Source organism: Nitrosomonas sp., from assembly GCF_021731985.1.
Taxonomy (GTDB): Bacteria; Pseudomonadota; Gammaproteobacteria; order Burkholderiales; family Nitrosomonadaceae; genus Nitrosomonas.
In genome coordinates this window covers 1-57,671 of sequence record NZ_JAKFWH010000065.1, presented here as the reverse complement: position 1 = coordinate 57,671, position 57,671 = coordinate 1, and the positions used below count along the sequence as shown (strand labels likewise).

The following is a 57,671-nucleotide window of genomic DNA, read 5'->3' as shown; positions in this document are numbered from 1 at the left end:
ACTGGGTAGCATCGATAACGCAGGTTCCAGCTCGGCACTGTAGCGATCTTCTTGGCGAATAAGACTCAGTAATTCATCACCGATCTCGTAGCGCATTGCATCCGAGATGATTACGCAGATCTTATTGTCTTTGCGTAGGAATGGCTGGACCCAGCGCTCAAAGAAATGCTTCTGTAAGGGAATAGGAGACGCATCCCATTTGCTGGCGTCATCCACAAAGGATTGAAATCGATCATTGAGTCTCAATAGGTAGCTGTTGGAATAAAGATTCTCGATCTGTTCAGTTAATGTATCCATCAACGACGCCTGGCCGGACATGCGCACGTGGTACGTGAACTTGCGATAAAGTTGATCCAGCCGGTACCAGATGCGACTGTAGCGCTGCACACCATCCACCAGGCTATCCATTGTAAACTTCGCCTCGCCCAAAGCATGCATGAACTGTGCCGCGAAATCGACTGCCTCATACAGATGCCGGTATTCCCGATACCAATGGCTCTGTCGGCGCTGACGTACCCAAAGTGCCACATCACTGCTGGATACCGTGCGTGAGACCAAGGCTCTGACCAGATCGCTGATGATTTTTTGGTCGATGAGGAGGAAGTAATCCAATTCGAGCAGTTCTTTGAAATCCCGCTTGGCCAGATCCTGCTCAACACCGAGAACATCTGCGCATTCGCCGGAGAGAGTTTCAAAACCGCTTTCAAACTGGCGACTATCCTTCCAGCGCTTGAGGAATACCAGAGCATCGTCATTCAGTCGCACCTGGCCATCCGTACTCATGGCAAAACACGACTTGAACAACTCGATCACGAAATCACGGATACCGGGTTCGTTTGACTTATAACCGTAGTAGCGGGTTATTTGCTCCCACAAGAAGGTATCCAGAGCGCAGCGACCAATCAGTTTGATCTTATCGTCACGATTGTCCGCCAATTCCTGTAATAGATTTTCCATTACGGAATCTATGCGGGGTTCGCTGGCAGCACATACCGCCAGAATTTTCAGGCGAATTATCCCGCTGGTATCGTCGTGCTTCAGAATCTTCTTCAATGCTTCCTTGCGCTTAGCAGCCTGATAGAATTCGGCATGTGCCTGTATCACATCGATGAACTCTAGCCCAAGCTCTAGCTCGGAAAGCCAGAGGGCTGCCTGATCGGTGCGGAACTCGCCATGAGCCAGTTGTACATCCAACAGCCAATTATCCAGATCGGTGGGTTGAGGGCCTGCATGAAAGAGCAGGAACTTCTGATCCGGCTCCTCGCGCAGCAGCCGGTATTTGATGCCATACTCGTTGTTGGTGATTTCCAGCTTCTCGACGCCGGGCAGCGACAGCGCCTCGAAGTCCACGCGCAACTCCTGCTTGGCATCGTACCAGAAGACGATTCGATACCTATCGAACAACTTGAGCAGAGCTGCTTCTATACGGATATTCATGCAATTACTTCTTCCACAACCTCTTCATCTGAATCTTCAAGTGCAATCTCAGCAGGTAACGAAGCTGTCATATAAACCCGGCTGATTAGTCTTTGTTTCAATGCACTTCTGCGTTTCTCATAAAACTCTTTGAAGCATGAGAATTCCAGGCTTACCCCTTCTGCCAGAAAATCTTTAGCTGAAAGGTGAATATTCTTGTCCTCCAACCATTCTTTTAATGGCTTATCCTTTTTGGAAAGATTTTGCGAATCATTCAACAGATGAAGATTAGGAATCGTATTCCAGTGAGACGGATCGGCGTAAAACTCTTTCATGTGCTCATCTTGCTGCAGAAAATCAATTTTTTTTAAACTATTTTTTTCAAACTTGCTCTTGGGATGTAAATGATCAATGTGAAAAACTTCTGCAACATTCATTTCTGGGAACAAAAGATGTAACAGTGCCCTACAACGTCCTTCGCCGTACTGGATATCCAGTAAGCTATCGATATAATCCTCGTCAAACCGAAGATCCTTATTGGTCGCTTTATACCTTTCTATAATTTGCGGTAAAGGATAAGCATCATTATTAAAGTTGCTATCTAAAACATCTCTCATGCTGCTTAGAACAGAATCTGCCTGCCCCCCAAAAATCCCTTTTAGCAAAGTCATATAGAGCCACTGACTAATCAAGGCTCGGTGCTTATGGCTTTTCGCTAAATTATTTATGCTTTTGTAGAGAAACTCCTCTCCACATTTCTTTTTATACAGGTAATAACAAATTGGCATTACTGCATTTTTTGATGTAAGTGACTGCGGGTTTATGCCGACACGGCGAACTAGTATAAATGTCGCCTTGATACAAGCCTTGATCGCATCCCATTCCTTCTTGATCCGAGCGACTTGTTCAGCTTTGAAGTTTTGCACTTTAAATCGGATGTCAGCTCCGGTGAGCATCAGACAAGACTTCAGAAGCCAATCTCGCTCTATATAGAAACCCATCTCGGCACTTTGATGGATGTGCGTTGTCAGGTCGTCCAGCTCCTTCCGAAAATCACCCCCCCAATTCGCAACGGCTATGGACATTAACAGATCAGAGAAATCGAGCTTGGTACCACCACTATTAGTCCGGATAAATACGTCTAGGACATGGTCAATTTTTTGTTCTGTTTCGTTGAAATAGTGAATTAATGGCCTATTGCGTATCACATCATATAAACGTAATAATGTTTTTCGTGAAAAAGCATTATCGCTTAGCCTCAGCTTATCAAGCAGAGGCAGCACGATCTCTATGAGCACCTCGTCATTTTCGAGTTGTGGTAATTTTAAAATGTTCTGCAAACAAAACCAGTGATGTAGTGGCTGCTCAGCGCTAACTGATTCACTATACTGGTTTTCAGTAAGAAACTTGAAGTTGTAATACATCAAAGCTTCGTCATCTTCAGACTTTACCGGTTGCGTGAGATCAATGTAAAACTTTCTGGGCGGCAAAACCTCATCATCTTTTGTACTTGGCCACCAGATACGTGGTTGCTTATAGGCATATGTGCCACAAAGACCGATGTACAAGGAGGTCAGTCGTTGTTGCCCATCAATAATCGCCTTAAAGTTTTTGAAACTGGCGTTGGTAGGAATATGTGGGTTTTCTTCATTGAAGCGCTGGCAAAATGACTTGAGGAACTCATAAAACTTATAGTTATTCTTGATAGAATCATCCTTAACATCCCACATCATGAATGTACTGATGGGATAGCCTCGCATAATCGAATCAAACAAAACACAGATTTGATGGCTACTCCAGACAAATTTGCGCTGGATCGCTGGCAAAAGATAATCCCGATTATTGATGGCATCAATGGCATCTTTGATACTGATTGCCTTTTCATATTCGCCTGCCATTATTCTTCCTCCTTTGATACCAAATCAGGAATCCCCTTCAAAGCCGCGCCGAGTTTCAGATAATTTTCTTTTACGCCGTCGTCCAGATCAATCCCCATCTGCTCGGTGGCTAAGGGATACAGCACTTCGCGCTCGTATTCTTCCATTTCCACGATCATCTTGTTTATCTTCTCAATCTCTTTCAGTGCCTTGGTCTTTTCACCCTGGGAGGCGCTGGCGCTGATACTAACTGCTTCCAAATGGTTTTTGTGAGCGGCTAGTTTGGTGCGGAACTCGCGCAGGTAGTCGTTCAAAACCACACTGACCGTATCAGGGCGGTAGCGGTGCATGTAGATCAGCGCGTTAAAATTACCCTGGGGGCTGGAAAACAGCCAGTAGATAGGGCGCTTCTTGTAGCGCTTGACATGGTCGCTATAGAAATCTTTAAGGAAGTAGTCGCCGATGTCGCGGGGCTTGTCTTTTTTGCCCAGAGTGGTTTCGATGAATTTGAGATTATCCTCGTAGTACTCTTCGCCAAAGGCAATGCGCAGGAACTTGCGGAAGCACTCGGCGATGTCGTCGGTAAACCAATCGCCATCGAGCATGGGAAGGACGTTGTCGTGATCCGCCAAGAAGCCTGGTCCTGGAACCAGCTTCAGGTAGTCGTCAAGAGTCTCGCCTTGGTTGGCCAGGATCAGTCCCGGTTTTTCCAGTGCGTAGCGGCCGAACATGCAGCCCACGGCGTAGGAAACCAGCTCGCGTATGGTATCGGCCAGCAGTAGCGACTCCAGCTCTTCCTCGCTCTTGTCGTTACCGTAGCGGTAGTTCGGGTTGCAAGTCAAGGTGATTTCGTTGAGCGGCACCTTGGGCTTCAGCTCATCCTGCAGGCCATAAGCTTCGATGTAGATGCGGTTGTTCTCTTCCTCCAGCCGTTGCATCTCCAGAGTCACCTCCCACCAATGGGCGCGGAGTTTCTGATAGGTAGCCTTCAGGGTTGGCTGGCGGTAATCGGGATTCAGCAGCGGCAGGCTAGTGAAATCCCAGGAGGTTTCGTAAGAATCCCAGTCTGTTTGTGCTATTCTGATATTCTCAGAGCAATGATTAGAAATATCTTCAGATAACAACGATTTGGGGATGGGAGTGATTTCCAATTCTTTTATGTTTGTTGCAAGCGTGGGACTTAATACCCTACCAAGGCTCGCCATCACTGGAGAGTTCAAAATGCCCAAAATTGAGTCTAGAGTCTTATGGTCAGATGCGAATGAAGCTCTCATGTTTACATCGAAAATCCCACCTGCAGGGGTATACCTAAAAGCATTTTTGCTAGTCGCTAGTGCCGCACATACAATATTTTCTTTGAAATAAAATTCGGTGCTTTGTGGCCTTGAACGAAGTTTTCCACTTTTGTCCTTAAAGTTTCTAATCTCAAAACCATTATTCTCCCAGTTCACGAGATGCTCAATATTTCCATACCACTTACGGTAGTCACCACCCTTTATGAAGAAATACCATTTCTTTAAAATTACTTTTCCTGACATGTTTGCCACATCGGCGGCATTAACTTCTTGCCAAGTTCGTACGAATCTATCATTGTTCCCCGAGGCTAAGCCTTGCCTGGTTGTTAAATGATCGCCTAAACTTTTATGTTCACCAAAAAGATTTCTAAACTGCTCACTAACCCAATACGCAATCGGGTATCCTGGTATTTTTTTGAAATCGGAAGCAGAAGCCTGGTAGAACCAGCCGCAGTGTGGATTCTTTGCAGCCTCGCGAATTGCAAATTCTTTTTCGCTCTCAGAATTTCCGTCTATCAAACGGAAATAATTGCCCTGATAATCTAGCTTGTTAGTGTTCTCCAAAACGAAAGCAGTTGTTGAAACAACCTCACCGCCAATGCTGTCAAATGCCCTTGCACCAAAGTGCGCCATAGAAAGGAGCGTATTCTGACCCAAGATTTTTACTCTCAGAGATTCGAAGGAAGATAGGAACATCCAGTTCTGCATGGTAATCATAGCAACCGCGCCACGCTTCTGAGCAAGTTCTAAATTACGATTAATGAACATGGCAAAAAAATCTGACTTACTGAATGGATAATTTTCATTTGCCCAGGCACCTAACCGATCATTCATCCTTTTGCCACCCATATACGGCGGATTAGCAATCACCACATGGTATTTGGGGTCCAGGTAATCAGCCTGCCGCAGGGCTTGCAACACCTTCTGATGGGTCAGGCTTAGAAACAGATGCCCGAAGACGTTCTTTGATTCCAATATCCTGAGCATGCCGTCCACATCGGTGACGTCCGGACGGATCAGGGAGCCGAAGTTGTCAGCCTCCTCGAACTGGCGCAGGGTGGTTTGTAGCGGCGAGGTGAACAGGTCGCGCCCCACAAAATCCATGTAATCTTTCAGCTCACTCCCGTCGAAGTGGATATTCTCCAGCACGCAGATATTCGGTTTGACGCTTCTATTGAAGAATCGGCGGTGCTTGGCGCGAGCCTTCATGGTGAGGGCAAAGGCCGCCAGTTCTCCGGCGCGTTCGTCAATTTCTATGCCATAGAGGTTGTGGGTGAGGATCATCGAAGGGATCTCTGCGGGGTCAACGCCTTCCTCCTCGTAGATGGCATAGAGCAGGTCGAAGGCGTAGGTGAGCATGTGGCCGGAGCCACAGGCCGGGTCGCAAATCTTGATTTCTTCTGGCTTGGCGATGCGCAGGAAATCTGTCTCGGCTTGCTCGGGCTTAATGTAGTAGTCCATCTGCAGGGCCAACTTCGAGCCGGGGCGGTTAAGCAGCCACAGGCGGCCGAGGGAGTTTTCCACCAGATAGCGGACGATCCAATGCGGAGTGAAAAGCTGAGTGGCTGCAGGGATATTTTCGGGCGTAATCTTCTTGTTCTTCTTCAGGCCCCCGAACACCTCGTCCTTCTTCTCGGAGATGTAGAACTGGTAGAGCCAGCCGATTACCTCGACATCCTGGCAGGCATCCGGCGTCATTGCTTCACGGGTATAGGCCAGAATGGAATTGCCCGAGAGCAGATCGTCGGGTATCAGAAGTTCGGTGTAATCGTCGATGCGCTGGAACAGGAACGGCATGGCCTTGTTGCAATAGTTGCAAGCGGCGACCACCAATAGGTGATAGGCTTCGCCTTGTGGATCACGGCTGGGCGATTTGCCGTCGAGCAGAGGAAAGATCTGCTGCCGAATCTTGTTGCTAATCATCTCTTCATCAATGTGCCCCATCTTGGCCTCGGCCAGGATTTCGGGCTGGAACTGTCCTTCGGCAGGCGAGACCACACCAATGCGGGTATAGCGGTTCACGTCCATGAAACGTAGGGCACAGAAGCGGTTAAACCAGATGTAGGCTACGCGATCGATAACCCGCTCTTTGCCATGGCTTCTTATAGCTTCCTCAAGTTTTTTAATCGCCTCGGCATGTTCACGGAGGGCAGCGCTGTTGTCAGTCAGGACCAACTTGAGCTTGGCGGAGACTTGTTCCATGAGACTGCGCCGGGCGAACTGGGCGAATTTTTTGAGTTTGGTTGTTTCCATCTTTCTTAAGTTCCCCCAGCTACAGCTGAGTCCAGGCGTGTGACTGGCCAATTGGGGAATTGTTGATTCCAGGTTTCAACGGATAGAACTGCGCAATCGGCTATATGTTTACGTTTCCAGGCTGAATACGCTTCCCAGCGAATATCAGCCATTAAACGATCTTTGAAACCTATAAGAACCGCCTTTTGCTGCATGGGATCAAAGGCATCCAGACCGATTAAAACAATGTACTTGAACGGCTTACTGTCTCTCTCCATTAGATGCAGAAAGGAATATGAGTCTCGTGCTTTAGGTGTCAGCTCTTGTGTCAAAACAGAGTTGTCTGATAAGCGCTTGAGATAACTGTTTCGTTCCTTATTAGGACTCTTTGAATGAGAAGGGTCTTTTATTTCAACAAGTAATACGTCCGCATCTCTTTCAATAACAAGGTCTACAAATTTCATGTGTACAGGCAGTTTTACTCCCTGCTTGTCGAGCTCATCCCACTGCACTTCATCCGGGAACTCAAAGAGTAATTCAGCATTTTCTTCTGCTTTATATGATTTCATGGCTACTTACCCCAGAGCCCTCTTGACATCTTCATCGTATAACTCTGCAAATGTATTGGAAATGGCGGATTTACTTAACGCACTGTAATCGTCGGACGTATCAATTCTTATCTCATTGGATTCTTCATCACGATACAGGGAGTGGTAACGAACGTGATCGCTTTGCCCCTTATCAGCTAACAAATCTAACCATTTAAGCAGGACATAATCATGGGTCCCGAGAATAACCTGCTGACCATTTCGTGAAAGCTCCAAAATGATCTGTACGAGCAGCTTCATCAGCTTTGGATTCATGTTTGACTCAGGTTCATCCCAGAACAGCGGGCCACTCGATCCGGGAGATATTGTTCCGTTGCTCAAGAGTCGATACAGGATGCCGATCTTTCTAAAGCCCTCAGCTGTCATGCCACTCGAATAAAGATGGCCACTCGTTGCCACAAACTCTGTGATGGTAGAATCTTGGTACATCTGCGCGGCTTTGGCTTTTGTTCTTTTGGGAGATGCCTTCTCCGCATATTTACCAGCCTGGAAACAAAAACCACCATTTTCCCATTGATAGCGTCCACCGATTAGGCTCACTAATTGTGGAATGATTGTATTCAGGCGTGGATCAAGGTTGATCTTGGCTTCCGTATCTTCATGACCAGTTTTCATCAAAGCGTTTGCCAGATCCACGTATCCGTCATCAAATATCAGTTCGACCGTTTTCTGATCATGAGTTTCTTCGGTCATGCCTTTAACCAAAGAGAGGACTTCCTTGGTCGGGATAAAAACCGCTTCGGCCTGGTACTGCTCGTAGTTGACGCGATCCTGGATGGCCAGCGCCTTGGAGTTATTGAAAAAGGTCGCGGCGATCTTCTGCCCTTGAGCGAACCGTGCAGACAGATAGGCGCGGTCAGTCGCGCCCTGTCGATGCATCTTGCCGACCTTGTCTTCCAACGGCATAAAGAGGCGGAGCAACTTCGAGGTCAGCACCACTTCGAGCTCATCCCCGCTGATGTCGGACTTGTTTTTGAACAGAGGCGCACCGGCGCAAAGGCCATAGGCCGCCTTGAGCAAATGGGTTTTGCCAGTTCCGTTCTCACCAATGATCACGTTGACCTTGGGCGAGAGATCCAGTATAAGGCCATTGAAGGCCGTGAAGTTCCTCAATTCAAGACGCTCAATCATATTTGAATCCTTTTGCCTTTACGGATTTCTTCCAGCAGCGCTTCGCGCATGGATTCCAGGTATCGATCCACATCGGTTTCGTCGGCCAGCCAAGCTTTATCGAAGGAAACACGGACAGCCCGGCTGGGGACATATTCAATGCAAGGTTCGGGTTTAGCGGTTGCGGTTGCTGTTTCTATTTCTTTACCATGTTTTAATGCTTGGGTTGTATCGTTTACTGATGAAGGCGTTGGAATTGTTGCCGTTTGTGCCCAGAAAGTCATCTGGGACAGCAAACGCTGGTAGTCCGTATCCTCAAAGCGGCGCAGGGTATCGCGTATCTTCGCGATCAGTTTTTGACGTTCAATGGTTTCTAAAAACGCATTGAAAGATTGGGTGATCTGGGCCTGTTGTTCCACCGTTAACAACGCAAACTCACTCATGCCACACAGGCGCTCCTTAAGAGCAGTAACAACATGCTTAGCACTGAAAATTTCTATACCAATCTGTTTTGTGATCTTGGTCTCAAGGGATTCAACTTGTGCTTTCACCTGTTGCATGCGATTGCCCTTGAAGCACTCACGATCGGTCAGAGTATCGACGACCTGAGAAGCACCATTATTTTCGATGTAATCGAAGTTGGGCTCCTGTGTTTGCACAAATTTACGCACGTTATCGAAGATGCCTTTTTGTGGCCCGCTCATGAACTTTCGAACAGGATCAATAATGCCTTCCTTCATGGCGAGCAGGGCATCTTTCTGCTGAATAAGCTCCGTTAGGTACCAGGTGTAGGGTTTATCTGAGAGCTCTTTGAGTTTTTCAATCACAGAATTGAGCACATTCAGGAATGAATATTGTGATGACTGGGCAGCCAGAGGGCTAAGCTGATGCATAAGGTCCTGAATGGCTACTCCGGTTTCTTTACCGAGCGCTTTTGCTTCATTGGCACGCGGTGGTGTGTCAAAAAAATCCTCATAGAATTCCTTGAGGGCACGCACTTGGGAAGCGGTAAAATCGACTTGAGGCTCTAACACGACATTGCTGTGACCGTGCGTGTTGCGTAAGGCGCGTTCTAGTTCGTCATCTTCGAGAAGGTTGCCATCGGCACGTACTTCGATTTTGCCACGGGCGCAAAGATTGGCAAGCGTGCAGAGCACCGCTGCGTAGTACCAACCATATGGCTTACGCTCGCATCTTTCCAACAGATGTTTTAGAGTAGTGCGGATGCCACTCCTGTTATTGCTTTGAATATATGCGAGTACTTCCTGTTCAGATTCTGCCAGCGTGGTGGCATCGTTTCCCAATAAACTCTGCTGCGAGTGCTTAAGGTGGTTGGCAATGTCATTTTCTGTGTAAGTAATGCCGCGTAACATGCGAAGGTTGGGATAGGCTCTGGAAATGAGCTCATGAAAGCCGCGAGTAATGCGCGTTTGAGCATCCTCGGTGCCAATCTCGATGTCGCTACCTGCCAGGAGAAGCTTGGCTTTGCCTAATAGAGTTTGTACACGCTGCTGCAACTCGGCATATCGTTCCCGGTTTTGAAAGCCCTTGTCGGTTAGAATGCGTTTGACTGCTTCCTGCTGGGTGGTAGAGATATTCTGCCGGATGTATTTTTCTGTCCGCTTGTACATCAGGATGTCGCGTATCAAGCGATCATCGGGCGGCATCAAAACCAACAGTTCATCTCGCCCCATGCTTTGCATACGAAGCATAGATTCGTTTTCTATATTTTCGTGGAATGGACTTATGACATGGATGGCCAATTCGTATTCCCGGCCGTGCAATCGATCATCAAGTTTTCTTGAATAGGGGTAATCCTGTGCGTTTTCGTCGTACCGAATCTTTCGATTTTTGATGACATGATCAAAGACTATCTTTTCCAATTCAGCAGCAACATCGGCTGATTCAACCTCGGTGTTCTTAATTTCTTCTTCGACATCTTTTTCTTCATCCGTTAGATATTCGTAGAGTTCACCATTACGCTGAATGTAGGTCTGTTGTTCCAGCAAGTTGAGCGCCTCTTCGATTGCTTTGCGCAACTTGGGTAAATCTTGGTTAAATCCATCTAACATCAATACGCACAAGTTTCGGAGCGTTGATTTAAATTCCTTTACATATTTGACAAGCAAAAGGGCCTTTAGCAAGCGGATAGCAAATGGGTTTTCGAGATGGTTTTCCGCCTGTATGATTGCTCTCTGACTATTTGCTTTTAAAGCGGTCCGAATACCCTCAAACATTAGATCAAAGGTAGCAAGCTGGCCAATCTGATGGTCTCCGATCTGTATCGCTACTTGCTGGAATACACCCAGCATTGATCGTTCGCCTACGGAACTGTGTTTGCCCTCGAATGCATTGTGCTGCGACAGATTCTGAATTGCGGATTGGAACAGAGAGAACTGGTAAGGGATAAATGGATAGCTGTGGATAAAGTGGTCGCGATCCTGAAAGTTGCGGTAGCTCTGGGAGCCATCTGCAAAGTCAAATAAGGTTTTAAAGTTGTTTGCTTCGTCATGGTAGATGTCAGAGAGCAGTTGGACACCTTCATCATTTTTCATGAGCAAGCGTTTCTGAATGACCTCGGCCACATCTGCACTGGTGAGTTTCATCCGGTTAGCAAATCTTGCCTGAATTTTTGAAAAGTCATTGCCCTGTTGGGGTGTCATTTCTCCAACGACCATGTTCATATCTTCCTGCGCAGTTACGATGATCCATGCTCGGCCTCGACATTTAGTCGCCAGACTTTCCGCAATGGTCTGAAGATTAGTCATCAGCTTAATGTTTTCAGCAATGTACTGCCCAACCTCATCGACAAAAAAGTTCAGACGAAAATCAGGAGATTGTCGATCCACATAAGCATGGACCTGTTCTGCGAAGTCTTCGATGGATACGCGATACTGGCTACGATATTTGTCTAGGATTCCAGCGGCTTGCGCCTGATCACTTCCTGTAACCTGCGCGTATGCATTGGCGATATTTTGGGATTCCAATAGCGCTTGCTCACGGCCTTTCTGCCAAGTCTTCATTGCCAAGGCTTCATAAGCAGCTTTGAACGGCTCGTAGAGATTGCGGCTGTCGAGGTCTCGTTCGAATTGGGCAATATGTCCCTGTTTGCCGTAATAACCGCACATTTCGTCGAAGACCTTGACGAAAACAGCAAGGAGCGCGTCAATCTGCGTTTTGCTTATAACGTCCGCTTTTTGGTCAATGTTAAAGAGGATGCTTTTCGAGGATATGCCGACAGCCCGCTTGAGATCGCCGCGAAGTATTTCGTTGTCACCGCACTTGGGCAGGAACAGGTCAAAAGCGGAAGTGCCGTCGATCTTACGGTTTTCCAAAAGCAACGCCAGCATCTTCAGTAGGTGCGACTTACCTGAACCAAAGAAACCGGATACCCAAACGCCATTGGCTCCTTCATAGTTGTTATAGGCATCAAGGAATGATTCCAGGCGTTTTTCTACCTCATTGGTCAACACGTATTCTTCTATTTCAAGGCGAAGACTCGCTTCATCATCGGCTTTAATGACCCCTTCAATTGGACGGTCGACTGGTTTTTTGAAAATAGTCTTAAGGATCATCATGTTTTCCTCGGTTAAGCTTCGCATTGAAAGATGTTGAACGCCCGGTAATATTTGTCGTCATGGAGTCTTCCAAAGAGCTCAAGCGATGCACCGGATTCCAGAGAGTGGGTGTAGCCCCCTGGAAAAAACATGACAGTCGGTTTTTCTTTTGCTGTACTTTGCAGGTTGTTCAATACATTGTGAGAGCGGATATAAGGGAACACCTCTCCAACTCCGGACAAAAATAGAACATCAAAATCATTTTTTGCCAGTTTGGTAGCAATCGCCGGTACAAGATGTGTCTCTGGATCCAAAACCCCTTGCAGTAGCTCTTTTAGCTGATCCTTGGAAATGGAATCCTCCATTTCACGGATTTGCTCCCAAATATCCCGATCTTTAAGTATTTCTATGGAGAGATCGTAAAGGTTTATCTCCAGTATTCGAATACCGGCTTGATCTAGGCGGTTGACCAACTGGCGTTGGAGTCGCTCCATTTCAACACTTCTTTCCGGCTCATAGGGACAAATAAAGAACGGCACCTCATTCCCGAGGCCTTGCTTCTTTAGAAAACGCTGCCCAGAGATTACAGCAAAAAGATGCTGAAACCTATCCTGCATGGGCATTTTAGCTATATCTATTTTCACTGTGCCATTCCCTTCAGATCCGATTCAAAAACAGGGAAGAATAATACATCCCGGCGGCTGTAATGAGGAATCACATTCAGTAGCCTTGGGCTAAGTATTGCTGCATTAATTATGTTGTTTGAAGCCAAGAGATCTGCCTCGCGGAGTATTCTGAAAAGCACTTGCCGCAATTTGTTTCGGGTCGTTGGCTGAATCACTTCAAGCTCTGCGTGCCATTCCGATTTTCTATTAAAAAAAGAGTCGAAATCCTCATGATTTACATCGGTTTTCAGTGTGATATAGTGTTCTCGAAGTACTTCAATGGCAAAATCTGCGATAAATCTATACCGACGGCAGGTAGCGAGCCATAAGAGGTAGCCTTGTTCCTGGGGATTTGCCTCAACGAGAAAATCCAACTCCTCGATGCTAAATGTTTTTAGACGAGAGATGACTTCACTGCAGACACGCTTTAGGGTGTTCAGTGTTCTAGCTTGTAACAAATTTTCAGAAATAACCTTATCTCGTACGGCATTCCAGTCACCAAGCTCCAGATACAGTGCGGCCAGCTTCACCGATTCACGGTGAAATAAGCTGCCCGTTGTAAATGACATGCTGTATCTATTCACTCTTATATCCAAAATAAATTTTAGTGTTGGCTATCCAAAGGTTGTTTTCAATCAACAGGTCAAAGACCAGAGAACTGCCAAATTAAGGCGGAAAGGGAATAATAATTCATACGTCCTTGGCTCAGTTTTTATTATTGCTGTTGATTAGTATTCTCTTAGACTCAAATGGTATAGGTAACATGAAAAGACTGAAATAGGAATATCAAAGGATTGCACACTTAATTTTTGAAATAATAGAATGTTGCATTGACCGTAATGAAGCAAGTCGAATAATTGTATATAAAATCTTACTGTGTCTTATATTTGCGAATAAAGTGAGTTTTCATGGGGCAAGTACATATAATTCTTAAAAGTTATTGATTTTTCACATTATACCCTGCTAGATTACCATCCACTTCTTAAACCACTAACAGGGCACCCCCATGAACAAGACTGAACTGATTGACGCCATTGCTACGCGCTCTAATACCACCAAAGCCCAAACAACCGCCATGCTAAACGGATTGCTTGAAGTTATTCAGGAAACCATGGCTAGTGGCAGCGATGTTCAGCTTGTGGGATTTGGTACTTTCTCAGTGACAGAACGTGCAAGTCGTGAAGGCCGCAATCCAGCGACTGGTGTAACCATGACAATCCCCGCCAAAAAGGTCGTTAAATTCAAACCAGGCAAAGCCTTATCTGATGCTGCAGCTTCTGTTAAGAAAACCAATGCTGCCAATCCCACAAAGCCCAGACAAACAGAAAAAAAGAAATAATACGATTGTGTGTGTTTTGATTGCAAAAACCTAGGGAATCATCAAGGGAGAACAACTCACTGGAGAAGGTTATATAAAAAAATCATACTGTAACCGATCAAATAAAACTTGAACAACTATTGATCTTTAGTAGCTCAAAGATGATTTGACCGCTTCAAATATTAGTCTCTATTCAATCGACATTAATTGACTAAATTCGACACTAAGCTTACGTTTTATAAAGACTTAAAATGGGATATCAATGACACTTCATACCTGCTCACCTCCTGTTTTGTATGAATGGTTAAATGAATACCCTAGTGTTGCAAAAAACTATGGACATTTATTGCTTGAGCAGAAAAAGGCTAAAGACGATGAGCTGCTTGCAGTACTGAAGCCTTATTTCGAATCTGCCCACATGGATGCCAGAAAGGTCTTTCACGAATTCATAGGTATTGATCTCCACCCAGACTCTGCCGCAGGCTCAGTTGATATTAGTTATCCTTCCTCTCTACACTTAACTACTCTGAAAGGATTCTTCGGAGAAGTGTTAACGGGCCTAATAGTTGAGGCATATGATTTAGTTGGTGAACATGATTGGAAAGTGCCTGTATTTCTATTTAGGTTTCATGAAGACGCAAAAAAATATCTTTACACATTGGTGCGAGATCCAGATCAGAAACGACAAACTATAGGAAGATTGGGTACTGATTTTATAGCAATTTCTCTTAATAAAAATGGCGAGATTGATCGCTTGATTTCAGGAGAAGCAAAATGGCGAAAGATATTAAATCAAAGTGTGATCGATAATCTAATGCTGGGACCAAAGATAACGGGGCAAGAGTCGAGACAGGTAGAAAAAGGTATTTGGGCCAGATTGAACAAAGAAGTAAATCCCCCTAACGGCCTGAGAGAGCTTCAAATAATTTTGAAGGATCTTGATCGCGACGGGTATGCTGCAACAATACTTTCAATGGATAAATTGCTTTCAGCATATAACGCACGTGCAGTACCTAAAACAGATCTTGTTGTAATTGTTGGAGAGGGAAGCACTACTCGTGAGGAAGGCAGTCGTCTCATTGGACACGAAGGAATTCCTGAAGCCTATTTAGCTGATAATAACCTCCAAATTGTTGAAGTAATATTAAATGAAGGCGAGCAATTGATCGAAGAGTTATATAGATGCCTTTGGAAAGATGAGGATTAGCAATGCCGAGACTCGATGAGAATCGCCTGGAGGTAGCCAAATCTATTCAAGTTAAGTTAGCTCAGGAAAATTTGCTAACTCCTTCTCAAGCTCGATCTTTCGTGAGATGTCTCCAAATGACTTGGGATGTAGAAATAATTCGGTGGGAAGATCAAGATTCCTCAATGCAATTATCGAGTGCTTATAATTTAATTCATGTAGCTGGGATTTTTAAAGATGTTGAGGGAGTTAATTCGTTTAATTCAGTTCAATGCTATCGAAGGGCCGCAGAACAACTTGAATGGCTGACTCGTGCTGATGATAAACTAAAAAATGAAGTGCCAATAAGCCTTCTTGCAGGAGCAGCGTATCAACTTGGTAGTCTACCTGCGATGGCCAAAGGATTGTTAAAACAAATCCAATCAGATGATGCTGGTTGGCGATTGTTTTGCTTATTCTTACAAGCTGATTTTGATGGTGTAATTGAAACTACTTTAACCTTCTGGAAGAGATCACCTGAATTAACTGAAAAGAAAGCATCATCCCAAATATTAAACGGTGATAAGGAGGATGCCGTTTCTTGGTATATCACCGTAGAACTAATTCGAACTATTGGGCTTATTGCCTTCTCGCTGAGAAGTGGTCACCAAGGTAGATTAGAAAAGGCATTAGAAAAGCTTGATGCGATACAGCGTATGGCAATAAGAAGTCTTAATAGCGATATGTCGCTATTGATAACAATGCTGAATGAAGTCGCCAATGGGTTCAATAATGCTTCCATCTACAAATCTATTAATAGGCTTGCTGACTTAGACCCTACAAAAACCAGTAAGTTAAAGACCCTAGCGAGGCGCCAGTATCATATTGGTCGCGGTGTTCTCTGGCCATCTCAGCTTGCTGGTATCGAACGATTGCTAGAGCAATCATCATTTGCCCTATGTACCCCTACTGGTTCAGGGAAAACATTGGTTGCCAATCTTGCTCTAATAAAAGAATTGTTATTAATGGATAATGATCCTCTAATAGCTCCTTTAGCCATTTATTTGGTTCCATCGAGAGCTTTAGCAGGTGAGGTTGAAACAAAACTTAATCGCGAAATGGGTAACGAATTTATAATTACAGGCCTTTATGGTGGTAATGATTGGGGAGTAACGGATTATTGGCTGAACGCAGAGCGACCCACTGTTCTCATTGCGACTGTTGAAAAAGCTGATGCATTGATGCGATATCTGAACCCGATTATTATTCCGCGCCTAAAACTTCTCATCATTGATGAAGCGCATCAAGTCGTCCCTAATGACCCTACATATGCTGCAAAAAATTTTGCTAATCATTCTGATCGTTCCATTCGATTGGAAAGTTTTGTGTCAAGGATACTCGTTCAATCGCCAAATATAGCACGGATGGCTTTAACGGCTGTCGCAGGAGGAGCTGCGGATCCCGTTGCGCGGTGGATTGAATCAAGAAAAGACGCACACCCAGTTGGCTTGAATTATCGAAGTACTCGCCAAGTAATAGGTATCTTGGAAACAAGATCTGGTTCAGCTCCTAAGTTAAATCTTGATTTTATGAACGGAGCACCTCTTTCTGTTGTTGGTAGAGACGGCTCGCCATACCTTAATCTCAGAATAGAAACAATGCCTCAATTGCCAGCAACTATACGAAATAGTTTAAATCATTACAATCAACTAGAAATTCTCTGGACAGCCATGCACTTACGACGTGGAGGGCGTCGCATTCTAATTTCACTTACACAAGTTCCAGAGCGAACAATGAAATGGTATTGCGAAGCTCTTTCGTTGGAAGCGTGGGCAGAAATTACAACCTTCCAACCGCCAGAAAATATTGAATCACGTGAATTCTTTGATGAAACAATGGCAACTTGCATTGATTATTGTGGAGAAGATTCATACGAAGTGAAACTACTTAAAGTTGGTATAGCAACCAGCCATGGTCAAATGCCACAAAGGCCTCGTCTTTTGATGACAAATTTGATTGAAAGAGGTATTTGCTCCATCACAATTGCCACGGCCACATTAACAGAAGGTGTTAACTTACCTTTTGATATCATTTTTTTGCCTCAACTACGACGACAATCATTTGATCCAGATGAAGAAAGAACAGTTGCTGTGCCGCTATCAATTTCAGAATTTAGGAACCTTTCTGGTCGTGCGGGAAGGCCAGGTTCAGCTCGTTCCATGGAGGGATTAACTCTAATTGCATTGCCTCAGGTACCTTCAACAACAGCAAACGGTGCAAAAAACATCCAAATAAGACAGATACGGGACTTAAAAAAAGACTATATAAATCTCAGAGAAAGGCTTGTTGCGGAGGAGAAAGTTAGCGGGGCTATAAATAGCCCGTTAGCTTTGCTTATACATACTCTTTTTTTTAAAGCCCGGGCTAGCGGTTTGGTGGAGGATGAAGGAGGCTTTTTAGATTGGCTTGATAGAATTTCCCCAAGTGACATTTCTGATAACGCTGCTACAGGACATAGATCTGACACTGCTCAGCTTGCTGATACGCTAGATGAGCTTGATGGCTTGCTTCTAAGCGCCATTGAAGAAATTCATCGTATGGATATGTACGAGATTGATGTCAAAAACATTGAGGAATCTCTGAAAGGCCTTTGGGCAAAAACATTTTCTGCATATGCCGCAGTACAAGAACTGTGGATGGAAAATGCGTTTATAAAACGAGGAAAGGCCATCATTGAGACGATTTATCCTGATCAAGATGAACGTAAACGCTTATATCAATATGGATTCCCTCCCTATTTGGGGAGGCGCTTTGAAGGTATATTTGATCCCATAAAAGAAACCATAATGACGGCTAATAGGTATGGCGCTTTTTCTATTCAGAAACGCTGTGATATCTTTGAAGCATTAGCAGAATTGATCAGTGATGATAGAGGTTATGGTTTTTCCGTACGAGAATCAGAAGTTGCAAAAGAAGTGCTTAACAATTGGAGGACTGTTCTTAATTGGTGGCTTAATAACCCAGAAGTTGATAGTCCACAGCCAGATGAACTTCGGGAATGGCAACGTTTTGTTTCGGAAAATCTAGAGTTTCGGCTAGGTGTTATAGTAGGAGCTGTGATTGCAAGATCTTGGGCACATGGTGCAAATGATCCCTTAGCAATACCCAGTTTAGAAGAGTGGAAAAAAACAACAGGTTTGCCATGGTTTGGCTTCTGGGTTCGTGAATTACTGAAGTGGGGTACACATGATCCTTTTGTCGCTTTCGCACTTTCTCAAGGTATTGCAAAAACTAGGCCATTCGCTTTGAGTCGCAAATTAGAATTTCTTGAGTGGCTTGAAAATAATTATGAAGAATTAGATGAAGAAGACTTGATTGACCCGCAGCTTTTTCTTCAATGGCAAAATAGTCTTCCAAAAAGAAAGCGGCCTGAGCCTAAAAAAACTATATATCAGGCAGAACTAACTGGTACTGATGGAAAGTTGGGACAATACAATGTTGTGCCCGTACATAACGAGGGTATCGTAATTTGGCTTGATCCAGCCGGTTATGAGCTTGCAAGGTCAAATGTAGCTGAATGGAATGATCATGTATTTTCGCATAAGTCAGATTTCAAAATGACTATCGCAAATGGCTCAGTAACTGTTACAAAAGTTTTCTAATAAATCTAAAGTTTTCTCATTAGATTCGTATATCAAACGTCAGCTATTGGCCGAGGTTGTATCAAAACTTATCACCAAACCTATCAGGTATGAAATTTTCCCACTAAGCGATCATAAATGAGATAATATTCACTGATTAGCTCCACAATTATCAATATTTAGCATGTTCAGACCGTTGTCTTTTCGATTTTTGTGTTTTCACACAGCCAGGGCCGAATTCAGTCAATCAATGTCGATTTAATAGAGACTAGTTATTGATCCATCATCGTACCAATCTCGGCCAAGGGTCATGTATCCAGGCATATTCAGGTGGTGCATCGATAGTCACCACATAAACCCGATTTTTTTGTCTCTTTCTACCAATAATCCTTGAATCACCATCCGCTTACCCAGTTCTATCCAGTGGGATTGATTGTACTGGTCTTTTTCCATGAACTGTTTAGCAGCATTTAAAACTGGTCTTGGGTGCCATGGCTTCCATTTGCCGATTTTGATGGAATTCAGTCGTGCCCAGCCGCCATTCGGAAATTTACGGGGGGCTTCATCCTTGCGCCTGCCCCACGCTATCCAAGTTACTCTGCAATCTCGCAAACGCACCGGCAACGGCGCACTCGGTTGCGGGAAATATATCTTTTCACCCTGATATTCAATACCACCGCACATAGGTTTCCCTGCTGCGTAAGCACGTATATTATTGGTCAGTTTCTAGCTGATACCAATACCCAGAATTTATACAGCTAAAGGCGTCAACGTATAAACTCTACCAAATTTTCCTGCGGTACGAATATCTCCACGTTGCAAGGCAGCACGAACATCATCTAATTTATATGCGTCTTCAATCGACAAATAAGGCGACCAGCCTTCTCCTGAGTCTATCAACTCGATCTCAACTTCCGCAATGTATTGGCCTTCTCGTACCAATTTTGTTAGATGTTTATTATTCATCGTAATCTCCTCAAAAAATCATTACTCCACTTATCACAGTCAGGACGATAAGCCGTAACGACAACAGCTGGCATGTCCGCATTTCTAGGAATACCCCACACTACATGGATTGGCTTGTTCTTTTTATCTTTTTGTAACACCAGTACACATGGGCCTTTCGGATAGTCTGGATAATCTTCCACGACTATTGCCTCCCCAATACCTGAGAGAATATCTCTTGCAAAGATATTGTCGTGCGACAACTCATCATAACCATGTTCAGATATACGGACTTCCCCGTTACTGACTAATGCTATAACCCGTTGTAAAGTCACACTCATGACAAAGTATCATCAGGTAAAATTATCAACACGAAATTATGCCATCTATTTTTCCTGGAAATCATCACTCCAGCTTATCCCTTTATTTTCCATTGTGTTTTATTAAGCTTCCTTAAGTTCCATCTCCGACAACGAATCTTGGCAATAGGATCGGAACTGTATATGCGATCAAATAAAACTACCAAGGTTTCATTGTATCAATAATAGCAAGCCAACTCTTGCAGTTAAATTTTGATACAATTTTAAATGTTACAGATCGCAAAATTGATTGTGTCAAACTGTGCCTGAAATACCACCATATGTAGTTGTGTGACACTGATTTTATGCTTGGCAAGCATTGCAAACAATTGATTTATATACATCAGAAATTTGTAGCTAGGTTTCGCAATCAGTAAATCAATACAAATCAAAATTTAAGAGTTTCTTTCGATACGAAATCACTGATAGATAACATTATTATGAAAGATCCAGCCATTCACATGAATTTCTTCAGGATCATCATGTGTCCAATGAATGACTCCACCTTTATCATTCCATTCATATTCCCCAAAAAATTCAATTTGATCATTTAAAGATAATCCATCAATTTTTGGTGCTAAATCTATATTGTGAGCGATCAGTAGCGTTTGCTTTGATTTTAACTCAATGATAAATCTTTGATGACGGCTACCGTCAAGATCATCCGATAAAATGGAAGTTACAACACCTGATCCATAAACTTGTACATTACTCTGACCACCTCCAAATAATTGAGCTAATAATTCATCGCTATCAGGCTCTAATTCTATAAAATTCGAAATTACTCCAGCTTTTAAAAGGCCACTGAAAACATCACCATAAACATAGACATCTTCTCCAGTAGTTCCAATGTAGTTGCCTGTGTTGGAATAGTAACGCACCAAATAATTATTTAAGCTAAAAGTTGCTGTGCTAGCAGGGCTAAAGAACTCTGGATAAAATTTTTCAGCAAAATTAAATAATTTATTGCTATTTACCAAGTAGTTTTCAGCAAATGTGATTCCCGGAACTAATACCAAAAATAATAAAATAGTAAATCTCATAGCTGTGCGTTAATCCTCAATATGCTTAATTCACAAAAAATTAATCAATATGTTCGTTACGACAGGATTTTATGATTCTGTACTACCCACACAGACACAACAGTTTTGCTCTTGTGTCGTATTAGGTGACAGACTGGCTATGCCAGACTGTTAAGGCGGGTTAATTCAAACCGGTTGCAAGACTTTCCATTTGATCTCAAATATAAAACGTGACAAATCTGACGATTATCGGCGAGTGTTGGCGAGAACTTGCAAGTGTAAAATTAATAAAAATAGTTAGTTAAAACATCTGTTAATCCGCAGATCCCAGGTTCGAGCCCTGGTCGGGGAGCCACTTAACTCAAAGTTAGCTGGCTTATAGCTCTGGTTAGTATCTTTAATTACTTTTCGATCTTTTTCTGTCTCGATTCTTGATGCTGCAAACGCTAAATTCTCAGTCGCAAACTTGGCATATCGATCCACCATATTGCTTGATTTACAGCCGCCCAGGTCTTTCAATTCATCATAGCTCGCTCCAGCCTGTCGATGCTATGCAACTCATGTATGGCGCAAATCATAAAAACAGAAATCTTCCAGTCCTGCTTTCTTACCCGCATTCTTCTGAGCCGTATTAGTTAATCCCATTGGCGAGTAGAGTGTGATACTTTGCTTTGAATTTTAGTTTTAAGCAGAATTTATCCAGAAATGCTTTATTCTCATATTTTTATCGACGGTAGTGTTAATAACCAATTAAAGATTGGATATGGTGCTTACCTTGTGGTGTCTGAGCTAGGTGCAGCTATAGAATCGCTAAAAGATACGGTGAGAGTGAAGCGTTTTGAACATACCAACTCGACTAAATTGGAATTGCAAACATTGCTGTGGGCATTGAGTGAAACGGTTGCTTTAGGCGGTGGTGGCGACATGGTTTTGACGGTTTATACAGATTCGCAAAACATTATTGGTCTTCCAGGAAGGCGCACCCGCCTTGAAGAAAGTAATTATTTTTCTAGTAAAAATAATCAACTTAATAATTATGAGCTGTACCAAGAATTCTATCGATTGAACTCCAGTTTAACTTGCGAGTTTGTTAAGGTGATAGGACATCAACCATCTGCCAACAAAGACGAGATTGATAAACTGTTTGCTTTGGTGGATCAAGCATCCAGGCGTTCGATACGAAAAGATTTTCAGCGCATGAATGAAATAAATTATTGAATGGTAAATTGTGAGCCAATCTGCCGATCATTTCGTAACACAAATTAACTCATCCCAATTTGTGGTGTAGTTTGGACTTTTATTTCCCTGTTTCATCTTCCAAGGTTGCTTGAATCCCTCGGATGCAAGTTTCAAAGTGCCTCGACCCATACGAGCATTGATTTGATCCATGACACTCATCAACTTGCTGGATTGATTATCTGCTGCGGATACCGAACCGAAGAGATCCAGTTGCCGGTATTGCCTCGGTACCAGTTCAGACAGCATCACGCCCGCTTTCTGATACCGATAACCGCTGCGATAAATTTTGCGTAATCCCCATAGCGCAATCTTGGTTAGTAATCTCGTGTCATCCGTTTGTCTTGGCAACGCAATCGTCATACTGTTGGCATAATACGGTTTTTTCTCATTGAATGGACTGGTGCGAATATTGACATGTACTGATCCAGCATAGGATTGTTGTCTTCGCAGCTTCTCTGCTGCACGGCTGATATAAAGGGATACAGATTCTTCGAGGCTAGCCAGATCGGATACAGGGATTCCGAAGGAACGGGAACTGACGATCTGTTTTTTCGGAGGATTAATTTCTTCCAGTTCGATACAGGCAGTGCCATTGATTTCGCGAATGGTTTTCTCCATCACGACCGAGAAACGGGCGCGCAGTTGCGATGGCGATGCGGTTTTGAGATCCAGCACGGTCTTGATGCCTATTTCATGCAGTTTGGGGGAAAGCCGCCTGCCAATACCCCAGATCTCACCGACTTCTATTTTTCTGAACCATTCATCTTGTTGCTGTGATGACATAGCGTTCAGGTTGCAGACACCATTGAATTCCGGATTTTTCTTGGCAATATGATTGGCAAGCTTGGCCAACGTCTTGGTTGACCCAATTCCAACACAAACCGGCAATCCCGTCCATTGTTTAACTCGCTGACGAATTTGCTGCCCATAATCCGCATGGCTGCGTCTTTTAAACCCAGTGAGATCCAAAAAACATTCATCAATGGAATAAATTTCCTGGTTTGGACTGAACATCGCCAAGATGCTCATGACGCGATTGCTCATGTCGGCATACAGCACATAATTGGATGAATAAGCAATGATCCCGTGTTTCATGGCTAAATCTTTTAACTGGAACCATGGCTGTCCCATTTTGACGCCCAGTGCTTTTACCTCGTTACTTCTGGCAACCGCGCAACCGTCATTGTTGGATAGCACCACAACCGGTTTGTCTTCTAGTGTGGGACTGAATACCCGTTCGCAACTCACATAAAAATTGTTGACGTCGATTAACGCGATGGAGCGGTTATGCTTATCCATGCAGTGCGATGATTTCAACGTTCTTTCTGTTCAGGAATTTCAGCAGATAGCGGTAAGTATCACGATCAAAATGGGGATGAGTCGCTATTTCATCAAATTCCTGATGATCTCTTGCTGTTCCAAGATGACACCATTGATCAAAAACATGCATTTCTGTCATGTCATTATCCGGATTATGCTCTCGAATCCCGATGCGACCATCAAACGGCCACGCTAAAAGCTTGTAACCACTTAAGGCTGTCAAAAGGCGTAGGCGATGTGATTCCGCAGATTCTTTGTCCGCACATAAGCCTTTACAATGTTTTAATTGATGAGAAAAACACACGCCAGAGCCTTTTTCCAGCCCTAATGCCTTATCACATAACCCATACTCATCGGCAAGCTTATTTAGAATCTCCAGTGCTTGTCGTTTGGTTTTGAAAGTGCCAAAAACATTATCTAAGGTAGTCCAGTCAATATCACTTTCATAAATCAAGGTAACCAATGGCCGGGCCGCGGGGTCATCAGAAACCTGCCATGCACATAATTGTCTCTCACGTCTGAGCTGCCGATTATGGATAGGCTGATATTCTTTAATCAAGTGCGATTCTAATAACAAGGCTCCGAGCTCTCCACTGGTGACCCGGTACTCGATTCGCTTGATTTCTTGGGCAATGCGCATTTCCTTGGCTGAACTATGGTCAGCCTGAAAGTGACTGAGTACACGCGTTCTTAAAGTAACACTTTTACCGACATACAGCAGTGCACTTTCGCCATGGAATAAATAAACACCGAAGGTATCCGGTATAGCATAGATTTCAAGTTGATCGAGATTAGCCGGAATGGCTTGCTGTTTCAGTAATGCCAGGACAGCTTCCTGAACGGTATTTTCACCTAATTCATTGAAGGCTGCAGCAATAAACGCCGCCATCATTTCCGTATCACCCATGGCCCGGTGGCGATTCTCACAGACTAGCTTGAATCGTTCAATGATGGCATCTAAGCCATGTCCTTTATGTTGCGGATATAGCTTTCTTGAAAGTTTAACCGTGCAAAGGAGTTTTTTCTGGAAGGTAATGCCAATGCGCTTGAACTCATTTTTGAGGAAACCATAATCAAAACGCACATTGTGGGCACACAAAACGGCACCATCGACCAAATCTAGCAGCGTGTTGCGAACTTCAAAGAAAGTCGGCGCATTTTTTACCATGCTTTGGGTTATGCCGGTCAATCGCTGAATGAATGGTGAGATACTGACTTCTGGATTGATGAGCGTAGTCCAACGGCCGACTTCAATACCGTTCTCATAACGGATTAAGCCTATCTCAGTAATACGATCTTGAGTTGGGGTAGCACCTGTTGTTTCCAGATCAAGCAATACATAACACGGCAACAACGTACTCATTTGAAACGACGGAATGATCCTATCACGACACCAAAAATCTCAAACTGGGTATCTGGACGAATGTAAATGGGTTTATAAGCGCCCGTTGAATTGGCTGGCATAAGCCTGGGCATTTTGTTCGCACCGTAATCAAGGATTTTAATGGTGAATTCACGGTCAACCACTGCCAGCACAATGTCACCGATGCCTGGTGTCTTTGATCTATCTACCACAACTTTATCGCCCGGCAGCAAACCGACATCAATCATCGAATCTCCCTTAATCGTAACGAAGAATGTTGATGCGGCATGATCGATCAGAAATTCACTGACATCGAGACTTTTCTCGACATGATCATCTGCCGGACTAGGGAAGCCTGCCGCCACTTTAGTGGAAAAAAGCGGCAACAAGGTTGGTTGATCGCTGATGATAGGAGTAAAGAATTCATCCACGTTGACTGCTTCATGATCAGAGCATGTTCGTTTAAGCTGGTATGCATCCAGAAAGTTTTTGATGGTAGCTCCCTGACTTTGCGGTATACGCATTGTAACCGTCGGTTCGCCATATTTACCCTGGCCGCGTGGTCTGCCCGCATTTTCTCTTTTTCCGCCACGATTTGGCATTTTTCGAATGGCCCATGTTTGATATATGAAACAGCATTCAAACACACCGGCTGTTGCGATGTCAAATATGCCGAAAGAATCTATATCAGGTATCAGGTATTGGATGATAGTATCGATTCTGGCTCCGAGAATCTGCGCAATCTTGGCCATCGATCATGAATCCCGTGGTATTCAGGTGGCGTTTCTTCAGTAACTACGTAGATTCTTTGTTCACCATCCCTTTCAGCAAGTAATGCCTGTATAGCGATGTCGGGTGCCAGAGTGATCCAATGGGATTGTTTGTCATGGTCTTTTTCCATAAAGCTTTCAACAGGAATTAATACCGGTCTTGGATGCCACGGCTTCCACTTTCCTGCTTTGATGGAATCAAGTCGTGCCCATCCGCCGTTGGAAAATTTACCTATCTCCTCTTCCTTTCGTCTACCTCAGATGATCCAGGTAACACCGCCATGTCGCAGCATTACAGGAAGCCTGGCATCAGGCTGCGGAAAGTAAATCTTCTGATCTTGGTATTCAATACCGCCGCACATAATAACCCGGCCATTAGCTGCTGCGTAAGCGCGAAGCTGTTTTTGCGACCATTGCAATTAGCCGTTGACTAGCTTCATGCTCAAAGGATGGCGACATACGCTTGATTTCATCGCTGCGTAATTGATGACGTTTTGCGGTCAGTTGCCAATTACCCAGACTTTCCCCGATCTTTTGTAATGCCTGGTCTGTTACTGATTGATTTAATGCAAAGTAGTCTGCCAGCTCCAGACAGGTATCTAATGATGGTTTAACGCTTTGGTTAAATGCCAGTTGATGCACTCGTTGGGTAAAAGGCTGTGTTGTCGGGTTTAAATCATAAGCAGGTGCCAGTCGCCATCCCTGGGAAACACGCAGAAAACCATGATTGCGTAGATGATCATCAATATTGCCGGTCATAACGTTGAATGTCATACGCCGCCATAATTCCAGGCGATCTTGTGCAGGCTGAGCAGATTCACGATTAATGGCATCAGCTATTTCCAGATAACTCGCCCCCTCCTTGGTATCTTCATTGCGTCCTAATAGTGTCATGGCCGACATAAAAGGGGTGCGCAGTGTTTTCTCACGATCAAATCGCTTGACCAGTAGAACCGGCGAATCACTCTTTGCATTTAAAACCCTGAATGCTGTTATCTCAATTCCGGCTTGTTGTGCAAGATCCAGCATAACGGCTTCCCATAAACTGACTCGCTCAGTATCGTTCTGTGAAGAAAACTTGGCAATCCAAAGTTCACCGGCATCTTCAATCGCCGCTTTGGGTCGCGCTCCGCCAAGCGATGAACCAGGTTGCGCAAGCATGGCAAGATCAGCGGCAGTCTCAGTACCACTCTCGAAATGCCTGGCTGCGGTTTCAAGTTGTCGCATATGAATCAACTTGGGAATATTCGTATGTTCTGCAAGAAACACGTCTGGCATATGACAATGACTTAAACGAAGTCCGCCCATGCGCATGTAATCACTAACACCCAACATATAGTCACTGTCACTTAAAAAAATACCGGTTGTGCGTGTCTGAATCAGTCTGCCCCAACGATCTGGTGAAATATCCTGGAAAGCACCCCATAAGCGGTTGTTCAAATACGGCATATCAACCAGTAAAGGGAGTTCCGGATCAATGGCAAAGCGATTGGGATGTTTGATCCAGGTGCGTTCATAGATAAAGCGGTAGTTTTCCCTGCCACGGCTTTTATGAATTTCCAAGTGACCAATGCGATGCAGTTGTCCTTGCCAATCCAATGAGACAAGCAGGTGTGTATCACTCATTTAGAAACTCTGACTCGTTTGGGTAGTTTTTCATCCATCAGATCCAGACCGAGGGAATCATGGGTACGATCTATCAGCATTTCGAGTTCATCGGCTTTACCGAGGATATATAACGCCATCGCGTAATTGCCCATACTGGTATTAGGCTCACCGCGTTCAATTTTTGCAACCGTCACCCGTGTAACGCCCATGCGCTCAGCCATCAACTGCACAGTAATTCCCCGGCGCTTTCTTGCGTCACGAATGTCACCACCGAGTTTCTTCAGGACTTGTTCAACACGAAATGATCTGACAGACATAATGAATACTATAGCAAACATTTTATGATATAAAGATCACTATAGTATACTATATAGAGATTTAATACCGAATAAACTGTCAGCGTATACGACTTTTGCGTTTACCCAATCCACCATCTTCCTTCACAAAGGCTCTTGGCTTCCTAAAAATGGCGCTTATCTCACCGGATATCGATGCAAATAACCCTTCTTCCCGCAATGAACGATAATCAGAGCCCTCTACGGTTAGCACATCTTTTAGTATGCCAGCTTCACAGGCTTTAGATAATACCGGGTGCCTGTAATCATTGGCATTCGTGATGGCAAATACCGTATTGACGCCAGAATTGCGTGCAAAATTTTGTAGTCGCGCCAGAAGCAGATTTTGAGGGCGATCAAGTACCGATAAGGGTAATTCACTTAACGACAATACAAAACCTGTTGCACTGATGCCTATCAAGTTAAAAAACTGATCCCGCTTTTTTAAAGCATGGCCTATCTTTGCCAGATCCTCCGGTGAGGCTATTTTCTCCAGGAGCAGTTCATGATTTTTATAATGATTATTCTGATAACCCCCAGCCTGATCACCCATCCAATCCACAAAATCGACATGACCGTCTTTATCAATGACACTGTATTGACTGGTATTGATAACCACATGGCCTTTGAAACTCGGAACAAATGATGCGATTATTTCTGTGAGCCTGATATCCTGACTCGATGGCGTAGCATTACCCGATGGATGATTATGCAATAACCAGTAACCATCGGCTTTAACATGTCGTCTAGTTTTTTCTACCAAAATACCCAGATCATGTTTGGCCTGTCCAATCTTCTCCAGATAGACTGCACCCGGCAATCTGGAACTCACAGCCGTATGATGAACGATGCGATTCATACGGGTATAGAAGATTCTCAACGTCTCATAACGTGGATCGCGCAGTATTTGCGCCATTATTGCCAAATCATGGCCTGATTTGATGGACTGATTCAGGAAGGTGGTTCCTCCTTTTTCTCGGAAGTCTTTTGGGAAATCACAACCCAATAAGGTGCCACCTGCCCATCGAGCATGAGCTTCAAGCAGTTCTGTATAGGCACCTTTTCCTGCTTCTTTTTGCTTTTCGGTAGTACCGGGACGAGTCTCAATGTTTTCATAAAGATCACCTTCATCAGAATTGGATGGGGTTCCTGGAATCTTCAGCCTATTATCGCGCATAATGACACCTCTTTATGTTATTACCTGACCAATGCCGTTTTTGCTTGATTTCCTGCTGCTTAGGTTCAATAGGGCCATGTAACTTCAATAAGCTGTCCTGTTTAGCCTGCTGCGATATTTTTTCAACAACCGATCCAACTTGTCGTTTGACTGCTTCAATACCCAACGCGCTTTTATTGGCAAGATCATTAAAATCATTTAATTTCTTTGAGTCCCGCTCACTTGGCGCAAAAACCGGAAATACTGCCACACCATCAACTAAACTTGCTGCTTCCAGCGCTTTTTCCTTGCCGGGGTTTTTGCCAAGGGTGGATTCCAGGTGATGATCATCGTCACCTGCGATGACGATTGGCTTGTGCGGGTATTTATGATGTAAATCCTTAGCTACTTTGGATAAGTTACCCGAATCAAAAGCGGCTATGACAGGATAACCCAGCGCCTGAGATAGCGTGTCTGCGGTGGCATAGCCTTCAGCAATCACAATAGCGGGTAGCGTATTAATAGTTGCATCTACACTCTGACCGTTATTTCCCACAACATGAAAGTTATTCTCCTTTCTGCTACCCGCTGCAAAAAGCTTTGCGCCACTAGCCTGTATCGTTTGCACACTCCAGATCTGTCCATGAACATCTTGTGCGGCCAGCAACAAATCACCGGCTGTCAGTACAATGCAGTCTGGATTCTCTTCTCGTAGTGCTTTGACTTCCTGCCAGTTCTGACCAATTTTTATGATTGAGTCATTGGGTAAATCATCCGTATTCTGCGGCACAATTCTCAGATCACCTGGCCGGGCATGCTTGTCCATCAAGTAAGGATGCTCGGAATCGGCAGCAGGTGCGATAGTCAGCAATTGTTGAATTGCATCAGCAACCTTATTTTGCTGTGCCTGTTGTTCAGCTTTTCTGTTTTGCTGCTTGATAGCGGCCTGTGCGATCAGTTCTGCTTTCTGCTCATCCGTTAACGAATACCCCTTGGCTTTCCAACGGGTCTCAATACCGGTTCGATTGTTCTTGAAATACCCGGCAGGATGCCCATCCAGATGCGCCACATAAAACCCCGATTTCTCACCGGACTTGTCGCTTTCAACTTTAATTCTGTGTTTACTGCCATCCATCACAGGATGATTGCCATCAACCAAGCAACCTTGAGCTCGCAGCAAATCAGCAAATTCCACGTGAGGATCGATAGCTGGTTCCTGCTGACTGGAAACATTCTGCGGTAGCCAACGCTGTAATGTTTGAATATCTGCTTCTGACCCTACGTACCAGGCACGGGCGATTTTGTCCCAACGAGCTCCAGCGGCCTTTGCCAAATCCTTCTCTATATAAGGAACAATCAAATATTGACGAGCATTGCCATCGTTTTGTTCGGTCTTGGCTCCTGATATCGATACTTCAGTACTAAGTGGATCATTTCGAATACGATTTTGATGGATGTTGGCGAGCTTAGCGGCCTTTTCATGTTCATTTTTTTCGGCAGCGACATCAATGAGTGCAAGCAAATTGGTTAAATCTTCCGCTTCTTGCGCAGACTCACAGTCTTTTACCCATTGAAAAGTCTGGTCATCACGCTGCATAGTCACGCCCCAGAATTGCGGTTCTGTATTCAATGAGTCAGCGGATACTATCGACTCAACGCCATTTTCATCGGTTTGAATGACGTTGCCCTGCACTTGGGTGCGCCCATTCCAGTCAGCCGGAATGCTAAAACCCAATTTGTCTGAAGATACTTCTTCAAACTCCAGATTATCAATGGCACCATTCCTCAAAAACTTGAGCGCATCGGCAACTAAAACGATGGCATCCTGATCTTTTTTTGGCATATCCTGTGTCAAATCATTAAACCGTTTGATATTGTGGGATGCGATGGTGGCCAGATCCGGTGAGAGATTCAGTAAATAAGCTGTGGTGTTTTGCTTGATTTGATCCATTCTGATTGCCTCCTCTACATCAACTTTCTGTGCAATTTCCTGTTGTTGTGACAATGCCAGTACATATTCTTGGATTTTTTCCGCATCAGCGGCAGCACGAAATATTTCTGTCGGATCTTCCTGCAGCGCTTTGATCCATGAACTCACATAAGCCACATGCTGCCCCGGATCATGACCGATACCCAGCTCACCGCTGAGCAACATGCTGGCAATCTCGGCACGTAGTTCTTCTTTGGCATAACCGTGGCTGCCGAATGGATGCGCGAGATCACGATTTAAGCGCAATTCATGACCGGTCCAGTGGCCCAGTTCATGCAGGGCGGTTGCGTAATAGCGATCGGGAGTCGGAAATTGATGCTTGTGTGGCAAGTGGATACTGTCGGTTGCTGGCCGGTAAAATGCGCGATCAGCTTCGCCATGACGGATCACGGCATTGGATGCTTGTAATATGTGCTCAGCACGCTCCAGTGAATCCCAGTCAGGGGCTTTAATGTCAAGTTCGGGCAGATTATCCATCTGCTGCGCATTAAATACGGCGGCATAAAACACTCTGGGGCGCTCAAGTCTGACCTGTTCTTTAATGGGATTGCCTTCACTATTTAAAACAGGACTCCCGTTATCATCTTTTTTGATGTGCTCCTCAGCAAATTTCCAATATTGCACGAGCGTGCTTTTTTCGCCTTTACGCACCTGTGCCCCCAGACTTACCGCTTGCTTGTACGTTAACCAACGCGGATCCGTATACGCACGACTCATTAGGTTCAGGCTATTAATGCCCCGATAACGTTTGTCGGTTGTTGGATTGACCGGTAATACGGCCAGCAGATCACCGGGTTTCCAGGGCTTTTGCCAGGGTGCAACACCTTTTTTGAGTTGCTCAATCAGATTCTCGGCGACTTGTTCATGAAAAGCCTTATTAGCCTCTTTCATCGTCAACCTCCGCTGTCTGATCAATGGCGCTATCCAGCGCATCTTCCTCACTCAAAGCATCTTCTTTGAATGCGCCCAGCCTTTCAGCCTCCAAGGGATCAAATTCAGCCTGGAAGCCCGGTATTTCTGCATCGAGTAGTTTTTCCTGTATTACCTGATCCTGATATTCAGGACTGTTTGTTTCAGCATCAATCGGCGGTCTATTCATAACATTGCCTCCTTTAAATTTTAATTAATGACTCCAGGTAAAAATCGGACGGACAACCTGTTGAATCTGATCACGCGCAATCAGTCCGAAATAGCGCGCATCAAAGGATTGTGGATTCAAATCGGATAGCAGTAGGTATTCAAAATCATCTAACACCCTTTGATCCAGGTGGTATTGCGGCAATGCATGCCCTTCAGCATCGATTTTCAATTGGGCGCTGTTGGGTAAGTATTTGCCATTTACAAATATGCCCGCCTGATCGATGGAAACCGTATCCCCGGATTGTGCAAACACACGTTTGAGCAACAAACCATAGCCACCAGGGCAATTACCTTGATTGATGTAGGATCTATCCTTAGCCATATCAAAAATCGCATCCTGTGGTGGGCAGAAAGCGACATAAGCGCCGCTGACAATCGGTTCATCAACGACTTTGTAAAAACCCACTGGCAAGCTGGGTGTGGTATTGATATAAGTTCCGCTGATTCGTGCACCAATACTTAGTACAAATACGCTAATGCTTAGGGTCAGAATCAAAACAGCCAGGATTTTGATGGTTTTTTTCATGAAATTGACTCAGTAGAGCTCGAGGTATCTCACAGTCCAGTTAATTTGTCGCTGAAGCTCGGGGGATTCACTTGCGCTCGTGCCGTAAAGGTTTCATCCTGAAAGTACAAAGGCTGCGTGCCATAGATCGCGGGGAAACCAGCCACATAAATAATCATGTCACCTGGCTTGGTGATTTTTCCTTCAGCATCTTTCATGGGACCGGGCAGTCGCATACATTCATCCGGTGTTAATAATGCGCGTTGCGTTTCCTGTAAGGTACGGGTGACATGTCCATGCATCATCGATGACCGACGGCCGCTGGTGGTGATCTGCTCTTTGATGACTGTGGTTTGCCCGGTCAGTTTGGATAAGTGTTCCGCCGTTTCAATCCGGTTGGGTGCAAAAGCGGTCTGGATGTGACAGTTGGAAGTAATCGCCTCATCATGCCCATATCCGGTCTCACGGCTTTTGAGTTGATTTAAGTCTTGGCAGATCAGATAGGCTTTCATGCCATAGCCTGCGATAAACGCGAGGGATTCCTGAAAGATTTCAAGTTTTCCTAAACTTGGGAATTCATCCAGCATCAATAGCAGTTTGTGTTTGTAATGCGCGGCTGGTTGACCGTCTTTAAATGTGATTCTATCGGCCAGCTTTCTGATGATCATATTGATCAGAATGCGGATTAAAGGACGCAACCGCGATTTGTCATTGGGGTGCGAAACAATATACAAACTGACGGGATGCTCATGGTGCATGAGGTCTCGGATCTTAAAATCGGAATCACTGATATTGTTTGCGACGATCGGATCGCGATACAGGGACAAATATGATTTGGCGGTTGATAGCACGGAACCCGCTTCTTCTTCCGGGCGATCTAACATATCGCGCGCACTCGCTGCAATAACCGGATGGCTCTTGCCATCCAGATAATCTTGCATGGCCATTTCCATCCACAGCTCCCTGATATCGCGATCAGGATCGGATAGCATTGAGTCAACTGTTGATAAGGTGGCGGGAGTTCCTTCTCGCTCAAACTTGTACAAAATATGCAAAATGACACCTACCAGCAATGCCTGGCTGGTTTTCTGCCAATGCGTTTGTAATCCCTTACCATCCGGGTCAACGATTAAAGTGGTCAGGTTTTGAACGTCGGCCACTTCCATGCCGCTGCCAATCTGGATTTCATCCAGCGGATTCCAATGCGCGCTACTGGTTGATGCCGGATCAAAGCGCAGCACTTTATTTTTGGCATGATGCTTTCTCCAACCGGAAGTGAGTGCCCATAACTCACCTTTGAGATCAGTAATGACCGCGCTCTGAGTCCAAGAAAGCAAAGTGGGTATAACTAGACTCACTCCCTTACCAGAGCGAGTCGGGGCATAACACAACACATGTTCCGGGCCGCTGTGTTTCAGATAGTGGGTTTTGCCGGAATTATCCTGCCAGCCGCCGACATAAACCGCATCACTTTTGTAATTCTTGCCCGTTGCCAGTAATCCCGCAGCCTCAATATCCTTTTTATCTGCCCATCTGGCCGAGCCATGCAATCCCTGATTGGTTCTGGATGAATTAGCCAGCACCATTTTAATGACCAGCACCAGAATCAAACCGATGCTGGAAAATAAGATGCCAAAACCTGCCGCCAGATCGAAGATGCCCGAATACTCGCCATACCATTTATTTGCCCATAGCAGAATTGCCCAGGGTTCATAAATGTTAAAGAAGTGTGTGCCTAATTGCGGCTGATAGTTGAATTGGTAGGCAAGATACTGGGTGGCGACTTGGAATCCGCCAACAAGACAGATAATGGATAATGAGCGAACGATAATCTTGTCTTTTTTGATATTTCTGCTGTCTTTAGAACTCAGATTGATGTTATTCATCAGAGGCTCCTTCTGGTGTTGGAGGTGGTGGATCGTTTTTGACCTGCCGATTGCACTTTATTGACCCTGTGCTGTTTCATTAACTCCTGACGGTATTGTTCAAGCGGCTTATCGTCAAAAGTCACGCGCATTTGGTTTTGTGCTGCGACCTGTGCTATCTCATGACGAAACGATTCTGTTCCATTGATTGCCAAGTGACTGCCGTACTTCTTCATGGCGACTTGCAAAATATCTCTCAAGGCTTCCTGCGATGTATCCGGCAGCACGATTAATCGCTTGCCGTCATCGCGAATTGTGGTTGATCCTGCTTTATAAGTGACTGTGCCGATTTTGGTAATCGATTCAACAGAATTGTCTTTAATGAGGCCATCCTTGAAGTAGCCATTAGGTTTATCATTGCTTGGCTTAGCCGATACCTGGTTGCCCTTAAATTGACCCACTCTTCTGGATCGCAAAACAGCCAATGCTTCAGCATTGCCATTTTTTGCTTCTTTTGCTAACCAATCCAGCCACCCCATTCTGGAATGACGGGTTTTAGAATGTTGATAGGCTTTCTGGTAATCTCCTCTAATGACTTCGATAGTCGTTTTGAATTGCTGATGAGCGGTTGCATATAGCGCTTTTTTAGCCAATCTCCCGGCTTTGATGCTTTTAATGATGTTACGCTTGAGTTTCGCTTCCCGTTTGGCGCGCTCAATGAGTTGATCCCTTGTGTGTCGCAACATGGCCCATTGAGTAGTTCGCTGTCTGGCGGAATCATTCTGCTCTTGTTGGTATCTTGCATAAAGTTCTGAAGTATCGATTCGATTCTGCAATGGTCTTGGCTGGTATTGTTTAGTGTTCTGTTGTGACGATTGTGTAGAATGTTCATTCTGTACAAAAGCACCCAGTCTTTGAGTTAAATTCCCCTTGGATAAAGAGCGATCAATAGAGCTGGCTTTGACAGCTACGCCATTGTTGGCGACCAACACAAAACCGCTGCCACGTTCCTTGATTTCAAGGCCATGCTTAGCTAAAACCTGATGCAAGTCCTGCCAGTTGTCCGCATCTTTGATTTCAGTGAGTGCCTCACGCTTAATCCAGCCCAGCAAGCTCTCAACACCTGTTCTGGTTTCAATTTCTTGCGTTACTCTGGCTGCTTTATCACTCACAGTTTCATGATTAACTTTTGTTAAGCCATATTCTTGCTCGATCTGTTCGCAAAGCTTGGCTACTTTCTTGTAGTCATAGTAGGGATTATGGATTATTAAGTTTCTAGGATGTATCTTGTTAATTGCGATATGCATATGCAGGTTATTGGTATCATCATGGACTACGCTGATGCGTTGATGACCATTAAAACCCAGAGCCTCACAAAACCGCTCTTCAATGGCATTCAGATCAGCAAGGGATAAACGCTCTCCTTCAGGGAAGCTCAGTACCAAATGACAGGTTTTGTCTGATTTGGCGCGCGTGTTCATTTCCTGCGTGTTCTGAATTTCAAGTAAGGCAGCCGTTAGATCGTCTGTATAGCAGTTTGATACCTTGATCTGGCTGACACGTTCACTCTTGTCTTGGGGATCAGTTAAATACTGTATCAGCACAGAGAAGCTGCTTTTGCGCACTGATTTGATGGGTATGATTTTAGCGATCATCGTATTTAAGCTGCTTAAGTAAAAATGACTATTCCGAAAGTTATTTTTTAAGCTTCATAATGGCATCCAGCATCGTGTTTTGGGTAATGCGGATACTGTCCAAGGTCATATGTAATTGTGACTTGCCAATCAATTTAGTACGCTTATCATTGGTGAGCCAAAGTTTGATCAATCCACCCAGTCTGCCAAGATCACCATTAATTTTTAGCAGGCTATCTACCTGTCTGCTGTCAACAATACTGGGCACTTGATAACCCAGACCCAGATTGCGCAGGTACTCTGCCACAGTTAATCCGGCATCCGTTGCTTTACTCTTTATTTCAGCTTCCTCGATTGGCAAAACAGGCACCCTGAGCTTCTTATCTCTTCTTTCTTTTTTGATTGTCTTGGGGTTCTTTTTGTCAATCATTTCAGTTTTCCTCGAAGAGCAAGATCAACGTTGAGCACAAAGTGCAAATAAGTTGGAGTGGAGATGGCCATCTCCACATATCTTGCCCGGTTCTGTGAGTTTCAAGAAATATACTAACACTATAATCGATGTTTGCAAATAGTTTATTTTCGTTATATCATAATTTCAAACAGTATAAAAATACATGAAAGAAGCTTTATTCAACTAAATAACAGTCGCTTAGAAACAAAAAGAAAGGATAAGCAATTAATTGATACTGAAAGCAACAAAAAGAAACAGAAAGGAAAGCAAAAAAACAAAAAACTGTTTGTACGCCAAGATAAATATTTTTGTGGAAATTGTGTGATGACTAAATCCTTATCAGATCGAATCGCACTTTATGCGGATAGAAACAAAAGTACCGGTAAGCAATTTTTACCGGCGTTCATCGCGTTGAAACCTGATATCGAGCAGGCATTAAAGGATGGCTGGACGATTCGCCAGATCTGGAACATTTTGCACCAGGAAGAAAAAATCAAATGTTCTTATCAATGGTTCAGAACACTGGTCAATCGACATATTGGTGAGGACAAAAAGCAGCATTCGCGCATTGATCAAGGAAAGTCAGCTGGGAGTAATCATGAAGGATTTCGTTTTAATTCTGCAACTGAAAAAGAGGAGTTGGTCTGATGGCTAAAATACATATGATTTTGCAAGGGAAGGGCGGAGTAGGCAAATCGTTCATATCATCCACGCTAGCACAACATAAGTTTGCCAAAGGCGGCAATCCATTATGCATTGATACAGATCCGGTTAATGCTACTTTTTATGGATTTAAGAAGCTCAATGTTAAGCAGATTAATGTAATGAACAATGATGAGATTGATTCGAGAAAGTTTGATGATCTGATTGAACTCATTGCCAAAGCAGACAATGACGTCATTATTGACAATGGTGCCAGCACCTTTGTGCCGATGTCACATTATCTCATCAGCAACCAGATACCCGCCTTGCTTTTAGATATGGGGCATGAACTGGTTGTACATACTGTCATCACCGGCAGCCAGGCTCTACTGGATACATTGAATGGTTTTGTGCATCTGATTAAACAGTTTCCCAAAGAAACACTGTTTGTCGTCTGGTTGAATCCTTATTGGGGAGAAATCACCATGAATGGCAAACAGTTCGAAGAAATGAAGGCGTATGTGGATAACAAAGCCCGAGTATCCGCCATTATCCGAATTCCGCACTACAAGCCTGAGACTTTCGGCAAGGATTTAAGTGAAATCCTGCAATCAAAATTTACTTTCGATGAAGCGCTTAAAAATAGCGCATTACCGGTGATGGTGCGTCAAAGATTAATGATTATTCGCAAGCAACTCTTCACTAACATTGAAAATGTGTCTGCGGTTTTAACATGAGTAATGACAAATTAGATGCGCTCATTGAAAGAATAGCTTCAGAACACGGCATTGTTCTGTCGCAGGATGATCCGGTATTGATGATGCATACCTTGAATGAAGTATTGCTGGAACAAAATGAAAAAGCCCATGCTGAGCTGCTAAGCAATTACCAGGCGATATTGGAAGAGAACTTTAATCGGTGGTGTGAATATTCGACCAAGAAATCCAATGTGCTGATTAATTCATCCATCAGTAACACGCAATTAACACGAGACCAGTTCCTGGAAAGCTGTATTCAGTTGATCGATGAAAGGATTAAAAGCGGGGTGAATCAGGAGATTTATGATCTGACCAGAATTTCCAGGCAAGCGGCTATCATCAATTTACTGGCATCCACCTTACTCTTGGTTTCGGTTGTAACCATATTTTTTATTTTGTTATAGCAAGATTTTCTAAAAATAAGTTGGATAGTCCATGAGAACGTTAAATTTAAGTGAAGCTGCCCAATTCTTGAAGTTGCACCCTGAAGAAGTGCGCCGTCGCGCTAAAGCGGGAATTATTCCGGGTGCAAAATTAGGGAAACGATGGGCATTTATTGAAGATGATCTTGCTGACCACATTCGCTCGTTATATGCTTGCACTCGGCAAGCGTTGCAAGTGGGACATGAGGAGAAACAATTATGTCACTCTGTAAACGTGGTAAGACGTGGTGGATTAGTTTCACCACACCAAGCGGCGAGCGAGTTAGATGCTCTGCTGCAACTGAAGATAAAACCCAGGCGCAAGAATTCCACGATAAGCTGAAAGCGGAATCCTGGCGTGTTGCAAGACTGGGGAATAAGCCAAAGCGGACTTGGGATGAGGCGGCATGCAAATTTTTGTTAGAAACACAGCACAAAGCGACGCATGAACGCGACAAGGAGAAATTACGATGGCTACAGCAGTTTTTACGTAAAAAGCTATTGAATGAGATTGATCGGATGCTGATAGATCATATTGCACATACCAAGGCCAAAGAAACTAGCCCATCAACTGCTAATCGGCATTTAGCGCTGATACGGGCAATTTTGCGCAAGGCATGCTATGACTGGGAGTGGACTGACAAGGTTCCGAAAATTAGATTATTTCCGGAACCTAAACATCGAGTACGTTGGTTAACTCCTGAGCAGGTGAAAATGCTTCTTAAGGAATTACCCGCTCATCAACAGGATATGGTGATTTTTGCTTTATCAACTGGATTAAGACAATCAAACGTAATCAACTTGGAATGGAGCCAGGTTGATCTGGAACGCAAGGCTGCATGGGTTCATCCTGATCAGGCAAAAGCCAGAAAGGCAATCCATGTTCCGTTAAATTCAATAGCTTTGGCTGTTTTATTTCGGCAAAGTGGCAAGCATCCAAGCAGAGTATTTACTTATAAAGGTCGCTCAATTTCTTGGGCAAATACCAGTGCATGGAGAAATGCTTTGAAACGGGCCGGAATAGATAATTTCAGATGGCATGACCTGCGCCATACATGGGCAAGTTGGTTAGCCCAACAAGGTGCGCCCATGAATGTGTTACAGGAGCTTGGAGGCTGGGAATCGGAAGAGATGGTCAGGCGGTATGCTCACCTCTCAAAACCCCAACTTTTACAGCATGCCGAATTGGTTTCAAATGTCTTTATTGGCACAAATTTGGCACACCCTAAGAAAAAAGAGGTTAGAGAAACACTCTAACCTCTTGATTTGTTGGTGGGTCTGGCTGGACTCGAACCAGCGACCAAGGGATTATGAGTCCCCTGCTCTAACCAACTGAGCTACAGACCCCTAAATTATTATTTTAATTATTACCGGTATCCAGGAAACTGCGTAAACGCTCAGAACGCGCCGGATGGCGTAACTTGCGTAATGCCTTGGCTTCGATCTGACGAATGCGTTCACGGGTAACATCGAACTGTTTTCCGACTTCTTCCAAAGTATGATCGGTATTCATCTCAATGCCAAAACGCATACGTAGCACTTTGGCTTCGCGCGGCGTCAAAGAGTCAAGTATATCCTTTGTTACGCCACGTAAGCTAGCATAAACTGCTGCATCGGCTGGAGCCATCGTTGCCGCATCTTCGATAAAGTCGCCGAGATGCGAATCTTCATCATCCCCAATCGGGGTTTCCATAGAAATTGGCTCTTTGGAGATTTTAAGAATTTTACGAATCTTTTCTTCTGGCATTTCCATTTTCTGCGCTAGAACTGCCGGCTCCGGTTCTTGCCCAGTTTCTTGCAGGATCTGGCGCGAGATGCGATTCATTTTATTGATTGTTTCAATCATATGAACCGGTATCCGGATAGTGCGTGCCTGATCGGCAATAGACCGGGTAATCGCCTGACGAATCCACCAGGTTGCGTAAGTTGAAAATTTATAACCGCGCCGATATTCAAATTTATCGACCGCTTTCATTAAGCCAATATTGCCTTCCTGAATCAGATCAAGGAATTGCAATCCACGATTGGTGTATTTCTTGGCAATAGAAATCACTAAACGTAAATTTGCTTCGGTCATCTCACGCTTGGCCCGGCGCGCCTTCGCTTCACCCGTCGACATCTTACGATTGATTTCCTTCAGATCCTTGATTGGAATACCAATCTTATCTTTGAGCGTCAGTAAATTTTGTTGCTCTTCCAGAACTGAAGGCCTATAGTGCTCGAGTGCTTGACTATATGGCTTTCCAGCTTCGATTTCTTGCTTTATCCACTCAAGGTTTGTTTCATTCCCAGGAAAAGTCTTAATGAAATGGTTCCTTGGCATTTTTGCTTTGGATACACATAGATCCATTATTTTACGTTCATAATTACGTACATCGCCGACTAATTCACGCTGCGTATCACAAAGCTTCTCCACCATTTTTGCTGAGAAGCGGATAGCCATCAGTTCAGATGATATTTTATCCTGCAACTCAATATATTCCTGATGATACGGTCCATCCTTTTCAAGGAGGTTTTGCATCTCGGTATAAATTTCACGAATAACTGAGAAACGTTCCAGTGCATCAGCTTTCAATTTCAATAAATCTGCACTGGCAATAGCAGCGCTGTCTCCATCTTCATCTTCGTCTTCATCGCCAAGATCGTTGGCAGCTAATTCTTGCTCTAGTGACTCTTCAGAAAACTCTTCATTAATAATATCCTGAGCATTCGCATCCAGTAGCCCATCAACAACTTCATCAATGCGTAAAATATCTTTTTCAACTTCAGTAGCCAGATCGACAATTCTTGCAATAATCGGCGGGCAAGCAGATATTGCCTGAATCATGTGGCGCAAACCACCTTCAATACGTTTCGCAATTTCAATTTCGCTTTCACGCGTTAGCAAACCCACAGAGCCCATTTCCCGCATATACATGCGCACAGGATCGGTGGTGCGTCCAAACTCAGAATCCACGGTAGAAAGTGCCGCTTCTGCTTCTTCTGCAACATCTTCATCTGCGACCGTCGTTGCTGCATCCGACATCAGCAATGTTTCGGCATCCGGTGCTTCATCATGCACCGATATACCCATATCATTGATCATGCTGATAATGCCTTCTATCTGCTCCGCATCCAGCATATCATCAGGCAGATGATCATTGATTTCAGCATAGGTCAGGTATCCGCGTTCTTTGCCCAATCCAATAAGCATTTTCAGGCGCATGCGACGCGCTTCGATATCTTGCGGTAGCGAATTACCACTATCTATAACAGAAATTGCTCCCGCATCAATTACTTGGTCAATTCCAGCCGTTGCTTTGTTTTTCTTAGGCACTCTACCTCTGGTTTTCTTGCCCTCAGTGGATTCAATGTCATCTTCTCCAATGATTGATTGAGAAACCTCAGTAGCAGCGTAAGCCGCTCTAGCGGATATTTTTACATCAACGACATCTATGCTTGCTGTCTCTTCTTTTGCTTTTTTAGCAGTTATTTTTAACTTTTTTTCAGTTTTAGCTACCAATTTATTAGGCTCTTTTTTCTCTACCGTTTCGGTATTGATATTATTATCTTTTTTAGTTGTTGATTTCTTGGTAACTTCATTACCTTTTGATTCGACCGCTTTTGTCTTTGGCATATTGGATTCCCAATAATATTGGATAAATTAAAAGCTGAAAGCGTTAGATTATATCAAAATTCTATATCACTGACACCTGTAGCTGATTTCATTTCATAGCCAATCGTTGGAGCTCTCGCTTCTCTTCGTCGGTTAACTTATCCAAAGATTTGCTATGTAATTCTGTCATACGTTTATTACGTTGCGCTTGCTGTAATTTCTCTAATACTTCTAAAAACTCTTCCTCCAAATCAATCGCACTACCCCATTCCAAGGTTTCACTTTCGATATCTTCCAGTAATGCTCTATATGGGCTATTTTGTAAATAAGTCAGTATTGAATGCGCAGATTTACTTGCTATCAGCTGAGGGTGCGTATCAAGAAAATCAACAAGAGCTTTTAATGCAGCAACTTCTTCACTGTTTTCACTACATTGGACAAGCAAATATTTATCTAGTTTGGCGATATAATTCGGGCTATACAATAGCATCCTCGTTAATCGGCGATAAGGCGTAATTGGTTGTTTCCTCACCGAATTCTTGATCTTATGCGCCCTGGGTACACGTTTTATTTGCAACAATTCTTCTAGTTCGCTTTGACTAATCCCGCTCAATTCCCCCAAGCGTCTTACCAGCATCACAGATAATGCTGGTGCCGCCACTTGCTGCAATAGCGGCTTCGCATCACTGACTAACTTGGCGCGACCTTCACTGGTCTGGAGATTTGTCCCTACACATAATTCCTTGAATAGAAACTCTGACAAGGGCATAGCTTGTTTAAGTTGCTGTTCAAAGGATTCTTTTCCATACTGGTTCACGTAACTATCTGGATCGGTTCCCTCGGGTAAAAAAAGAAAACTCAGATACTTTCCATCTGAAAGCAATGCCAAACTATTCTCAAGCGCACGCCACGCTGCTTTTCTGCCCGCTTTGTCTCCGTCGAAACAAAAAATAATATTCTCGGTCTGACGTAAAAGTTTTTGTATATGAAAGCTGGTGGTAGCCGTACCCAATGCTGCCACCACATAATCAATCCCGTGCTGCGAGAGAGCGATAACATCCATATAGCCCTCTACAACAATCACACAGTTGGCTTCACGTATCGCGCGACGCGCCGAGAAGAAATTATATAACTCCCGTCCCTTCTCAAATAAAATTGTTTCCGGAGAATTCAGATATTTCGGCTCTTCCTGCTCTAATACCCGGCCACCAAAGCCAATTATTTGGCCTTTCTGGTTCAGGATCGGAAACATAATACGATCCCTGAATCGATCATATTGCCTGGCTTCGTCGCTGATTATTACCAATCCGGCTTGCAGCAATATTTTCCGGGTTCTCTCAGATGTATAATCAGTAAAAATGGCTGCGAGATTTTGCCAGCCAGCCGGCGCATAACCAATTGCAAATCGTGCCGCTATCTTCCCGGACAAACCGCGTTTCTTGAGATAGGCAATGGCCTTTTCTGAAATCTTGAGCTGCTCTCGATAGAAGCGGGTAGCAGCTTGCAGCACACTTAACAGATCCTGTGGTGATATTTCCGGATCATTACTGCCCAGGCCATTTACTGGATATTGCGATAAATCATCTGGAACAGTCTGTTTGAAAAAAGTATCCGTCTGTTGCTCAGGTACCTGCATCCCAACATAAGCTGCCAGATCATGCACAGCTTCAACAAAGCTCAATCCGCTATATTCAATTAAAAAACTAATTGCGTTCCCGTGCGCGCCGCAACCAAAGCAATGATAAAACTGTTTAGTCTGGCTGACAGTAAATGAAGGCGTTTTTTCACTATGAAACGGGCAGCAAGCAACAAAGTTAGCACCTGCTTTTTTGAGTGGAACGTGACGATCAATCGCATCAACAATATCTACACGATTGAGCAGGTCATAAATAAAAGGCTGAGGAATCATTTACCGAAAGCAATCAATAACACCCAGCTTCAAGTATAAATAAATTACATCAACTATGGTTTCGTTTAAAAAAACAATGCCAAAGTAGCTGGGTAATTTCAGGCTGATATTTTTCCTTTAATCAGCGTTGATACTCTAGCCATATCCGCACGCCCAGCAAGTTTCGGTTTTAATATGGCCATAACTTTACCCATATCCTGCATACCTTTTGCTCCTGTTTCTGAAATTGCATCAGCAATCAACGCATCAATTTCAGAATCATTAAGCGCTTGCGGCATATATACATTTAATACAATGACTTCATCTTTCTCAATATTGGCCAGATCCAACCGCTGTGCAGCTTCATACTGCGTGATAGATTCCTTCCGTTGCTTGAGCATTTTTTCAATAACCGCGATCACTGCAGCATCATCAAGCACGATGCGTTCATCGACTTCACGCTGCTTGATAGCAGCTTGCAACAAGCGTATGGTATCCCGCTGCTTGGTGTCACCCGAGCGCATAGCCGCTTTCATGTCTTCAGTAATTCTCTGTTTCAGACTCATAGTCCACCGGCACAACGGATTGTTAGTTGATTAGCTTTGATGATTATTCCGAAAATGCTCGGAAATAGCATCACGCTACACTCAAATTTATCTTATTTTTATTTACTACGACTTAATAAAGCTTAGGAGGTAACAATTGACTACGCAAACGCTTGTAGTTACGTTTTACAGCTGCTGCCAGTTTCCGCTTACGTTCTGCAGTTGGTTTTTCATAAAACTCGCGTGCGCGTAATTCTGTCAGTATCCCTGTTTTCTCAATGGAACGTTTAAAACGTCGCATTGCAACTTCAAATGGCTCGTTTTCCTTAAGCTTGATCGTCGTCATAAATAGGCAAAACCCTTCGGTTAGTTATATAAAATAATACAATTGATGAATTCTATTTTGTTTCACCCTAGCACAGGACGCAACAAAAGCTTTAAATTATAACACCAAGAAGTTTGCTATAAAAGATAAAATTGCATCAGGAAACTAACAAGCAGAATCACCGAGGAAAATCGGACATATACCACAAGATCGGCCAAGAGAAGCACTGATTGACTTACTCCATGCCTGAAAAAATATGCATACAAAAAAGATTCGCATCTTAAATCTTTATTTGGCCGGATCAATAACTCAGAGAAGTAGATTGTTGAGCTACGCTACAGCCCATTAAGTTATAGTGCAAATTGGCGGAGAGGATGGGATTCGAACCCATGTGCCAAGTTACCCTGACCAACTGATTTCGAGTCAGCGCCGTTGTGACCGCTTCGGTACCTCTCCGGATTCTGAAAATAATACACCCGTTTAATTCAACTTAGTTCAAACGGGGGTAGAAACTGATGTAAGCCCTGCTCTAAGCACTTGCTACCATAACATCACGCATTTTCTGTAGCGCTTTAACTTCAATCTGACGGACGCGTTCTGCGGATACGCCTAGCTCATCAGCCAGTTCATGCAAGGTGGCCGTATCTTTTTCACTTAACCAGCGAGCTTCAATGATGTGACGGCTCCGATCATCCAGGCAGGCCAACGACTGTTGTAAACCTTTCTCACGTAAGAAGCTGAACTGCTCACTCTCCAGAATTTTTGAGGGCTCTGCGCCGTCTGTCAGATAGCTGATCGGACTGAAAGTGTCATCCTCGTCGTCCGATATCGGCTCCAGCGAAATATCCGAGCCATTGAATCGCTTTTCCATCTCGACTACTTCTTCAGATTTGACACCAAGCTGTGTCGCCATCGCCTCTACTTCCTGCGGATTCAGCGTGCCCAATCCCTGCTTCATGCTGCGCAAGTTAAAGAATAATTTACGCTGCTGCTTGGTAGTGGCAATTTTAACCAAACGCCAGTTACGCATAATGAATTCATGGATCTCAGCTTTAATCCAATGCACCGCAAAAGACACTAAGCGTACGCCACGCTCAGGGTCAAAGCGTTTGACTGCCTTCATTAGACCGATATTGCCTTCCTGAATCAAATCGGCTTGTGGAAGACCATATCCTTTGTAACCACGCGCTATTGCAATCACAAAACGCAGATGGGACAAAATTAATTTTTGCGCAGCTTCAATATCGCCATGACTCCACAGGCGCTTCGCCAAACTGCTCTCTTCCTCTTGGGAAAGAATAGGAAAAGAATTAGCAGACTGAATATAACTTTCAAGACTTCCTCCCAGTGAAGGGAGTGTTAAAGCATTCGTCATTATAATAATCTCCTGATTATGGTTTGTGCTTAACTTTATCTTTAAAATTAATTCTAGCACTCTGCTGATAAGAGTGCCAAGTTTTTAAAAAGTTTCGTTACCAAGCCCCTACTTATCTGGGTTCTATTTGCCAGAGATGGCTTGCAACGGATAGGCGCGCGCCAAGCCAACCCAACCAGGCTGAAAACAATAGCAGGCTGATGCTGTCTGATGGAGAAAGCTGTTGGAGTTGCAGATCAAAGTCATAAAGTTGTGCAAGCGTGCCGAGCTCTTCATTCAGCGCGCGTATGACTAATGTCATGATAAGCCATGCGGTAGCACCTCCGGCCAGTCCCTGAATGGCGCCAAAATATAGAAAAGGGCGCCGGATGAAGCTGTCAGTTGCACCTATTAATTTGGATATCTCGATTTCATCCCGTTTGGTAAGGATTTGCAAGCGGATAGTGTTAAACATAATAGCGATTATCGCGACACTTAATAGGGTCGTCAGCATCAATACAATAAAGCGTCCCAGTTTAAGCAATGCACTCAAGCGCTCGGCCCAGGCAGAGTCAAATTGCACATGTTCGATTTCCGGCCAGCTTTGCATTGCTACACGCAATTGCTCAAGATTTTCAGGCGCGTTTTCCAAGGTATGCACAATGAAGGCATCCGGAAGCGGATTGCGCACCAGGCTGGCACTGATATCAGCAAGTCCGTTATTTTGTTGTAATTGATGCAGTGCAGCGTCTTTCGGAATAAACTGAAAGCTTACAATCTGTGAATCTTCTTCCATCCGTTGCTTAATTCCTTCAATATCTTCTTTCTTGATATCCAGCTTAAGAAACAAACTCATTTGCGGGGAACTCGCCGTTTGTCCGGAAATGGAACTCAGATTTTCCATGAGTACATAAATACCTGCCGGTAGACTCAGCGCAATGCCCATTACGATGATACTGAGTAGACTGGTAGCGGGCGTAGAAATTAGTCGTTTGAGTGTGAGAAAAAACACAAACCCGTGTTGCGTCAGCCATGCACGTATCATACCGCCAACTTTCCTTGTTTCAGTGACAGAATACGATGTTGTGTGTCCCTCAATAAGGATGCGTCATGGGTTGCAATCAGCACCGTGACGCCCACTTGATTGAATGATATGAACATCGACATAATATCCTGAGCATATTCAATATCCAGATTTCCGGTTGGCTCATCTGCGATGAGAATACTCGGACGATGGACCACCGCACGCGCAATACATAATCGCTGTCTTTCCCCGCCTGATAACGCAATGGGCATGGCTTTTTCTTTTTTTAACAAACCAACTTTATCAAGCGCCGCACGTACACGGCCAGCCACCGTTTTGTTATCAAAGTTACTGATTTGCAGCGGCAGTAAAACATTGTCAAAAACATTTCGATCAAACAAGAGCTTGTGATCCTGAAAAATAAACCCGATCTTGCGGCGCAAATACGGGATAGCGCCCAGCTTGAGTTGCGCGATGTTTTGCCCGCTGATCGTAATCGTGCCGGAAGTCGGGCGCTCTATCGCAGCGATCAGCTTTAATAACGTGCTTTTGCCCGCACCTGAATGACCGGTTAGAAACACCATTTCACCGGATTCAACTGTAAGATCAACGTTATTCAACGCAACATAACCATCCGGATAACGTTTGGAGACATTCTTAAAGACGATCATGTTATGGCCATATACTAATAACCATCAATCAATCATCGCTTCGACGAACTCTCTGGCGTCAAATGGTCTTAAATCATCCAACCCTTCGCCAACGCCAACAAAACGTAACGCCGGAGGATCCTTTGGATATTGCCCGGCAATGGCTGCTACTACACCGCCTTTGGCGGTACCATCCAGTTTGGTCAGAACCAGGCCGGTCACATTCAGCGCTTCATCAAAGGCCTTAACCTGTGTGATTGCATTCTGTCCGGTGTTGGCATCCAGTACCAGCAACACTTCGTGCGGCGCATCTGGCATAGCTTTGGCTATCACACGTTTTACTTTTTTAATCTCTTCCATTAAATGAAGTTGCGTGGTCAAACGTCCGGCGGTGTCTGCCAGCACAATATCGATACCGCGTGCTTTGGCTGAATTGACCGCATCAAAAATGACTGCCGCCGGGTCACTTTTTTTATCTGGATCGCTATCTGGCGCAATTACAGCGATATTATTTCGCTGACCCCATACAATCAGCTGCTCGCGTGCCGCTGCGCGGAAGGTATCACCAGCGGCCAGCAATACCGATTTACCTTGCGATTGAAAATATTTGGCAAGCTTGCCGATAGAAGTTGTTTTTCCCACGCCATTGACACCTGTTATCATAATCACAAAAGGTTTTTGTATCGTGGTGTCAAATGGTTGAACAAGCGGCTCCAGCATAGCGATGAGTGATTCCTTAAGCGCTTGTTTTAATTGCATGGAATCCGTCAATGCGTCGCGTCTCACTTGTTTGCGGAGATCTTCAAGTAATTGGTGGGTTGCCTTGACTCCGATGTCGGAAGTTAACAAAATAGTTTCCAGTTCTTCGTAAAGCACCTCGTCTATCTTGCCGCCACCAAATAAACTCGATAGCTGTTTACCCAAATTCTGCCGGGTGCGCGAGAGGCCTTGTTTGAGCTTGCTTGCTAAGCTCACTGATTCGGCAGACCTGGATTCAGGCTCAGACTCGGTATCAGGCAAAACCGCTGCTTCAATAGGATCCTCAGGATTCTTTTTGGATTTAAAAAAACTAAACATTCTGGTAGGCTCTAATATGCATTGCAATTCTCAAAGCTTAATTTTATTCTGTTTACTCACATTTAGGTTAGTAAAAATGAAACCTGATCACCGTACTACTTTTTTCCGCTTCTTTTCATTTTCCGGGTTGTTGCTATTATCGAGTCTGTTAGTCTTATCGCCTGCGTTTGCCAATCCGCACGAGTATTTTCTCGATAATGGCTTGAAATTGATTGTAAAACAGGATCATCGCTCACCGGTCGTGGTGACACAAATCTGGTACAAGGCGGGCAGCATTGACGAATTAAATGGCGTGACCGGGGTTGCGCATGTGTTGGAACATATGATGTTTAAAGGCACAGAAAAAGTGCCTAATGGTGAATTTTCAAAGAAAATCGCCGCCGCGGGTGGGCGCGAGAATGCTTTCACCAGCTACGATTACACTGCTTACTACCAACAATTGCACAAACGCAGTTTGCCCATGGCGATGGAATTGGAATCGGATCGGATGCGTAACTTGATCCTGACAGAGGAAGAGTTCTCAAAAGAAATCAAAGTGGTTATGGAAGAGAGGCGACTACGCACGGATGATCAAGCACGCTCGCTGTTGTATGAAAAAATGATGGCCATGGCTTACCAGGCGCATCCATACAAAAATCCCATCATTGGCTGGATGAACGATCTGGAAAACATGCGTGTAGAAGATGCACAAGAGTGGTATGACCGCTGGTACGCGCCAAATAATGCAACACTGGTTGTGGTCGGTGATGTTGATGCGGCGGAAGTGTTCAAACTGGCACAAAAAAACTACGGTACCATTCAAAAGCATTCTTTATCCCCGATAAGTGCCCGCAAACCGCAAACCGAGCCGCCCCAGGTGGGCACCAAAAGGATAACAGTCAAAGCGCCCGCAGAATTGCCTTATCTGATTATGGGCTATCATGCCCCAGGAATTAAAAATGTAGCAACAGACTGGGAGCCTTACGCGCTGGAAATACTGGAAGGTGTACTAGATGGCAATGCTTCGGCCAGACTGAACAAGTCATTGGTACGCGAAAATCAAATTGCTAATTCCGCAAGCGCTGGCTATGGCGCAATGGCTCGCGGTCCGAGTATTTTCTTTCTCAGTGCGGTACCGCGTGCCGGTAAAACGGTGGTAGAACTGGAACAGGCATTACGCGGCGAGATTGAGAAAATTATTAAAGAAGGTGTCACGGAACAAGAACTTGCTCGAGTTAAAGCACAGGTCGTGGCTAGCCATGTGTATCAACGCGATTCGATTTATTCTCAAGCGATGCAGCTTGGAAGGCTGGAAAGTATGGGATTGTCTTTTCGTGACATTGATACCATACTGGAAAAGCTGAAAGCAGTTACTGCCGAACAAATACGTGATGTCACCAAAAAATATTTCAATGATGATAGCTTGACAGTAGCTGTGTTAGACCCGCAACCACTGGATAAAAAATTGCCCGCTAAGGCACCGGCTGGACTCAGACATTGAGTTGATCGCATTACCAATTGCTCTGACAATTACTTTGATAAATTAAATTACTGCCAGAGCAAAATTTCGCTTTGTTTAGCCTGCTAAGCAGTATTTATTTTTTAGCATCGCCATGCGCGTGGCCGTCATCTTTCTGTTGATCGTGCTTGTGCATATGATTCATCATGCCGTGCATTTCTGCTTCTTCCAGAAAGCCGTCTTTGTTGGCGTCCTTTTGATCAAACATAGCCTCATGGTGTTTCATAAACTCTTCCTTGCTGATCTTGCCATCTTTATTCAGATCCACTGAAGACATCATATGCGGACATTGATGGCCGTGGTGATCGCCGGACTTCATGTCACCGTGACCTGCCGTTTGTCCGCTTTGGTGTTGGTGGCCGCTATCTTTAGTAGCGTCAGCCGCAGAAGCTGTTGTTGCTCCGAGCGTAAATAAAAAAACGGTTCCGACAGCGACAGCAATCAAATTTCTTTTGTGGAGCATCTTGTTTCTCCTAGTAAGTAATGAGTGAAAGATAAAATTTTCTTTCCATTTTTTAGAAATGAGCATCCCGATAAAGTTCGGAAAACAGCTTCAATACTAGCGTAATACTGTAAGAAAGCGTAAATAATGATGCGATTTCAAGCAACAATAAAATGTTGACGGTAATACTTAAGCTCGTTGATGGAGTCGTAAATATCTGCCAGCGCCTCATGTTTACTTTCTTTGGTTAAGCCGGATGCTATTTCCGGCTTCCAGCGTTTGACCAGTTCTTTGAAGGTGCTGACATCCAGATTGCGATAATGAAAATACGCCTCCAACTGCGGCATGGTACGTACCATAAAGCGCCGATCCTGGCAGATTGAATTGCCACACATGGGCGACACACCGGAGGGCACATGCAATTTCAGAAATTCGATCATTTGTGCTTCAACTTCAGTTTCGTTGAATCGAGAAGCTTTCACCTTGTCAATCAAACCCGATTTGGAATGGGTAGATTTATTCCACTTGTCCATGCCGTCCAGTATTTCATACGATTGATGTACTACCAAAACCGGACCTTCAGCGACTACATTTAATTGCGAGTCGGTAACAACCAAAGCTACTTCAATGATGCGATCAGTATCTGGATTGAGTCCGGTCATTTCCATGTCGACCCAGATGAGGTTATTGTTATCTTGTGCCATAATTATTTATATTTTTTGAATGCAATGCGTTTAATTGTGTCATATTGGCACTAGTCCGTCACTTTTAAAACAAAGAAGGAAATGCCGGTTCATTTTACAGCAATCATCTGATTGATGAATGAATCCAAACTTTAGAGCTCAAATTATTTAATTATGCAAACATTTACATTGGTTTTTCTTATCGCACTATTGCTCACTACATCGACTCAAATTTGGCTAGCAGTCAGGCATGCTCGCCATGTACGCGCCCATCAGGATCAAGTGCCGGAAGAATTCGCCAGCCAGATCAGTTTAAGTGATCACCAAAAGGCTGCGGATTACACCTGTGCTAAAACACGTACAGGATATCCAAGCATACTGCTGAATGTCTTTCTGTTGCTCATTTTCACGCTGGGTGGCGGACTGAATGCTTTAAGTGATTTCTGGGCAGGCTGGTTGAATGATCCGTTAGCACATGGCATGGCGCTGATTATCAGCACTTTCTTCATCATGAGTGCCGCCGAGCTTCCATTGAGTTATTACCGTACTTTTGTCATCGAAGAGCAATATGGGTTCAATAAAATGACCCCGGCCATGTTTTTTACCGATCTGATCAAGCAAACCGCGCTGGGTTTGTTACTGGGCGCACCTTTGTTATTTTGTGTGCTGTGGCTGATGGAAAAAATGGGGGAAAGTTGGTGGTTATATGCCTGGGTAGGTTGGATTGCTTTCAATTTATTTATTCTGGCGATTTTCCCCACCTGGATTGCGCCGCTGTTCAATAAATTCACCCCGTTGGAAGATGCCACGCTCAAGACACGCATCGAGCAACTGATGAGCAAATGCGGTTTCAAAGCCAGCGGACTGTTCGTCATGGACGGCTCGCGCCGGAGTAATCACGGTAATGCGTATTTCACCGGATTTGGCAAAACCAAACGTATTGTGTTTTTCGATACCCTGCTGGCGCGCCTCAGTCCGGGTGAAATTGAAGCGGTACTGGCGCATGAATTGGGGCATTTCAAACATCAGCATGTGATCAAGCGTATTGTGATTTCGTTTGCAATGAGCCTAGCTTTTCTAGGGATACTGGGTTATTTAATGGAGCAAAGCTGGTTTTATGAAGGATTGGGTGTGTCGGTCGCTACCGTGCCGTCAACCGCCATGGCATTGCTGTTATTTTTTCTAGTGATGCCGGCATTCACCTTTTTGCTGCAGCCGATATCGAGCATTTATTCACGTAAACATGAGTTTGAAGCGGACGCCTATGCTGCACAAAATTCATCGGCGGATGATCTGATCCATGCGCTGGTTAAGCTGTATCAGGACAATGCCGCCACACTCACGCCGGATCCCTTGCATTCAGCCTTTTATGACTCACATCCACCGGCATCGATCCGTGTGGCACATCTACAAAGTCAGGGACAATCATGAACAATACCGTATGTGATTTAACTTCCAAGCAATGCAAACCATGCGAAGGCGGTGTACCGCCGCTATCTTCTGATGAAATTTCCGCCTTTTTGCAGCAAATCGAGGGATGGCAATTACAAGATAAGCAAATCAGCAAAACCTATGCATTCAAGAATTACTATCAAACGATGGCTTTTGTGAATGCGGCCGCGTGGATCTCCCATCGGGAAGATCATCATCCGGATATGATGGTTGGTTATAATCAATGCGTGGTTACCTATACAACGCATGCGATTGGCGGTTTATCCGAGAATGATTTTATTTGCGCAGCCAAAATCGACAAGTTGTTTGCAATTTGAGCATCCGCCAGAAAAACGCAAAGAATAGCGTTGAGTACTTAGCCGGACAAATAGTTGCCGCATTTGGCAGGCACTTCTCCGTTGAAACGGAGCAAGGTGAAATCGTATCGTGCGTCATGCGCGGTAAAAAAGGCGGCGTGGCTTGCGGTGATCAGGTTGAATGTCAGCTTACCACCTCCGGACAAGGTGTCATTGAAGGGATAAAGCCACGCAAATCGCTGTTATACCGCAGTGACAGCTTCAAGGAAAAAATCATTGCGGCCAATGTGACGCAAATCATCATAGTCGTGGCGGCAGTTCCCAGCTTTAGTGAGGAATTGATCAATCGTTGCCTAGTAGCCGTTGAGAGCGAAAATATCGAAGTATTGATTGTATTGAATAAAGCCGATCTCACAGAACCCACTCAAGCAGCAATGAACATACTCTCGCTATACAAGGATCTTGGCTATCCTGTACTACAGCTAAGCGCCCTCAAAGATATTTCCGCGCTCCAACCTTATTTGCAAGGTCATCTTAGCGTACTGGCCGGCCAATCCGGCATGGGCAAGTCAACTTTGCTCAATGCGCTGATCCCGCAAGCCAAGCGCGCCACCGCGGAAATCTCGGTAGCACTGGATTCCGGCTGCCACACAACCACCCATTCACAGCTTTATCATGTAGATGCTAACAGCGATATCATCGATTCCCCCGGAATTCAGGAATTTGGCTTGAATCATATTAAAGATGAGAATCTGGCATGGGGTTTTATCGAATTTGTCCCTTATATCGGACAATGCAAATTCAGCAATTGCCGCCATACCCGTGAGCCCGGCTGCGCCGTGACACTGGCTGTGCAAGAAGGAAAAATTCATCGCAAGCGATTGGATTTTTATCATCGATTGTTGCGACATGAAAGCCTCGATACAAACGAGTAAAAGAAGTACTGAATAGCTCACTACCCTGGTAATAGCCGTACGCCAAGTACAATAATGCGTTATTGACGCATTGTATCCTCTGCGGCAAGATGCGCTACATGACAATTCAGAAAAACTACTGTCATCGTTCCCAATCTTTTTAACTCAGTAATCTTATGACCATTACTCCCAATCGTCAGTGGGCATTGATTGCCGGTCCATTGCTAGCAATCGCTGTTGCTGTCGGCATGAATCAATCTGGCTGGGAAGATCAAGCCTGCTGGACAGGCGCCGTGGCCATTCTGTGTGTTGTTTGGTGGATATTTGAACCCATTCCCATCCCTGCAACCGCCATCATTCCTTTGGCGGTTTTTCCACTCACTGGCGTTTTGCCACAGGAGAAAATAGCTGCGGCCTATGGCAGTGAGTTGATTTTATTGATGCTCGGTGGATTCATTTTATCGGCAGCGATGGAGCGTTCCGGCGCGCACCGCCGGATTGCGCTCGGCATGGTCAATGTAATCGGCGGCACCAGTAGCCGCCGTATTGTGTTGGGGTTTATGGTCGCGACTGCCGCGTTGAGCATGTGGATATCGAATACCGCGACCACGTTAATGATGTTGCCGATCGCACTGGCCGTCATCACGCAGAGTCCCGATAAGAAATTGGCCATTCCACTGTTATTGGCGATTGCTTATGGCAGCAGCATCGGAGGGTTAGGCACGCCGATCGGCACACCGCCAAATCTGGTTTTCATGCAACAGTACGAAAGCTTCACCGGCAGCGCGGTGAGTTTCTCGCAATGGATGAGCTGGGGATTGCCGGTCGTGCTGCTTTTTTTGCCCCTGGCCGGATTATGGCTCACACGCAAATTGGATTATCACGGCGAATTGGTGATTCCTCCCGCTGGCAACTGGCGTCTGGAAGAACGCCGCGTGCTGATTATTTTTGGTTTGACCGCATTGGCCTGGGTAACGCGTCTCGAACCGTTCGGCGGTTGGAGCTACTGGTTAGGTCTGAAAGGCGCTAACGATGCGATCGTCGCGTTGGTCGCTGCCGTCATCTTATTTCTGGTTCCCAATGGGCGCGGTGGCAAGTTGATCGACTGGGAATCCGCAGAGCGCGTTCCCTGGGGCATTCTGATTTTGTTTGCGGCAGGCATCGCGATTGCCCAAGCTTTTGTCGAATCCGGACTATCCCGCGCGATCGCTGATCAATTGGCGGTACTCGCCAGCCTGCATCCACTTGTGATGATCACGACCATCGCGCTGATCGTCACTTTCCTGACTGAAACCACCAGCAACACCGCAACCACGATATTGCTGATGCCCATCCTAGCGTCCGCGGCACTCGGCGCAGGCATCGACCCCGCTCTACTGATGGTACCCGCCGCGATGAGTGCGAGCTGCGCCTTCATGTTGCCCGTTGCCACTGCGCCGAATGCCATTGTATTCGGCAGCGGCCATGTCACGGTCGCCAATATGGTGCGCGAAGGATTGGCGTTGAATTTTATCGGGGTTGTGGTGATTACGTTGGTTTGTTATTTTTTGGTTTAAAAATCCATTTTCAACGAAAACTTTGGCGTTATTTGCTTAATTCATGTCACATGAATACTCTATGCATAGATTCTAACAAGCCTATATTTCAAGACCAACTTTATTTGTCACTATTGAATCTGTAATGCGTAATCCTTTCTGTAACTTCGTTTACTTTTATTATAATCGCCGGATCTGGATTGCGACCAGTTACCATGCGTTTTCCTGGAAAGCATTCAACATCTTTACTGTTGATTTCTTCTGTTGAACAACTACTAAAGAACTTGACTAAGCCAGTAACGCCTTCAAATGAAAATTCTGGTTCTGATAGTGATTTGCTAAGTGATTGACGTGAAATTTCACCGGAACCCCTAAATCCTTCTATAAGGATATGAGTTGCATCATAAGCCATAGCAGTTCTCCATGTTATTCCTATTTCATCTAGAATATCTAAGTGATTTATGCAAGTTTCTTTAGTAAAATCATCCTCCTCATGGCAGATCTTTATACTATCTTCAGTCCAGAGTTCTATAGCTTCTCCCTCAAATTGCACTTCTCCTACTTTTAGGATTTTTTCTGGAAACCAACTTACTGCCATTGTTAAATTGGCTACATTCTTGCCACCCAATTCAAGCGTTTGATTTGTGTATAAAGTCGGGCTGGAGAAAATCTTGATATTCGCAAGTGAACTATCTCTTTTAATATTTTTTAATACGGCGATACTGTCACCTATTCGGTTCACATGCGAAGCCACAAAAATAACGTTTATTCCATCCTTATTTTTTGCGTTTTCTAAGACATCTGCAAGGTTTAGATCAGCCTTGCTAAAATCACAACTGATATCTTTCGCATTGGTCATTATATTTAATGTATTGCTTTTTTCTTTGACACCAATTAGTTCAATTTCACCTTTGTTATTCTTGGCGAAATTTTCAAAACTACCTACAATTACATTTTGATCAAACGCATTTGCGTCATAGCAGAGAAGTACTCTGGGTATTTCTCCCGTGGGGAGTTGATGTTTCATTTCATCAATGACCTTTTTTATCAAAATCTCGTGACTATAAGTTACAGCAAAGATATAGTTTCCTTTTGCTCGCTCTCCATCCTTCTTGTCTAATTTTTCAAAGTCCAGAGCAAAACTATTCGGTGTTACCATTACAAGCTTACCCTTCTGATATTCAATGGCTGCCTTGCTGGAGACCTCACTTGCGTTATGCCCAACAAGGGCATAAACCTCTTTTTGTTTTTTTACCAGATACTTTGCAATTTTAACCGCAATGTCCGGGTTATTACTGTCATCGATAATCATGATCTGAAGTGGCCTACCCTTTATTCCACCATCACATCCGACTTTATATAACTTTTTTTCATCAATGCATTTGCTTTCAAAATCCTTCATTATGTCATTATGCGCATGAGCGACTCCGCGCAATATTTCGAGAGCTACTGCTTTATTTCCACCCTTTGGTACACTTGTGGAAATCAATATCGGTTTTATTTCCGAATTATTCTGCATCAATGCATTAATTTGGGCATTATTTTTATAGATTAACGATTCTGGGTCATTCTTATTGTTCTTGAGGGCTTCAACAAACTTACTTTCTGCTTCACTAAATCTTTTTTCTTTGAAGTTATTGATTCCATTTAGCTTATCTGAATCTATGGAAGAAAATAATCGTTTCTCTCCCATACTTGTGAGCTTCTCAATTTCATTGTCTTCGTACCAACTAGAAACTAAAATTGCTGTGATTACTACTATAGAAGTATAAATAGAATACAAAAAATGTTTTTTAGCGTTTGATTTATTCAGGAATTCTTCAATTCTATTTGGGTCGCCAAATAAATATGTATAATTCAGAAGTGTCCGGAGATTTAATTGAATAGATTCAGTTGGTTATTATTGTTCGACATGGTTATTTGCACATCGGTATTTTTAACCAATTGATCGATAGGTATTTTTTCGAAAAGAGTTAGGCTTAAAA

49 protein-coding genes, 2 tRNA genes and 1 pseudogene (1 of these 52 running past the window's edge) are annotated in these 57,671 nt (G+C 44.3%); 14 read left to right on the top strand and 38 right to left on the bottom strand.

Going from position 1 to position 57,671, the window contains the following annotated elements:
* The 8 genes in view from pglZ to QZ942_RS09940 are tightly spaced (at most 17 nt apart) and all read right to left on the bottom strand, a layout consistent with a single transcriptional unit that may run on beyond the window.
* Window positions 1-1,437: the 5' portion of a BREX-1 system phosphatase PglZ type A gene (gene pglZ, locus QZ942_RS09975; protein WP_292995149.1), read on the bottom strand. The gene continues 1,062 nt to the left of window position 1, outside the view; 1,437 of the gene's 2,499 nt are visible here — the first part of the coding sequence; its start codon is at window positions 1,435-1,437; its stop codon lies beyond the left edge, outside the window.
* Window positions 1,434-3,314, bottom strand: a complete 1,881-nt coding sequence (locus QZ942_RS09970) for a DUF262 domain-containing protein (protein ID WP_292995147.1) — start codon at window positions 3,312-3,314, stop codon at window positions 1,434-1,436. The genes pglZ and QZ942_RS09970 overlap by 4 nt, the downstream gene beginning before the upstream one ends.
* Entirely contained in the window at window positions 3,314-6,841 is a 3,528-nt protein-coding gene (gene pglX, locus QZ942_RS09965) for a BREX-1 system adenine-specific DNA-methyltransferase PglX (RefSeq protein ID WP_292995145.1), read from the bottom strand. The genes QZ942_RS09970 and pglX overlap by 1 nt, the downstream gene beginning before the upstream one ends.
* A gap of 5 nt (window positions 6,842-6,846) precedes the next feature.
* Entirely contained in the window at window positions 6,847-7,389 is a 543-nt protein-coding gene (locus QZ942_RS09960; protein WP_292995143.1) for a hypothetical protein, read from the bottom strand.
* A 6-nt stretch (window positions 7,390-7,395) separates the two neighbouring features.
* Window positions 7,396-8,559, bottom strand: a complete 1,164-nt coding sequence (locus QZ942_RS09955; RefSeq protein ID WP_292995141.1) for an ATP/GTP-binding protein — start codon at window positions 8,557-8,559, stop codon at window positions 7,396-7,398.
* Window positions 8,556-12,116 (bottom strand): BREX system P-loop protein BrxC, encoded by a 3,561-nt coding sequence (gene brxC / locus QZ942_RS09950; RefSeq protein ID WP_292995139.1) that lies wholly within the window; start codon window positions 12,114-12,116, stop codon window positions 8,556-8,558. The genes QZ942_RS09955 and brxC overlap by 4 nt, the downstream gene beginning before the upstream one ends.
* An 11-nt stretch (window positions 12,117-12,127) precedes the next feature.
* Window positions 12,128-12,718 (bottom strand): DUF1788 domain-containing protein, encoded by a 591-nt coding sequence (locus QZ942_RS09945; protein ID WP_366836360.1) that lies wholly within the window; start codon window positions 12,716-12,718, stop codon window positions 12,128-12,130.
* Window positions 12,719-12,735: 17 nt separating this feature from the next.
* Window positions 12,736-13,329 carry a DUF1819 family protein gene (locus QZ942_RS09940; protein ID WP_292995135.1) on the bottom strand — a complete coding sequence of 198 codons (594 nt, stop codon included), beginning with the start codon at window positions 13,327-13,329 and terminating at the stop codon, window positions 12,736-12,738.
* 437 nt (window positions 13,330-13,766) lie between these two features.
* On the opposite strand from QZ942_RS09940, the gene QZ942_RS09935 reads away from it, so the two are divergent.
* The 3 genes from QZ942_RS09935 to QZ942_RS09925 all read left to right on the top strand — a co-directional run bounded on the left by QZ942_RS09935 (window position 13,767) and on the right by QZ942_RS09925 (window position 18,905).
* A complete protein-coding gene (locus QZ942_RS09935) occupies window positions 13,767-14,099 on the top strand; it encodes an HU family DNA-binding protein (RefSeq protein ID WP_292995133.1) in 333 nt (110 codons plus the stop codon).
* A 241-nt stretch (window positions 14,100-14,340) separates the two neighbouring features.
* Window positions 14,341-15,285 carry an aminotransferase gene (locus QZ942_RS09930; RefSeq protein WP_292995131.1) on the top strand — a complete coding sequence of 315 codons (945 nt, stop codon included), beginning with the start codon at window positions 14,341-14,343 and terminating at the stop codon, window positions 15,283-15,285.
* Window positions 15,286-15,287: 2 nt separating this feature from the next.
* Complete coding sequence (locus tag QZ942_RS09925; RefSeq protein ID WP_292995129.1) at window positions 15,288-18,905, top strand: DEAD/DEAH box helicase; 3,618 nt, start codon at window positions 15,288-15,290, stop codon at window positions 18,903-18,905.
* Between the two features lie 324 nt (window positions 18,906-19,229).
* On the opposite strand, the gene QZ942_RS09920 is transcribed toward QZ942_RS09925, so the two are convergent.
* The 5 genes and pseudogenes from QZ942_RS09920 to QZ942_RS14100 all read right to left on the bottom strand — a co-directional run.
* Complete coding sequence (locus tag QZ942_RS09920) at window positions 19,230-19,568, bottom strand: hypothetical protein (protein ID WP_292995127.1); 339 nt, start codon at window positions 19,566-19,568, stop codon at window positions 19,230-19,232.
* Between the two features lie 66 nt (window positions 19,569-19,634).
* Window positions 19,635-19,850, bottom strand: a complete 216-nt coding sequence (locus QZ942_RS09915; RefSeq protein WP_110340803.1) for a hypothetical protein — start codon at window positions 19,848-19,850, stop codon at window positions 19,635-19,637.
* Window positions 19,847-20,170 (bottom strand): DUF4258 domain-containing protein, encoded by a 324-nt coding sequence (locus tag QZ942_RS09910; protein ID WP_110340805.1) that lies wholly within the window; start codon window positions 20,168-20,170, stop codon window positions 19,847-19,849. Before QZ942_RS09910 ends, QZ942_RS09915 begins: the two co-directional genes overlap by 4 nt.
* Before the next feature lie 437 nt (window positions 20,171-20,607).
* Window positions 20,608-21,231, bottom strand: coding sequence for a DUF3465 domain-containing protein (locus tag QZ942_RS09905; RefSeq protein WP_292995120.1), 624 nt, complete (start codon window positions 21,229-21,231; stop codon window positions 20,608-20,610).
* 276 nt (window positions 21,232-21,507) lie between these two features.
* A pseudogene (locus QZ942_RS14100) lies at window positions 21,508-21,849 on the bottom strand (hypothetical protein); the annotation flags it as partial.
* Between the two features lie 66 nt (window positions 21,850-21,915).
* On the opposite strand from QZ942_RS14100, the gene QZ942_RS09900 reads away from it, so the two are divergent.
* On the top strand, window positions 21,916-22,428 hold the full coding sequence (locus QZ942_RS09900; RefSeq protein ID WP_292995118.1) for an RNase H family protein: 513 nt from the start codon (window positions 21,916-21,918) through the stop codon (window positions 22,426-22,428).
* A 27-nt stretch (window positions 22,429-22,455) separates the two neighbouring features.
* On the opposite strand, the gene umuC is transcribed toward QZ942_RS09900, so the two are convergent.
* The 12 genes from umuC to traJ form a co-directional block, all read right to left on the bottom strand.
* The gene (gene umuC / locus QZ942_RS09895) at window positions 22,456-23,748 is read right to left on the bottom strand and encodes a translesion error-prone DNA polymerase V subunit UmuC (protein WP_292995116.1); all 1,293 of its coding nucleotides are present in this window, start codon (window positions 23,746-23,748) and stop codon (window positions 22,456-22,458) included.
* Complete coding sequence (locus tag QZ942_RS09890) at window positions 23,741-25,132, bottom strand: exonuclease domain-containing protein (RefSeq protein ID WP_292995114.1); 1,392 nt, start codon at window positions 25,130-25,132, stop codon at window positions 23,741-23,743. The genes umuC and QZ942_RS09890 overlap by 8 nt, the downstream gene beginning before the upstream one ends.
* Window positions 25,129-25,734: a translesion error-prone DNA polymerase V autoproteolytic subunit gene (gene umuD / locus QZ942_RS09885; RefSeq protein ID WP_292995184.1), complete on the bottom strand. Its 606-nt coding sequence runs from the start codon at window positions 25,732-25,734 to the stop codon at window positions 25,129-25,131. Before umuD ends, QZ942_RS09890 begins: the two co-directional genes overlap by 4 nt.
* A gap of 543 nt (window positions 25,735-26,277) precedes the next feature.
* A complete protein-coding gene (locus QZ942_RS09880) occupies window positions 26,278-27,528 on the bottom strand; it encodes a type II toxin-antitoxin system HipA family toxin (RefSeq protein ID WP_292995112.1) in 1,251 nt (416 codons plus the stop codon).
* Window positions 27,525-27,827: a helix-turn-helix transcriptional regulator gene (locus QZ942_RS09875; RefSeq protein WP_292995110.1), complete on the bottom strand. Its 303-nt coding sequence runs from the start codon at window positions 27,825-27,827 to the stop codon at window positions 27,525-27,527. Before QZ942_RS09875 ends, QZ942_RS09880 begins: the two co-directional genes overlap by 4 nt.
* A 79-nt stretch (window positions 27,828-27,906) precedes the next feature.
* Window positions 27,907-29,022 (bottom strand): JAB domain-containing protein, encoded by a 1,116-nt coding sequence (locus QZ942_RS09870; protein ID WP_292995108.1) that lies wholly within the window; start codon window positions 29,020-29,022, stop codon window positions 27,907-27,909.
* The gene (locus QZ942_RS09865; protein ID WP_292995106.1) at window positions 29,012-31,882 is read right to left on the bottom strand and encodes a zincin-like metallopeptidase domain-containing protein; all 2,871 of its coding nucleotides are present in this window, start codon (window positions 31,880-31,882) and stop codon (window positions 29,012-29,014) included. The genes QZ942_RS09870 and QZ942_RS09865 overlap by 11 nt, the downstream gene beginning before the upstream one ends.
* A complete protein-coding gene (locus QZ942_RS09860; protein WP_292995104.1) occupies window positions 31,869-32,090 on the bottom strand; it encodes a conjugal transfer protein TraD in 222 nt (73 codons plus the stop codon). The genes QZ942_RS09865 and QZ942_RS09860 overlap by 14 nt, the downstream gene beginning before the upstream one ends.
* Window positions 32,091-32,114: 24 nt before the next feature.
* Window positions 32,115-32,657, bottom strand: coding sequence for a conjugative transfer signal peptidase TraF (gene traF / locus QZ942_RS09855; protein ID WP_292995102.1), 543 nt, complete (start codon window positions 32,655-32,657; stop codon window positions 32,115-32,117).
* Window positions 32,658-32,686: 29 nt separating this feature from the next.
* Complete coding sequence (locus QZ942_RS09850) at window positions 32,687-34,522, bottom strand: type IV secretory system conjugative DNA transfer family protein (RefSeq protein ID WP_292995100.1); 1,836 nt, start codon at window positions 34,520-34,522, stop codon at window positions 32,687-32,689.
* Entirely contained in the window at window positions 34,522-36,156 is a 1,635-nt protein-coding gene (traI, locus tag QZ942_RS09845) for a TraI/MobA(P) family conjugative relaxase (protein WP_292995098.1), read from the bottom strand. The genes QZ942_RS09850 and traI overlap by 1 nt, the downstream gene beginning before the upstream one ends.
* 40 nt (window positions 36,157-36,196) lie before the next feature.
* Complete coding sequence (gene traJ / locus QZ942_RS09840) at window positions 36,197-36,565, bottom strand: conjugal transfer transcriptional regulator TraJ (protein ID WP_292995096.1); 369 nt, start codon at window positions 36,563-36,565, stop codon at window positions 36,197-36,199.
* Between the two features lie 132 nt (window positions 36,566-36,697).
* Here traJ and QZ942_RS09835 point away from each other — a divergent pair, with 132 nt between their 5' ends.
* Genes QZ942_RS09835 through QZ942_RS09815 form a run of 5 tightly spaced genes read left to right on the top strand, consistent with a single transcriptional unit; the run spans window position 36,698 to window position 39,665 of the window.
* Window positions 36,698-37,234 carry a TraK family protein gene (locus QZ942_RS09835; protein WP_292995094.1) on the top strand — a complete coding sequence of 179 codons (537 nt, stop codon included), beginning with the start codon at window positions 36,698-36,700 and terminating at the stop codon, window positions 37,232-37,234.
* On the top strand, window positions 37,234-37,965 hold the full coding sequence (locus tag QZ942_RS09830; protein WP_292995092.1) for a conjugal transfer protein TraL: 732 nt from the start codon (window positions 37,234-37,236) through the stop codon (window positions 37,963-37,965). The genes QZ942_RS09835 and QZ942_RS09830 overlap by 1 nt, the downstream gene beginning before the upstream one ends.
* Window positions 37,962-38,390 (top strand): conjugal transfer protein TraM, encoded by a 429-nt coding sequence (locus QZ942_RS09825; RefSeq protein ID WP_292995090.1) that lies wholly within the window; start codon window positions 37,962-37,964, stop codon window positions 38,388-38,390. The genes QZ942_RS09830 and QZ942_RS09825 overlap by 4 nt, the downstream gene beginning before the upstream one ends.
* A 31-nt stretch (window positions 38,391-38,421) precedes the next feature.
* Window positions 38,422-38,751 (top strand): helix-turn-helix domain-containing protein, encoded by a 330-nt coding sequence (locus tag QZ942_RS09820; RefSeq protein ID WP_090322377.1) that lies wholly within the window; start codon window positions 38,422-38,424, stop codon window positions 38,749-38,751.
* Window positions 38,661-39,665, top strand: coding sequence for a site-specific integrase (locus tag QZ942_RS09815; RefSeq protein WP_366836358.1), 1,005 nt, complete (start codon window positions 38,661-38,663; stop codon window positions 39,663-39,665). The genes QZ942_RS09820 and QZ942_RS09815 overlap by 91 nt, the downstream gene beginning before the upstream one ends.
* Before the next feature lie 13 nt (window positions 39,666-39,678).
* On the opposite strand, the gene QZ942_RS09810 is transcribed toward QZ942_RS09815, so the two are convergent.
* From QZ942_RS09810 to ftsY, 10 genes are all read right to left on the bottom strand, one after another.
* Window positions 39,679-39,755: transfer RNA gene (locus QZ942_RS09810), tRNA-Ile, on the bottom strand.
* A 13-nt stretch (window positions 39,756-39,768) separates the two neighbouring features.
* Window positions 39,769-42,024 (bottom strand): RNA polymerase sigma factor RpoD, encoded by a 2,256-nt coding sequence (gene rpoD, locus QZ942_RS09805; protein WP_292995085.1) that lies wholly within the window; start codon window positions 42,022-42,024, stop codon window positions 39,769-39,771.
* A gap of 88 nt (window positions 42,025-42,112) precedes the next feature.
* Window positions 42,113-43,912: a DNA primase gene (dnaG, locus tag QZ942_RS09800; RefSeq protein ID WP_292995083.1), complete on the bottom strand. Its 1,800-nt coding sequence runs from the start codon at window positions 43,910-43,912 to the stop codon at window positions 42,113-42,115.
* A 98-nt stretch (window positions 43,913-44,010) separates the two neighbouring features.
* Window positions 44,011-44,457, bottom strand: a complete 447-nt coding sequence (locus tag QZ942_RS09795; RefSeq protein WP_292995081.1) for a GatB/YqeY domain-containing protein — start codon at window positions 44,455-44,457, stop codon at window positions 44,011-44,013.
* A 112-nt stretch (window positions 44,458-44,569) separates the two neighbouring features.
* A complete protein-coding gene (rpsU, locus tag QZ942_RS09790; protein WP_013964468.1) occupies window positions 44,570-44,782 on the bottom strand; it encodes a 30S ribosomal protein S21 in 213 nt (70 codons plus the stop codon).
* A 342-nt stretch (window positions 44,783-45,124) separates the two neighbouring features.
* Window positions 45,125-45,217, bottom strand: a tRNA-Ser gene (locus tag QZ942_RS09785).
* Between the two features lie 73 nt (window positions 45,218-45,290).
* Entirely contained in the window at window positions 45,291-46,136 is an 846-nt protein-coding gene (gene rpoH / locus QZ942_RS09780; protein ID WP_292995079.1) for an RNA polymerase sigma factor RpoH, read from the bottom strand.
* Between the two features lie 112 nt (window positions 46,137-46,248).
* A complete protein-coding gene (gene ftsX, locus QZ942_RS09775) occupies window positions 46,249-47,160 on the bottom strand; it encodes a permease-like cell division protein FtsX (protein ID WP_292995078.1) in 912 nt (303 codons plus the stop codon).
* Window positions 47,157-47,810 carry a cell division ATP-binding protein FtsE gene (gene ftsE / locus QZ942_RS09770; RefSeq protein WP_292995076.1) on the bottom strand — a complete coding sequence of 218 codons (654 nt, stop codon included), beginning with the start codon at window positions 47,808-47,810 and terminating at the stop codon, window positions 47,157-47,159. Before ftsE ends, ftsX begins: the two co-directional genes overlap by 4 nt.
* Before the next feature lie 24 nt (window positions 47,811-47,834).
* The gene (ftsY, locus tag QZ942_RS09765) at window positions 47,835-48,866 is read right to left on the bottom strand and encodes a signal recognition particle-docking protein FtsY (protein WP_292995074.1); all 1,032 of its coding nucleotides are present in this window, start codon (window positions 48,864-48,866) and stop codon (window positions 47,835-47,837) included.
* Window positions 48,867-48,942: 76 nt separating this feature from the next.
* Between ftsY and QZ942_RS09760 the strand changes: the two genes are divergently transcribed.
* Window positions 48,943-50,346: a pitrilysin family protein gene (locus tag QZ942_RS09760; protein ID WP_292995072.1), complete on the top strand. Its 1,404-nt coding sequence runs from the start codon at window positions 48,943-48,945 to the stop codon at window positions 50,344-50,346.
* Between the two features lie 94 nt (window positions 50,347-50,440).
* Here QZ942_RS09760 and QZ942_RS09755 read toward each other — a convergent pair whose 3' ends face one another.
* A complete protein-coding gene (locus QZ942_RS09755) occupies window positions 50,441-50,827 on the bottom strand; it encodes an EF-hand domain-containing protein (protein ID WP_292995070.1) in 387 nt (128 codons plus the stop codon).
* Between the two features lie 137 nt (window positions 50,828-50,964).
* Window positions 50,965-51,510 (bottom strand): oligoribonuclease, encoded by a 546-nt coding sequence (gene orn / locus QZ942_RS09750; protein ID WP_292995068.1) that lies wholly within the window; start codon window positions 51,508-51,510, stop codon window positions 50,965-50,967.
* Window positions 51,511-51,663: 153 nt separating this feature from the next.
* Here orn and QZ942_RS09745 point away from each other — a divergent pair, with 153 nt between their 5' ends.
* The 4 genes from QZ942_RS09745 (at window position 51,664) to QZ942_RS09730 (ending at window position 55,707) form a co-directional block, all read left to right on the top strand.
* The gene (locus QZ942_RS09745) at window positions 51,664-52,920 is read left to right on the top strand and encodes a M48 family metallopeptidase (protein WP_292995066.1); all 1,257 of its coding nucleotides are present in this window, start codon (window positions 51,664-51,666) and stop codon (window positions 52,918-52,920) included.
* Window positions 52,917-53,258, top strand: a complete 342-nt coding sequence (locus QZ942_RS09740) for a 4a-hydroxytetrahydrobiopterin dehydratase (RefSeq protein WP_292995064.1) — start codon at window positions 52,917-52,919, stop codon at window positions 53,256-53,258. The genes QZ942_RS09745 and QZ942_RS09740 overlap by 4 nt, the downstream gene beginning before the upstream one ends.
* Window positions 53,255-54,172: a ribosome small subunit-dependent GTPase A gene (rsgA, locus tag QZ942_RS09735; protein ID WP_292995182.1), complete on the top strand. Its 918-nt coding sequence runs from the start codon at window positions 53,255-53,257 to the stop codon at window positions 54,170-54,172. Before QZ942_RS09740 ends, rsgA begins: the two co-directional genes overlap by 4 nt.
* A 155-nt stretch (window positions 54,173-54,327) precedes the next feature.
* The gene (locus QZ942_RS09730; RefSeq protein WP_292995062.1) at window positions 54,328-55,707 is read left to right on the top strand and encodes an SLC13 family permease; all 1,380 of its coding nucleotides are present in this window, start codon (window positions 54,328-54,330) and stop codon (window positions 55,705-55,707) included.
* A 100-nt stretch (window positions 55,708-55,807) separates the two neighbouring features.
* On the opposite strand, the gene QZ942_RS09725 is transcribed toward QZ942_RS09730, so the two are convergent.
* Window positions 55,808-57,379, bottom strand: coding sequence for an ABC transporter substrate-binding protein (locus tag QZ942_RS09725; protein WP_292995060.1), 1,572 nt, complete (start codon window positions 57,377-57,379; stop codon window positions 55,808-55,810).
* Window positions 57,380-57,671: the final 292 nt, after the last annotated feature.

Excerpts from the sequence above, each read along its gene's own strand:
- QZ942_RS09755 (WP_292995070.1), bottom strand. The coding sequence starts at position 50,827 with ATGCTCCACAAAAGAAATTTGATTGCTGTCGCTGTCGGAACCGTTTTT.
- QZ942_RS09730 (WP_292995062.1), top strand. The coding sequence starts at position 54,328 with ATGACCATTACTCCCAATCGTCAGTGGGCATTGATTGCCGGTCCATTG.
- ftsX (WP_292995078.1), bottom strand. The coding sequence starts at position 47,160 with ATGATACGTGCATGGCTGACGCAACACGGGTTTGTGTTTTTTCTCACA.
- QZ942_RS09820 (WP_090322377.1), top strand. The coding sequence starts at position 38,422 with ATGAGAACGTTAAATTTAAGTGAAGCTGCCCAATTCTTGAAGTTGCAC.
- traF (WP_292995102.1), bottom strand. The coding sequence starts at position 32,657 with ATGAAAAAAACCATCAAAATCCTGGCTGTTTTGATTCTGACCCTAAGC.
- QZ942_RS09740 (WP_292995064.1), top strand. The coding sequence starts at position 52,917 with ATGAACAATACCGTATGTGATTTAACTTCCAAGCAATGCAAACCATGC.
- traJ (WP_292995096.1), bottom strand. The coding sequence starts at position 36,565 with ATGATTGACAAAAAGAACCCCAAGACAATCAAAAAAGAAAGAAGAGAT.
- brxC (WP_292995139.1), bottom strand. The coding sequence starts at position 12,116 with ATGATGATCCTTAAGACTATTTTCAAAAAACCAGTCGACCGTCCAATT.
- dnaG (WP_292995083.1), bottom strand. The coding sequence starts at position 43,912 with ATGATTCCTCAGCCTTTTATTTATGACCTGCTCAATCGTGTAGATATT.
- rpoH (WP_292995079.1), bottom strand. The coding sequence starts at position 46,136 with ATGACGAATGCTTTAACACTCCCTTCACTGGGAGGAAGTCTTGAAAGT.
- QZ942_RS09850 (WP_292995100.1), bottom strand. The coding sequence starts at position 34,522 with ATGAATAACATCAATCTGAGTTCTAAAGACAGCAGAAATATCAAAAAA.
- QZ942_RS09830 (WP_292995092.1), top strand. The coding sequence starts at position 37,234 with ATGGCTAAAATACATATGATTTTGCAAGGGAAGGGCGGAGTAGGCAAA.
- QZ942_RS09930 (WP_292995131.1), top strand. The coding sequence starts at position 14,341 with ATGACACTTCATACCTGCTCACCTCCTGTTTTGTATGAATGGTTAAAT.
- rpsU (WP_013964468.1), bottom strand. The coding sequence starts at position 44,782 with ATGACGACGATCAAGCTTAAGGAAAACGAGCCATTTGAAGTTGCAATG.
- QZ942_RS09860 (WP_292995104.1), bottom strand. The coding sequence starts at position 32,090 with ATGAATAGACCGCCGATTGATGCTGAAACAAACAGTCCTGAATATCAG.
- QZ942_RS09880 (WP_292995112.1), bottom strand. The coding sequence starts at position 27,528 with ATGAGTGATACACACCTGCTTGTCTCATTGGATTGGCAAGGACAACTG.
- QZ942_RS09910 (WP_110340805.1), bottom strand. The coding sequence starts at position 20,170 with ATGAGTGTGACTTTACAACGGGTTATAGCATTAGTCAGTAACGGGGAA.
- QZ942_RS09900 (WP_292995118.1), top strand. The coding sequence starts at position 21,916 with ATGCTTTATTCTCATATTTTTATCGACGGTAGTGTTAATAACCAATTA.
- orn (WP_292995068.1), bottom strand. The coding sequence starts at position 51,510 with ATGGCACAAGATAACAATAACCTCATCTGGGTCGACATGGAAATGACC.
- QZ942_RS09945 (WP_366836360.1), bottom strand. The coding sequence starts at position 12,718 with ATGCCCATGCAGGATAGGTTTCAGCATCTTTTTGCTGTAATCTCTGGG.
- QZ942_RS09795 (WP_292995081.1), bottom strand. The coding sequence starts at position 44,457 with ATGAGTCTGAAACAGAGAATTACTGAAGACATGAAAGCGGCTATGCGC.
- QZ942_RS09745 (WP_292995066.1), top strand. The coding sequence starts at position 51,664 with ATGCAAACATTTACATTGGTTTTTCTTATCGCACTATTGCTCACTACA.
- QZ942_RS09890 (WP_292995114.1), bottom strand. The coding sequence starts at position 25,132 with ATGAGTACGTTGTTGCCGTGTTATGTATTGCTTGATCTGGAAACAACA.
- QZ942_RS09725 (WP_292995060.1), bottom strand. The coding sequence starts at position 57,379 with ATGGGAGAGAAACGATTATTTTCTTCCATAGATTCAGATAAGCTAAAT.
- QZ942_RS09865 (WP_292995106.1), bottom strand. The coding sequence starts at position 31,882 with ATGAAAGAGGCTAATAAGGCTTTTCATGAACAAGTCGCCGAGAATCTG.
- QZ942_RS09940 (WP_292995135.1), bottom strand. The coding sequence starts at position 13,329 with ATGTCATTTACAACGGGCAGCTTATTTCACCGTGAATCGGTGAAGCTG.
- QZ942_RS09915 (WP_110340803.1), bottom strand. The coding sequence starts at position 19,850 with ATGAATAATAAACATCTAACAAAATTGGTACGAGAAGGCCAATACATT.
- QZ942_RS09960 (WP_292995143.1), bottom strand. The coding sequence starts at position 7,389 with ATGAAATCATATAAAGCAGAAGAAAATGCTGAATTACTCTTTGAGTTC.
- QZ942_RS09760 (WP_292995072.1), top strand. The coding sequence starts at position 48,943 with ATGAAACCTGATCACCGTACTACTTTTTTCCGCTTCTTTTCATTTTCC.
- umuD (WP_292995184.1), bottom strand. The coding sequence starts at position 25,734 with ATGCCAAATCGTGGCGGAAAAAGAGAAAATGCGGGCAGACCACGCGGC.
- QZ942_RS09920 (WP_292995127.1), bottom strand. The coding sequence starts at position 19,568 with ATGTGCGGTGGTATTGAATATCAGGGTGAAAAGATATATTTCCCGCAA.
- QZ942_RS09955 (WP_292995141.1), bottom strand. The coding sequence starts at position 8,559 with ATGATTGAGCGTCTTGAATTGAGGAACTTCACGGCCTTCAATGGCCTT.
- QZ942_RS09935 (WP_292995133.1), top strand. The coding sequence starts at position 13,767 with ATGAACAAGACTGAACTGATTGACGCCATTGCTACGCGCTCTAATACC.
- QZ942_RS09970 (WP_292995147.1), bottom strand. The coding sequence starts at position 3,314 with ATGGCAGGCGAATATGAAAAGGCAATCAGTATCAAAGATGCCATTGAT.
- QZ942_RS09905 (WP_292995120.1), bottom strand. The coding sequence starts at position 21,231 with ATGAGATTTACTATTTTATTATTTTTGGTATTAGTTCCGGGAATCACA.
- QZ942_RS09925 (WP_292995129.1), top strand. The coding sequence starts at position 15,288 with ATGCCGAGACTCGATGAGAATCGCCTGGAGGTAGCCAAATCTATTCAA.
- ftsY (WP_292995074.1), bottom strand. The coding sequence starts at position 48,866 with ATGTTTAGTTTTTTTAAATCCAAAAAGAATCCTGAGGATCCTATTGAA.
- pglX (WP_292995145.1), bottom strand. The coding sequence starts at position 6,841 with ATGGAAACAACCAAACTCAAAAAATTCGCCCAGTTCGCCCGGCGCAGT.
- umuC (WP_292995116.1), bottom strand. The coding sequence starts at position 23,748 with ATGGATAAGCATAACCGCTCCATCGCGTTAATCGACGTCAACAATTTT.
- QZ942_RS09875 (WP_292995110.1), bottom strand. The coding sequence starts at position 27,827 with ATGTCTGTCAGATCATTTCGTGTTGAACAAGTCCTGAAGAAACTCGGT.
- rpoD (WP_292995085.1), bottom strand. The coding sequence starts at position 42,024 with ATGCCAAAGACAAAAGCGGTCGAATCAAAAGGTAATGAAGTTACCAAG.
- ftsE (WP_292995076.1), bottom strand. The coding sequence starts at position 47,810 with ATGATCGTCTTTAAGAATGTCTCCAAACGTTATCCGGATGGTTATGTT.
- traI (WP_292995098.1), bottom strand. The coding sequence starts at position 36,156 with ATGATCGCTAAAATCATACCCATCAAATCAGTGCGCAAAAGCAGCTTC.
- QZ942_RS09825 (WP_292995090.1), top strand. The coding sequence starts at position 37,962 with ATGAGTAATGACAAATTAGATGCGCTCATTGAAAGAATAGCTTCAGAA.
- QZ942_RS09870 (WP_292995108.1), bottom strand. The coding sequence starts at position 29,022 with ATGCGCGATAATAGGCTGAAGATTCCAGGAACCCCATCCAATTCTGAT.